Raw genomic sequence first — 55,124 nt, 5'->3', positions numbered from 1 at the left:
CTCGATACGGTCGTTGCCGTAGAACCGGACGGTGTTGGTCTCCCTGTCGTAGTCGAGGACGCCGGCGTCGTCCAGTTTCGGGAGGTGGACGTGGTGGAGTGAGACGCCGACGCGGTGCGTCGCGACGTCGGCGAGGTCCGTGCCCTGTTCCGTCTGTGCGACCGTCGCGGCCAGCGACTCCAGTGAGTGCTCGCGCTCGTCGGCGTCGACGAGCGCGCGGAGCAGGATTCGCCGCCGGTTCGACGAGAGCAGGTCGATACACTCTGCGTCCGGTAACAGGCCGGTGTCGCTGTCCGCGTCGGCTAACGGCGAGGTCTCGTCCTCACTCGTCATAGCTGCGTGCGGAGGGCGTGGTCGAGGGACGCGGCACGCTGCCGCTCATTGCCCGCCGTGACCCGACCGTATCGTCCGGTAAGCAAGTCCGACGGTGAGGAGACCGATGCCAATCAGGAGGACCCGTTTCAGTGCGAACATCACACCAGTCAACTCGCTGTCTTTCAGGTAGTTATGAACTTCCTTCACGCCGACACGCGGGCGATGGGCTCGAATACGACGGACGTGGCTCGCGGACGCCGACCGGCAGTCACACTCCCTACCGCCACTAACCACGGAATAACAATACACGGCCACCCCGTCGACTCCGACGCGGGGAGAGCGAACACCTGCGCGTACTGGCCCACACCGGTCCATCCCTTGCCAACTCACCCACCCCACCCCCACTCAGGCCACACGAGACGGCGGCGCCGTCGTCCCGGCTGCGCTGTCCGCTCTCCCCCAACGCAGCCTTATTCGTCGCTATTACGTGATACAGGCGCTGTAAGTCGGTCTTATGTCCCGAAGCGTCCTATGTCTTTAATAGGTCACTGGGGGCATCGCTACGTGAGAGACATGAGTTCAGGTGAGTCAGCGACCCCCCTCGAAGAACTGTTGCCTTCCACGGAGACGTCACTCACCGCCGAGGTGTTCGTCCACTCGTTGGCACCCGTGGGCAGCAAGCGACAGCAGGACGCCCTCGTCGAGCGACTGTCGGGACTCGCCGACGAGGGGGTTGTGGACGGCGTCGACCTGCTGGTCTGGGGCGATAGCATCTGTACGGGGAGCGTGCTCGCGAACGTCGGCAGCGGAGAGCGCATCGTCTCGACCATCGGCGAGTTCTACGCACTCGCGGCCAAACGCGGTATCTCCATCTCGCCGTTCTTCCGCATCACGAAGGTCACCTCCAGCTTCGCCGACGAATCGTTCCGGCGTATCGTCCCGCCGTGTCGGTGTCTGGCACTCTACGCGGAGCAGAAGCTCGTCGCCGTCTTCCCCTGTGTCGTCGACGGCGTCGCGTACACGCCGGAAGACGCTATCTCGGTCCTCGAACGGACGCGCAGTGCGTCGGTGTCCTCGCGAGCGATGGCGGACGAGTCCTCCTGACTCAGAGACAGCCCGGCCCGTACTGGACGAGCAACAGGCTGTTGTGCCCGACTGCGAACAGTTGCGGGAGCGAGAACGCCGTCAGTGCCGCCCGTCGGTACGCGGGTCTGACCCGTCGGTAGACGACGAACAGCGCCCCCAGTGCGAGGAGTTTCAGCCCCATGAGTCCGGCGCCACCCGCCGTGTCTAACGCCGCGCGCGCCACCGGGTTGGCCTCGCTGAAACACATCGACACGCCGACGAGCGTCAGGACGACGTCGGCCGCGGAGGCGACGATCACCACGCCCCAGAGCAGACGTTCGACGTTCGTGCCGCGCTCCTCGACGAACGCGACCTCTGTCGTGAAATCGGACGCCACTCGTGACACCAGCGCTCCACAGTGTATGGTAACTAACCGAATAACCGACCAGCGACCCGTGAGAAGGACACACTTACCGCCAGAAACGCCCTCCTATGAGACGAATCGGTGCAAAATTCGGGTCTGCCTGGTGTTCGGACCGCAGCCCTCTCGTACGGAGTGGGTAACTATACTGTAGTCTACTCACTCTCGCAGTGATGTCCGAACAGACACAGCGGAACGCGGTCCGTCGACGGCGGGGCGTCCGTCTGGTCGCCGTGGTGGTGGTCGCCCTCGTCGCCGTCGTCGGTCCGATTGCAGGGGTGGGTGTCGTCGCCTCGGCACCAGCGACGGACGACACCCGAGAAATCGCGTACGGCGAGACGGTGTCCGGAGCAGTCGACAGCGTCGACCCGATACGGTCGAACCCCACGGAGAACAGCCACAGCGGGGACTGGTACTACGAGCCAGTCTCGTTCGAAGGCGAGGCCGGAGACGTCGTCGACATCGAGGTGTACGCGCCGACGGACACCTCGCTCGTCCTCGTGGGCCCGGACGGCCAGCGAGTCGCCCAGAACGAGGACGGCGGCGAAGGCAACAACTCGGAGATACTCCACCGGCTCCCGGAGGACGGCACCTACACGATACAGGTGACCAGTCACTTCCCCGAGGATACGTTCGAGTATCTGCTCTCCTTGGAACGACTCGACGAGAATGAGGACCTGGAGATGAGCGTTGGCGACACCATCGTCGGCACGGTCGACGAGACGAACGACGAGCGAACCCAGTACAACGGTCGATACGAGGAAGTCCAACTCAGTGGGAACGTCGGACAGGAAATCGAGTTGACGCTGTCCTCGTCCGAGGATTCGGCGCTGTACCTCATCGCGCCGAACAATCGGATCGTCGCCCAAGAGGTCGCCCCGTACTCCGGCCGGGACGTGACTATCGAGTACACGATCGGCAACGACTTGCCCCACACTGTCGTCGTCGCGAGCGGTGACTTCAGCGGCCAGTTCTCCTACGAACTGACCGCCACGGACGTCACGAACGTCACCGAGAACGAGACGGAGATCAAGAGCGATAACTCGACCGATTCCAGCTCCGACGACGGGAGCGGCCACCACGCCGGAAGCGGCCACGGGTCGGACGGCCCGGTGGAGTCCAACCTCCGTGTCCTCAATGCCGGGCTCAACCAGACATCCGCGACGCTGGGCTCCTCGGTCGAGTACACGGTCACGCTCGCGAACTACGGCGACAAGACGGGAGCCTTCGACCGGCCCGTCCTCGTCGACGGACGGACGGCGACGCGAGTCAACGAGACGGTCGAGTCGTACCGGATTCGGACGGTCACGGTCAGCATGACGCCGAACCGGACCGGCCAGTTCGAGGTGTCGCTCGGCGACGCGTCACCCGAGACGCTGACCGTCGTGCCACCGACCACGGCGGCGGGCAACACCGTCGCGGTCGGCAACGACACGCAGGTCGGGTACGAGGCGAACGCCACCGCCGGCGACACGGTGCAGTTCGTCTTCGACATGCCGAGGAGCGACGCGACGCTGCAATCCGTGTCCGTCGAGTCGGCCGAGGCCGGGACCCTCTGGCTCGAAGCCGTTCGCACGCGGAACCTGACCGACGGCGGCCCGCCAGCGGAGGGCCTGTCGGTTGCCAACGGCTACGTGCTGCGGCCGTCGCTCCAGTCCGGCGGGAACACCACCGAGTCACCGGTCCAGAACGGGACGGTGACGATGGCCGTCGACCGCGCGTCACTCGGTGACTCGGCCGAGGCGAACGTCGTCCTCTACCGGTACGACGAGGCATCTGGCGAATGGATGCCGCTGCGGACGACGCGCGTGGGGTCGAACGCCGATACCGTCACCTACCGGGCGCAGATGACGCGGTTCTCGGCGGTGGCCGTGGGGACGGTCGACCCGGTCAGTACGACCGGCTCCCTCTCGAAGACGAGTATCGGTGCCGACGAGACGGTGACGGTGCGTGCGACCGTCCGAAACGACGGCTCCGCCGAAATCGAGCGGACGGTGCCGATAACCGTCGACGGCGAGACCGTGACCGAGCGGTCGGTGTCGGTCCCGGCGGGTGGCGAGCGGACCGTCAGTGCGTCCATCTCGCCGCCGGCCGGGACGCACGATGTCGGGGTCGGCGACGTGTCGGTCGGAACGCTCACCGTCGAGGCCGTCTCGACGGACGAAGAGCAGACCCGAGACGCGGTGACGACGGAGGCCACGACCACCGGCGGGAGCGGCGCCGGGTTCGGCGTCGTCCTCGCGCTACTGGCCGTGGCGCTCACGCTCCTGACGGTCCTCGGACGGCGAGACTGAGCGGCCCGCGTTCCGGACACCCCGTCTCGCCCGACCCTTCTAGCGACCCGACGCTCACTCCGGCGGCGTCACTTCGATACGCCCCGTACTGGTGACGAGTACCCCGAACCCGTCCACCGAGAAACGCACCTCGAGCGACGGCCCGGCACCGTCGACGAGCGCGTCGAGCGCGTCCGTGTCCAGCCCGTCGTAGAGCGGTTCGAGGTCGGTCGTCGAACAGTGCCGGACGTCGGTCAGCGCCGCCACGACGGCGATGCTCGCCGCGGTGTCCGTCGGCGAGAACGTCGTCAGGTACGTGTCGGTGGTCGGGTCGTACGTGGGCTGCCGGTCCACGACGCCCGCGTCCCCCGATTCGCTGTTCCCCCGTCTGCCCCCGGCCGAAAGCTCCCCACTCTTACGTGACATCTGCTAACACAATGAACAGAACGACACTAATTAAAACCACCGTCAGACATCTCACGACGCCGCACGCGCTCGGTCGACCCCCCGCTATCGGTCGGTGGGTGTCGGCCTGACCAGTTCCAGTCCCGGGAGGCCGTCGGCGTGCCAGACGAGGAGGGTCACACCGAGCAGGAACGCTTCGAGGAAGAGGAACCTGAGTCCCGCCTGCGTCGAGACGACGGCGAGGAAGTCGGTGAACAGGTGACCCACGCGGGCGAAGACGTTCGTCGGCGGCATCGGGTCGGCCGGAATCAGCGGCCAGAGTACGAACCCCAACCGGAGTTCGTCGCCCAGCACGAGTGGGTACACCACGTCGCTGGGGATGTGTGCGAGGTACGCGACTGCGAAGGCGATACCTATCGAGGACCGGCGGTACCGGGCGGCGACGAGGACGACGAGCGTCGCGACGGGGACAGCGAACAGCAACGAGTGGGCGAGCGACGTTCCGGAGGGCAACAGCGTCGTCCCCCACCCGAGCGGCTTGTCGACGAGGTCGGGGAACTGCGACCCGAGACCGACGGCGAGGACGTCGGGGCCCCGCGGTCGGGACCGACCGGTCGCCCGTACTACCAGCGAGTAGAGGAGGTAGCCGACGGCGAGATGTTCCCACGGCCACATCGAACTATGCACCCCACCCGACGACGTCACTGGTCTGTCTCACGGCCGGGGGTCGGACCGTACCCCCTATTGTTATGCTGGTCGTATACCGACACGGACGGCCACCGTCGTGCGGTTCGACGTCGGTGCTCGGGTCGCCGGCGGCGCCGTCGTCCGGGAGAGTATAGAGTTCATTCTCTGAGCTATGGGCACAATTACTAACCCCGAACAGGGGGTGGTCGGGTGTGTGATGCCTCGACATATCACTGACCAGGAGTTGGAACGGATGGTGGAGTTCGCGAACACACCGACGTATCTACGGAAGCCCGAGCAACTACTCCCCCAGGACGAAGAGTAGTCGCGGCGTGCCGCTCACTCGCTGAACTCCGACGGTGGGGGTCGCTGACGCCATCGGTACACGGCGTGCACCGCGGTCAACGCGACGAAGGCGCCGACGACGACCACCGCGACTACTCCTTGACCGATTCCCAAACCGAGCGCAGAGGCGACGATGAGGAGCGTACTCACGACGGCGAGGCCGAGGTAGTACAGGTACCACGTCGGCTCCTCCTGCTGGTCGCCGAGGTACGGGTCTATCTCGGACGCCTTGCGGGCGATCGACACCTCTCCCGACTCCTCGTCGTAGTTGACGAGTCCCGCCTCGGCGAGTTTGGGAAGGTGTGTCTGGTACAGAGACACGTACACGCGCTTGCGCTGCTGTGTCGAGAGGTCCTCGACCGTCGTATCGTTCTCCCAGGCAGCGACGTGTTCGGCGAGGTCGGTCAACTGAATCGGGTTCGGTTCGGTCCTGAGAAAGTAGAGCACGTATCTACGGCGAGGGCTACTGAGGATGTCGAAGACGCGGTCGCGTGAGAGTTCTGTGTTGTTTTGTTCCATCGCATCCGTCGCCGCGGTTGGTGAGTAGACGGTTCATCTAGCTGTCGTCAGAGACGACACGGCCGTACCGAACGTCGGGTACACATTTGTTACAGCGTCGTTACCCCCGAGACATGGGAGATTACTGCCTTCGGCGTAGCATTGAACGAAACCCGTCGGCGGCGGGGACCGGTCGCCACGAACCGGCGAGTCACGCCGTCCGAAACAGTAAGCATACGAGAAAGAACTATATACGTCGACTGTCAGGTTGTGAATACGACAGCACCGTCGTCGACCGCCCCGTGAGAGACTGCGACCCGACCGTACGCGTGAGAGACAAACAGAACGGCCACCACGACGCCGACTCGAAGGACGCAGATACAGTCGATACTGGGGTCGTTCGGACGCTCTGTGGCGACCCCGCCGGTTCGAGAGGGGAGGACGCACTAGACGACGGTGCAATATTCGACGTCCTCCGGAACGAGCGACGCCGCGCGACCCTCAGCGTCCTCCCGCCGGACGAGTCGGTCTCGGTTAGTTCACTCGCCGAACAGGTCGCTGCTATCGAGAACGATACGACGCCGGAGTCGCTGACAGAGCGACAGCGAAAGCGGGTGTACGTCTCGCTCCACCAGAGCCACCTGCCGAAGATGGACGACCTCGGTATCGTGGCGTTCGACCGCGAGGCGGCGACCGTCTCGCTCGGCCCGGCCGGCGACGACGTCGGCAGGTACGTAGACGGTGTGGCGACGTCGAGAGCGTGGTACCGGTACTACGCCGCCATCGCGCTCGCGGGACTGGGGCTGCTCCTCGCACAGACGGCGCTACTACCGGCCGCGTCGACCACGCCGGTCGCCGTCGTCGTGCTGCTGGCCGTCGGCGCCTGTTCGGCTCTCCACTGGGTCTGCGAGCGATAGCAGGGGAGTGACTCAGACGGACTGGAGCGCCGTCTCCTCGGGTTCGGCGAACAGTTCGCCGACGTCTTCGGTCGTCGCGTCGCGTTCGCGCGCGTTCTCTAACAGCACAGTCTCGCTGGGGAACAACTGCTCGCCCAGTTCGAGGTCGTGGTCCCGTGCGGTCGACCCCGTCACCGTCAGGTAGACGCCGATGCCGGTGGCCGCGATGTCGGCCTCCTCCTCGTTGCCGTTCTCGGGATACGTGAACGTGATGCCGTCGAGCGCCGCCGTCCCGAGGACGGCCTCTACGAGGCGTTCGTACCGTGGCGAGATGCAGAGCTCGCCGTCGTAGTTGCGGACGAACTCCCGGTCCAGCGTGCGGTCCTGTGAGTCGACGACGTCCGGCGTCGCCAGCAGGGTGTGATACACCGTGTCGCCGAGACCCGTGACGACCCGAACGTCGGTGTCGAGCGGGTCGATACGGTCGTTTATCTCCGCGATGCTCGTCAGCGCGTCGTCACGGAGCTGCACGACTTCCTCCAGTACGAGGTCGGCGCTGTCGAACCCGAGGGCGAACTCGTGGGTACGGAGCGCGCGGAACGGTTCCTCTCGCCCTATCAACTGGACGTCGCCGTGGTCGGTCGGCACGGTGACGCTGTCGAAGACGACGCGACGGGGCATCCCGTCCCTGTCGTCGCGGAGGAGGGTGTACTCCGGCCGGTGTGGGTCGTCGAGACTGGAGTACTCGGCGAGGCGATGGTAGACGTCGGCCTCGGCGGTCTGGTTGCCTTTGGTAATCGCTTTCTCGTAACGCAGAGTCGAGATGATGTCGTCCGCCAGTTCGGTCGTCCCGGTTCGGGCGGCGAGGCGTTCCAGCACCGCCTCGAGGGGCCGCCCCTTCCGGGGAACGGCCACTCTGGTCGTCGTCATTAGCGGTGTCCACTGGCGGGACGAATAAAACCAGTTCGATTAGTCGCCGCCGCCACCGATGACGGACGAGAGCTGTTCGCGCCACTCCTTGAGGTCGTCTATCTCCTCTTCGAGGTCCGTCAGTCGCTCGTCGATTTCGCCGTCACCGATCTCCTCGCGGACCTCGTCGATTTCGGCTTCGAGGTCGCCGAGGTGGGACTCCATCTCGTCCAGTTCGTCGTCCATCGAGTCGACGGTCGACTCGACGGCTTCGACGTCCTCCGTCGCCGACTCCGCCGCGGACTTGGCGCTCTGGATGTCGTCCTCGAAGGTCGCCAGTTCGGTCTCGAAGGCGTCGAGACGCTCGCTGAACTCCGCTATCATCTCCTCGCCCGTCCCGTTCTCTTCGAGGAACTCCTCCAGTGCGTCGGTGTAGGCGCGCAGGTCGGAGACGTCCGACTGGATACGCTTGATGCGGGCCTCGTTGACGCCTCCCGCCGACTCGTCCTCGTCGTCTTCGGAGACGGCGTCGAGGGCGCGCTTGAGCAGTTTCACGTCGTCGGCAGAGACGTTGTTCTGGCGAATCTCGTTCGCCATCGCCGCGACGACGTTGCCCGTCTCGACGTCGACGTCCGCCTGTTCCACGTCGTCGTCGCCCGCCGCGCCCGCGTTGCCGCCGGCAGTGCTCTTCCCGTTGGGGTCTTTGAGGTCGAGAGTCTCGATGTCCTCGTCGGCGTCGTCCTCCAGCCCCGGCACGCTGTCACTCTCGCCCGCGATGACGTCCTTCACGGCGTCGTCGCCGCTGCCGACGATGTCGGTGTCGTCGTCCAGCGGCGGGTCGACGTTCTCTATCGCCGGTTCCGTGAGGAACTTCTCGACGTCGTCGGTCCCGGTCGCACGGATACCGTAGACCGTCGTGTAGTCCGCGTCGGGTTCTATCTCCTTCTCGAAGGCGATGCGGTCGTCGTTGATGTCCCAGTACTCGGACCCGTACTCGGGGTGGAACCCGAGGTCCTCGACGGCGACGTCTTCGGGGACGGTGTCGACCAGTCTGAGCGTGACTGGCTCCGAGCGCCGTGAGCGGACGTTGAACGCTATGGCTGGCACCGGGAACTCGTCGGCCTCGAACCGCTTGGTGACGGTCACTCCATCCGAGGCGACGGTAATCTCCTCGTACGCTTGCGAATCACTCATGTATGTCACTGCATACCCCGCCACTATTAAAGGTACTTCGCCTGCCTCACCTGACGATAAACCAACAACTTACCGAGAGTGTTCAGAGGTCGACGCGGTCACCGATTTCGGCTATCTCTAGCGACGCCGGATAGTCGAAACTGTTGGCGTGATTGTGGAGGACGGTCGGTTCGGTAGTCATCCCCTTCCACATGTCCCAGTGGCTCGGCAGCAGGGTGTCTAGCTGGAGTTCGTTGGCGGCCTCGATGATCATGTTCTCGTCGTTGTACCACTTGGTCCGCTTGGGTTCGCCAGTGTCGCTGTCGGGAATCATCCCGACGGTCCCGAACGCGAGGACGCCGAGGTCGATGTCGTAGGCATCGCCGACCGCCTCGAAGTCGCCGGGGCGGGCGTCGCCGCCGTGGAAGAACGTCCCAGACTCGTGTTCGAAGACGTACGAGACGGGGTGTTCGGCGTCCGGGTCGTTGGCCGGTTCGACGTGGACGGTCAGATCGCCGATTTCGAGGCTGTCGCCCTCCGTGACTTCGTGGAGTTGGTCGTCGGTGACCGACCAGTTGTCAACCCACGCCTCCTCCTTGACGACGTCGTGGCCGCTGTCAGTCGTGTAGTAGTCCGCGCCGGTGCTCGCGAGGATTGGGGCCTGCGAGGGCCCGTGGACGTGGTCCGTGTGTTCGTGGGTCCCGAGGACGGCGTCGGCCTCGGTGACCTCCGAGGGGTCGAACGGCACCGGGACCATCCGCACGGTCCGCGGCGGGTCGCCGATGCCGAGGTACGGGTCGACGAACACCGTTGTGTCGCCGCTCGTCTTGACGACGAAACCGTTACAGCCGAGATACCAGATAGCCAGTCCGTCCGGGTCGGCGTCTTCGACAGCACGCAGGAGCCAATCGTCCCAGTCTGAGTCGACCGTCATAGTCCCGACTGCGGGTGGGCGTGGCTAAGTCGTTACGGACCGTCGCGGGACCGCTCGATACGCCAGTCGTCGTACTCGACGTCGGCGACGGCGGGCGGCGAGCGGAGCGACGGGGAGCGTGCGACATACGCCGTGGCGAGAACGTCTCCGACCGTTTGGATATGCACTGTGCCGGCCCGTCGGGATTTTACACAGAGTGACGGTACGTCCGACGACTATCGACGTGCGATATCGCTGTCGATGTCGCGAGGATGAACGTGAAAATGGACTTCGAGTGTCGAACCTACGTCCCCGAGTCAGTCTTCACAGCAACCGCCGGCCTTCTGGCCGAAGTCGACGGCGAGTTGCTCCGAGACGATTTCGTTGAGCTCCTGTAAGCGGAGTTCGAGTTCGTTCTGGACTTCGAGGTAGTCGCTCATGACGGGGATGTCGTGGAGGTCCTCCTGTGCGTTCTGGAGTTCGCGCAGGTCCTCCTGACTCGCACGGCCGGTCTGGCGGGCGAGTTGGAACTCCTCACGAATCTGTTCGAACTCCTGGATGGCCTCCTGGGCCTCGTCGTCGTTCTCGACGGCCTCCTTCGCCTCGACGAAGCGCTGGTAGACGGGCAGTTCGGCGATGGCTTCGCCGAACTCCGTCGCGAGTTCGTCGACTCGGTCGCCGGTCGGGTCGGCGGCGGTGTCGCTGTCGATGCTCATCGCCGTCAGATTAGGACTCGCGCGGTATAGGCTTGCCGAAACCTCGGGTCGAAGCGCGGAGGTTTTACCCCGCGAGGGAGTATGCGGTCCCAATGAGCCAAGAGCGTACCGAGGGTGACCTCCGAAACACAGGCCTCTCGCTCAAGCACGACCGCGAGTGGGACTACGAACTCGACCGTATCGTCGAGGCTGTCGACGAACGCGACGCCGACACTGTCGGACTGCAGTTCCCCGAGGGGCTGAAACGACGCGGCCCCGCCGTCGCCGACGACCTGCGCGCGGAACTCCCCGACGACGTCTCCGTGATGATATCCGGCCAACCCTGCTACGGCGCCTGCGACCTCGACACCTACCTGATGCGTCGGACCGACGTGTTCGTCCACTTCGGTCACTCCCCGATGAAGGAGTCGGACAAGATAATCTACGTCCCCCTCTTCTCTAACGTCGACGTCTTCCCGATGATGGAGCAGGCCGAAGCCGAGGAACTCCCGGACCCGGACGAGGACCCCGACGTCGGCCTCGTGACGACGGCCCAGCACATGAACAAGTTCGACGAGATGCGGTCGTGGCTCGAAGCACGCGGCTACGAGGTCCACGTCCGCAAGGGCGACGACCGACTGACCAACGAGGGGCAGGTGCTGGGTTGTAACTACGCCTCGGCCGACGTCGACGCCGACACGATTCTCTACGTCGGCGGCGGCAAGTTCCACCCGCTCGGACTGGCGATGGAACACCCGGACAAGAAGGTCGTCATCGCGGACCCGGTCAACAACGCGCTGACCGTCGCCGACACCGAGAAGTTCATGAAACAGCGCTACGCGTCGGTCCACAAGGCGATGGACGCCGAGACGTGGGGCGTCATCTTCTGTACGAAGATCGGGCAGGGTCGCTGGGAGAAGGCACAGGAGATAGTCGAGAACAACGACGACGCCTACCTCATCACGATGGACGAGGTGACGCCGGATCGACTGACGAACTTCGGGATGGACGCCTACGTCAACACCGGGTGTCCGCGCATCACGACCGACGACGGCCCGCAGTTCAAGCGGCCGATGCTCACGCCCGGCGAGTACGAGATAGCCATCGGGGAGCGTGACCTCGAGGACTTAGAGTTCGACACCTTCCACGGTACGTGGTGACCGGCCCAATCGGTCGGTGACGCGAGTGTGGATTACCACCAGACATTTGCAAACATTTTTGCATGATTCTGGCGTATTGCCGCTGATGCCGACAAAGAGCGCGCTCGCCCAGCAACTCGGTGTCGTCGCGGGGTTCGACGATCCACAGGCCAGTCTCGAACAGTACCGCACGCCGCCGGATTTGGCGGCCCACCTCGTCCACACGGCCGACCTGCAGGGCGACATCCAGGACCGGACGGTCGTCGACCTCGGGTGCGGGACCGGGATGCTCGCGCTGGGGGCGGCACTCCGTGGGCCCGACACCGTCGTCGGCCTCGACATCGACCCCGCACCGCTGGCGACGGCACGGAAGAACGAGCGGAAAGTCGGGTCGACGACGTCCGTCTCGTGGGTGCGCGCTGACGCGACGCAGGCCCCGCTCTGTCCCCCCGAGGATACCACCGTCGTGATGAACCCGCCGTTCGGCGCGCAGTCCGGCAACGAACACGCCGACCGGGAGTTCCTCGCGACGGCCGCCGAGGTAGCCGCCGTCTCCTACTCCGTCCACAACGAGGGGAGCAGGGAGTTCGTCGAGTCGTTCGCCGCCGACAACGGCGGGGACGTGACCCACGCCTTCGAGACGGAGTTCGCCCTCCCGAAGCAGTTCGACTTCCACGACGAGGACACTCGGACCATCACCGCGGAAGTCTTCCGCATCCGCTGGGACTGAGGAGCGGGGCTCACTTCGGCGGCCGACGCCGTTCCGCGATTTTCACGCGCGTGTCGTTGACGCCGGCGTACAGTCGGGTCCGGTTTCGCTCGAACGCGAGGCCGCCGATAGTCCGCGTGGTCGCGTTCGGCGGCAGTCGGTCGACGTCTATCGTCGTGTTCCCGCGCCGGACGGCGACCAGGAAGCCGTCGTCGGCGGGTCTGAACGTGACGTTGCGCCCGTCGATGGTGGTGTCGGCCGTCGAGGGCGACGACGTGAAGACCGTCCGACGGTCACCGCCCGCACGTCGGAGTTGGACCCGGTAGACGGACTCGTTGCCCAGTACGTTCCACCCGGTCCGGTTGGCGTACACCGTCTCGCGCCACCCCGGCCCGCCCACGACGACGGCCGCACGCTGGTTCAGTGCCAGTCGCCCCTTCTGGACCTGCGCTATCCATATCTCGCGGCGGTCGCTGGCGACGATGACGCCGCTCTCCGTGACGTTCGTCTGGTCGGCCCCGAGGCCGAACGGGAGAGAGATGCTCGCGATGTACTCGTTGCGGACGTTCTCGTCGTACGTGACGACGTAGTCCCGCACCTCGACGCCGTCGGCCGGCACGTCCTCCGGGCCGATGGTCGCCGTGTTGGCGGGCACCGAGGCCAGACAGAGCGCCGCGAGAGAGACGACGAGGACGAGGCCGGCCAGTGAGTGCCAGTCGCGTTCGAACCGCGGGCGGAGGCCCCGGTCCAGTCGCGCGGTGGCGGCCGCCACGAGGAGTGCGAGGACGAACACCAGCCCCGTCCCCAGCCACCGGAAAAGGGTGAACCGACCGCCACCGACCGGAACGTAGACGGCCCAGAGGCCGTTCGAGACGGCGTACACGAGCGTCGCGAAGAACACGCGCGTCGTCGCCGGACGCTCGCTCCGCGCCCAGAGGAAGACGGCGCCGAGGACGACGCCGGCGAGGAGGCCGATAGCGTGGCCCTGAATCGCGATGTTGGCCCACCACGGCGTGACGAAGCGCGTACTCCCGCCGACGGTCGGTTCGGGGAACAGCAGCGCCGTGTACACCTGGTCGAGGACGCGACTGCCGAGCAACGCGCCGAGGAAGAGGAACGGACGGGTCACCAGCGCGAACCCGGCCAGCGCGAAGACGACGCCGGAGAACCCGACGACGGGACCGACGGCGAACACGCCGCTGAAGACGCCGACGCCCGCCATCGCGACGGGGACGGCGAGGATGCGGGCGAAGGGGTTCGTCGACAGGGACGAGAACGTCTGTCGACCGCGGCGCTGGGGGTAGTGGCCCCACGCGTACTCGACGACGGCGCCGTAGGCGAAGGTGCCGACGAGGTTGCCGGTGACGTGTGCGTCGCTGCCGTGGGTGAACGGCCCGGTCAGCATCCCGAGCGGGTAGAAGTACGACCACGTCCGAAACGGCGTGACGAGGGGGCGCGAGTGCCACCACGTTCCCTGCACGAACAGGTAGACGGCGAGGATACCGGCCATCGTCAGCACCGTCCCCCACGGCACCCCGAAGAGGAGGCGACGGCGGAGTGGAGTGCTGAGTCGCGCACCTGCGAGGCGGCGCAGGCCGACGAGGACGAGAGCGACGGTGACGACGACGGCGAGCGAGCGGACCGGCACCGCGTCCAAAGCGCCCGGCAACGACTGCATCATTCACCCCTACCTCTGGACGGTGGCGGCTTATGACTGGCGCCGCGAGGCGTGGGTCGGTCGACGGTCGGGGCTCGAAACCCGTCGCTCCAGCGTGTGGACGGTTCGATAAAGCGCTTCGGTACGGAGAGCGAGGTACGCGGCCGTCCTCAGACGAGGCCGACGCCGACGCTGTACGGCCACGCGGTGCCAGCGGCGGCCAGCAGGACGAGTGCGCCCCCGGCCATCGCGACGTTCTTCAGGAAGCCGGTCATCTCGTCTTGCTGCTGGTCCTCGGGGACGGCCCAGAAGTCGTGCATCGTGACGGCCGAGACGAGCAGGAACGTCGCCAGCGCGCCGGCGGCCAGCACCGGGAAGACGCCGAGGATGATGCCGAGGCCGCTGAAGACGAGCAGACCGCCGCTCCCGTAGACGGTCAGGCCCGGCGCGGGCAGGCCCTTCGCCTCGGCGTAGGGAGTCATCTGCTCGGCGTTCAGGAAGTGGTTCACGCCCATGAATGCGAGGACGCCGCCGAACAGGACTCGGGCGAACAGGAAGACGAGCGCGCCGCCAGCGGTGTCGAACACCATCAGGCGGACACCTCCGTCGCGGCGGTGGTGGTCGAGCGGTCGGGTCGTGCTGCGAATGGTGGTTTCATTACGTTACTTGGTTCGAATGCGAACCTATATATCGCTTCCCGGACATAGAAGATACCAGGTATCACCGATGTCATCAGAAGTGTTCACTGAATCCGCCGGGGCCGAGGAAGAGGGGCCGTGCGCTATCGTCGAGTCGCTCGAACAGATCGGGTCGAAGTGGCGACTCGTCGTCCTCCACGAACTCCAGAACGGGGAGCGCCGGTTCAACGAACTCAAACGCGCCACGGACGCCAGTTCGCGGACCCTCTCGCGCGTCCTCGACGACTTGCAGGAGATGGGGTTCGTCGAACGACGGCTAGAGGAGGACGCCCCCGTCGCGACGTACTACCAACTCACGGACAAGGGGGAGTCGCTCTGCCCGGTGTTCGACGAGATAGCGTGCTGGGCCGACGAGTGGCTCGCCGCCTGCGACGACTGAGCCGAGCAGAACACAGGATTTTCCATCCCCTAGGCCGTGACACCAACTAATGGGAGTACGGCCACCTGCCGACGACAGCGACGAACCGGACGTCATCGAGTTCGGTATCGCGGCACTCGACGCCAGACTGAGCGAGATAGCCATCGAGTACCCCGCGGACGCTCGGACGGTCCGTGAGCGTGCCGGCCACGTCGAGGTGCCGTACGACGCCACCGGCCACTCAGTGACGGTGGCGGACGCACTGGACGAAGCGGACGTCCGCGAGTTCGAGAACGAACAGGAACTGCTCAACGCGCTCCACCCCGTGTTCGAGCGCAAGCGCGAAGCCACGGGCACGAGTCTCCTCTCGCAACTACGCTCGCTGGTCCCCTTCTAACCCTGCCGGTCCCCCGCGGAGACGGCCGTCTCGGTGTCGCCGTCCCCCCCGGTCCCGTCCTCGTCGCTGTCGCCGAACTCGACGGCCGCCGACGGCGGTTGCTGGCCGCCGAGTCGGTGGGCGATGTCCTCCAGCCGTCGGGTCTGTTCCCGGTTGACGGTGACGATCATGTCCGAGAGGACGCCGAACATCAGCAACTGGATGCCCAGAACGATGGCGATGCCGCCGACCATCGCGACGACCTCGTGTGAGATACTGTTGACCACCCAGTCGTAGACGACGAACGCGCCCAGCGCGACGCCGAGGCCGATGGAACCGAACCCGACGCTCCCGAAGTAGAAGAGCGGGTTGTTGGTCTTGGCCATCCGGTAGAGCGTGACGATGATGGTCCCGCCGTCCCGGAACGGCCGGAGGTTCGTCTCGGACTCGTCGGGTCGAGGCTCGTAGGTGATGGGGACGACTTCCGTCCGCAGGCCGTGTTTGACGCACTCGACGGCCATCTCCGTCTCGATGCCGAACCCCTCCGAGGAGAGCGAGAGGCGCTGGAAGGACTCGCGAGTGAACGCCCGGTATCCCGAGAGGATGTCGGTGAGGTAGTGGCCGTGGATGACCGAGAACGCCCAGTTGATTACCTTGTTACCCACCTGATTGAGTCGCGTCATGGCGCCCGGTCGCATGTCGGCGAAGCGGTTGCCGATGACGTGGTCGGCCCGCCCCTCGAACAGCGGTTCGAGCATCCGGTCGGCCTCGTCCGCTCGGTACGTCTCGTCGGCGTCGGCCATCAACACGAACTCGGCGTCGACGTGACGGGCGACGGCCTCTCGGACGGCCTGCCCCTTGCCGCTGCCCTGCTGTTCGACCACCCGAGCGCCGGCCTCGCGGGCGATGTCGGGCGTCCCGTCGGTCGACCCACCGTCTATCACCAGTACGTTGCCGAACCCCTGGTCACGGAACCCGCTGACGACGCGCTCGATAGTCTCGGCCTCGTCGTAGGCGGGGAGCAACACGCAGACGTCGTCACGGTCGGCCATTACCCGAAGTCTACCACGCTCGCCCAAATAAATACGGGTCCACGGTCGGCGGCTTTCGAGCGTGGACGGGAGGTTGATAACGCCGTGGGACGAGGTGACACAGTATGAGCTCAGTCACGAACGCTGACACGATACCCATCACCCTCGTCAGCGGACCGCTCGGGGCCGGCAAGACGACGCTCGTCAACCGCTTGCTCGACGACCCCGGCGGGCGGCGCATCGCCGTCGTCGTCAACGACATGGGCGAGGTGAACGTCGACGCCGAGCTGTTGGCCGAGGACGCCGAAGAGGGCATCGTCGACCTCTCGAACGGCTGTATCTGTTGTCGGTTGCAGGACGACCTCGTGACCGAGGTGACACGACTGGCCGAGTCTCGGTCGTTCGACTACCTCGTCGTCGAAGCGTCGGGCATCAGCGAACCACTCCCCATCGCGCGCACGCTCACCGTCGGCACGGAGGCGGGGAGCCTACCCGAGCAGTTCCAGCTCGACACGACCGTCTCCGTCGTCGACGCGTACGGCTTCTGGAAGGCGTTCGACCCCGAGGCGTCGCTCCCCGACGCCGCACCAGACCCCGAGCGACCGCTGACCGACGTGCTCGTCGACCAGATAGAGTTCTGTGACGTGCTGTTGGTGAACAAGTGTGACATGGTCCCCGACGACGCGCTGGAAGACGTCGAGGCGGCGATTCGAGAGCTCCAGCCACGGGCGACCGTCCACCGAACGACGTACAGCGACGTGCCCCCGGACGCCGTCCTCGGCACGGGCCTGTTCGACTTCGAGGCGACGAAACGACAGCAGGGGTGGAAGCGAGCGCTGGCAGAGGCAGAGTCTGACCACGGGGACGGGCACGACCACGGCGACCGGTCGGCGGCCGCGGCCCACGGGGTCGACTCGTTCGTCTACCGACGTGAGCGGCCGTTCCACCCGGGTCGGTTCGACGCCTTCCTCGACGAGTGGGACGGCAGTATCGTCCGCGCGAAGGGGTTCGCGTGGGTCGCGAGCAGGCCCGAGGCGGTGCTGGGCGTCAGTCAGGCCGGGCCGTCCGTGCAGGCCGGCCCCATCGGCGAGTGGGGCGACGACGACCCGGCGACGCGACTCGTCTTCATCGGTCGCGACGTCGACGAGACGGCGCTGACGGCTCGCCTCGACGACTGTCTGGCGACGGCAAAAGAACGCGAGGCGACGTACGATTCGGACCCGTTCCCGCGGGAGGCCTGACTACGTCCCGTAGCCGACCTCGTCTTTCAGGTCGTCCCACTCCTCGTGGAAGCCGTACGTCGACTGTGACTCCCCGGCGACGGCGTTCTGGTACGTCTCGTCGTACTCCAGTAACTGCGTCCAGCCGTCGTGGAACCGGTAGCTACAGTACTGACACATGTGTCACCGTAGTGGACTGTCCTGCTTAGCGGTATCGGTCGAAAAAACGACTGGTGGGGGCCGGGCTACGGTTCGAGCAAGACCTTCGTGACGCCCTCTTCCCGGTCGTCGAACTTCTCGTACATCTCCGGGGCCTGTTCGAGCGAGACCCGGTGGGAGACGACCCAACTGGGGTCGGCACGGCCCTCGATGATGAGGTCGCGCAGTTCCCGGTTGTAGGACTTCACGTTACACTGGCCGGTGCCGAGTTTCTGGCCCTTCTCGAAGAGGAGGCCGAAGTCGATGCCGAGACGACCCTGCGCGGCCATCTCGTCGGGTGCACCGGGGTCTTCCGGGACGTACAGGCCCGGAATCCCGAGTTCCCCGGTCGGTTTCACCGTCCGGATGAGGTTGTTGAGGACCACCGCCGGGTTCTCGCGGGCGGGGTCGTAGGCGTCGTCGGCCTCCTTCTCGGGATCGATGGCCTGATAGCCGACGGCGTCGACGCCTTTGTCGACCTCGCCGCCGTGTTCGTCCTTTATCTGTTCGACCGGGTCGCCCTCCTCGAAGTTGATGGCCGTCGCGTCGCAGTGTTGCTCGGCGAGTTCGAGGCGACTCGGGACGCGGTCGATGGAGTAGATCTCCGCTGCACCCTTGATCTTCGCGCTGTACGCGGCCATCAGTCCGACCGGCCCCGCGCCGTAGATGGCGACGGAGTCGCCCGGTTCGAGGTTGGCGAGTTCCGTGCCGTGCCACCCCGTCGGGAAGATGTCCGCGAGGAGCGAGAACGCGTCCTCGTGCTGGTCGCCCTCCGGGAGTTTCAGGGCGTTGAAGTCCGCGTACGGGATGCGCAGTTTCTCCGCCTGACCGCCCTTGTACGGCCCCATGGCGACGTAGCCGTAGGCGCCGCCGGCGAACCCGGGGTTGACGTTCGTACAGAACCCCGTGTAGCCGTTCTCGCAGTTCTCACAGTGGCCGCAAGCGACGTTGAACGGCGCGACGACGCGGTCGCCTTCCTCCAGCGTGCTGACCGCCTCGCCCACCTCGCTGACGATTCCCATGTTCTCGTGTCCGAACACGATTCCCGGCTCTGCCGCAGTCCGCCCCTCGTACATGTGGAGGTCGGACCCGCAGATGCAACTCGTCGTGATGTCGATGAGTACGTCGTTCGGGTGTTCTATCTCCGGTTCGTCTACTTCTTCGATGGCGACGTCGTGTGGTCCCTGATACACGACAGCGTTCATGGACATACAGTTGACAGCTCCGGCAGGACTGTCGAAGGGAGATTATTTACCAATATTCGTTACATATATAGCGTCGCCCGAAGGGGCGTCTCTGTCGGCGTTCGCTCGTGCCGAATCCGACCGGACCCGTCCTCACTCCTCGCGCTGTTCGCTGATGTGTTCCCAGATCTCGGTGCACCCACACCCGTCGTCGACGTCGGCGAGGTGCTCGTCGTCCCGTTCGGTCGGTACCGGCTCTTGGTTACTCACGTTGCGAGTAACTGTAGTGTTCGGTCGGCATATACTTTCCGGCGCTACTCCCGCGCGTTTTACCTTCCCGGGGGCGAACGAAGGGCTATGACCGACGCGTCCGACGTGTTCGACAGCGTTGGGCTGACCGAGTACGAGACGACGGCGCTAGAGGAGTTGCTGTCGCTCGGACGGACCACCGCCCCGAACCTCGCCGAAGCGACCGGCATCCCGAAGGCGCGCATCTACGGCGTCCTCGACTCGCTGGCCGACCGCGGGTTCATCAAAGTGATTCCCGGTCGCCCGAAGGAGTACCAGCCGAAATCCCCCGAGGAGATTCTCGACCGCGCCGTCGAGAACCGACGGCAGGAGTTCGAGGGGTTCGCCAGCGACATCGACGCCCATCGCGACGCCTTCCTCGCGAAGTATCGCCCGCGGTACGAGCGTGCGAGCGAGGACATCTCGCCGACCGCCGAACTGTTCCACGTCGTCGACGTCGGCGCACCGAGCGAACGGGAGACGCGCCGCCTCTACGACGATGCCGCGGACACGCTCCGGGTCATTACCAACAGTTTCGCCTACCTCGACAGCGTGTCTCGGGCGCTGGCAGAAGCCGTCGACCGGGGCGTCGACGTCGCCGTCCTCTTCCTGCACCCCGAGAAGTTACCGGCGGAGAAAGCCGCGGTGCAGGCGGAAGTGGTGGAGCGGTTGGCCGAAGAGTTCCCCGAGGTTGGCGTCCGGTTCAGCACGGAGAAACTGCCGTGGCGCGGGACGTTGGTGGACCCGAGCATGGACTACGAGGGTGGTGAGGCGATTCTACTGGTGGAGGAACCCGACGTACCGAACCACATGCGACAGGCCGCGTTGACGGAGAACGGATCGTTCGTCGCGGGGATGAAGCGGTACTTCGATCTGGTGTGGGAGTACGAGAGTACGGCGACGCCAGACTGACAGTCAGATTAGGCCGGCGTCGCGGGTAATCGCTCGAACCGTTCCCCGGAACGGTTCACTGATGACCAACAGCGTCGCGAAGTAGGTTCCACCACCCAGCGCCACGACGAATATCACGTACCCCCACCACCGGAGTGGGAGCAGTTCTCGCGCCGTGTAGACGACGGTACCCATCACGAGGCCACTGACGGCCTGGTGAATCACGGGTTGAGGGATGAGGGTCAGAGAGGGGACGAGCGAGCGCACGAGATACGCCGTCGTCACGTACCCGACAGCCTCGCTGATGATCGTTGCGACCACCACACCGATAGGACCGATGGCAAAGAACAATGCAACGCCCAGTAACAGGTTCAAGCCGAACACAAGTCCAGAGATACGGAGGTTGAGGTCGGGCCGGTCGAACCCGTCCAGCGTCGATCCCAGCACGGTCTTCTGGGACCGGAACAAATGAAACAGCGCTAAGCCCGCCACGAACGCACCAGCCCCAGAATACTGGTTACTGAAGAGCGTCACGATAACCGGCGTCCCGACGGTAAGCGCGCCGACGAACAGTGGGAGCGCGATGATACTGACGTACGAGAGGTTGTTCTGGATGTCGTTCTCGACGTCCTGTTGTTTACTCCGACGATTGCTGATGCGCCCCATCAGGCCACTTCCAGCGACGCCGGCGACGAACATCGCCGGCGTCGTCAACCGGAGTGCAACCTCGTAGTTCCCAACGATACCGGGGGTGGCGAGGAACGCCAGTAGCAAGGTGTCCATCCGGTTTTGGGCGGTGCTGAAAAATCCGTTCGGGATACTCGATCTTGCGAACCTAGATACGCTGCGTACAGTCTCACGGCTAGGGAATTCGGGACGGATGCCGAGCAGATATATTACAACTGGGGCCGCGAGCAAGTTAGCGATGACCATCCCGCCGACCATCCCGACGACACCGAGGCCGGCGAGGACGAGAGCCCCCTGTGCGAGCACCCGAACCACGTCCCGGCCGGCGATCATCCACTGGCTCATGCCGAACTGGGCACTTGCTTTGAGTATCTCCAGGGTTCCGACGTAGGTAACCATCCCGAGAAAGAGCAGGGAAAGGAGCGCCCAGCCGTCTGGTTGGCCAGTGAACTGAGCAATGTACGGCGCGGCCAGCCACGACCCCAGTGTGACGGCGATTGCAGCGACTAACACCCCGAGCAACGTGGATCCGACTGCTTCGCCTGCCGGGAACCCCTCCTCTGTGAGCCGTTTCCGACACGCGTTCGCCCACCCCGTGACTGGGTTATCAAGTACCGACACGGTGGCCATCAAAATGTAGAACGAACCGTAGCCGTCGGGGCCGAGTACCCGGGCGAGCACGATGGCACCGAGGAATGCGACGAGCATCGTCACGACTCGGCCGATGAAGCCGATGCCAACCTGCACGCCGAAATCAGTGTCGCCGATACTCATCTCAGGTGGACGGTACTGGCGCGAAGACAATTTGTTGACCGAGCGCTGCCGACAGCAGGTCGGCGATTATCCGGATATCCATAACCGTATTCAGCTGTCTATGGATCCGACGAGCGGTAGCGCCGTCCCACCAACCAGTCCGGCACGACAATTCATTCGATGTACCCCAATTCGCGAAGTTGTTCCTCCGGGAGGTCCGTGGCCGTCCGCTTGGTATCAACTGCTTGGATATTGTTTTCGACCCAACTTTTGACATCTAAGGCGTGTTCTGGCGGTGAGTCAAGCGTGGTGCTCGCGATAGCACGCCAAGAGTGCGTGCCGTAGTCGTCGTCTTCTTCAACCCACGAAACCTCCATCCCATGGTCACTCAGAATCAACAGTTCGTCGTCCTCCCCAAGTGTGTCACGGACTTCGCCGACACGTTCGTCTACGTCCTCGTACACTTCACGGTAGCTCTCCCTGTCTTCGGGGTAGAGATGGCCGAGTACGTCCAAGATGTGGATGTGAGTCGCGGCGATTTCTACGTCCTTGGACATTGCTTCGTGGATCCAACCGAACTTGCTGGCGGCCTCGGTGTACGCCTCTCGGATGAACGTCTCCTTCGAAATCTCGTCGTCTTTCGCCTGCGCGAACAACCGCCAAATGTACTGCAGGGCTTCGTTTCGGTAGACACCCGGCCAGTTGTGCACCGCTCTGTACTCTCCATCGAGGAACGTCGGGTCGTCAACAGTCAGTAGGGTCCACTCCTGATCGGTGCTACTCTTGATGAGGTCGCCGACGGCGCTCCGAATAGATCCACTAATGTTCAATTTATGTGCGACGCGGGAGAGTCCGGTCAGCGCTGCGCTATCCCAGGAGCCGTGGCCGGTTACACCGTGTTCGGTCGGGTGCAGACCCGTCGCGATCGACGGCCAAGCTTCGCCCGTGTGTGGGTGGTCCAGACGGTGGGCGACCGACTCCATCTTGGTGTGGTTGTCAAGCAATATATTGTCGCAGGAGAACTCCTCCGCGTGTCGGATATCGGCAGCATCTAGGGCCAACACCACGAGTACCATATCAGACAAACCCTCGCTTCAGATATAAATACGTCCTCATTCGTCCGTGAGAGGGGGGACCTCTGTCGTCTTACCTGAGGTAGCCGAGTTCTGAGAGCCTGTCCTCTACCTCGCTCGTCACTTCACCTTGCGTTGATCTTTTGAGATCAAGTGGTGTCAAATCGGCAAAAGTCAGTTCAACCATTTTTTCGCCACCGCTCTCGATATGTTCTGATACCCTTGTTCCATCGATGACTTCGGTAATCGAGTCTGTTCCTCGCTGGGCGTACTTTTTGACGCCTTCGTCGGTCTGTTCGTACACGGCACGCCACGGTCCATAGTAGTCTTCTCGTGCCTCACTGCTTCCATCGAAGATCCCGTCGTCCGCTTCGAGGAGTCTGTCCGTCGACGAGACGACTGGCCCCTCTGGGACGAATGAATCGGTTCCAGCAGTCCCGTCTAGGACCGCCTCGACTGTGGAAGGGAACTCGGTTAGTGAGGCCAGCCGGTCGACAATCGCGGGGTCCGTCTGATCGGGGTACTTCACCAGAAGTGGAACGTGTGTGAGGACTTCGTCGATACCCCAACTGTGGTCTACTAGTCGGGTCCGTCCAGTCAGCCGACTTATTTCTCCGAATCCTTCTCCGTGGTCACTCGTCACGATGATGATGGTGTCGTCATGCACGTCGTTGCGTTTCAGGCCTGTAATGATTTGTTCGACGAACCCGTCGAGTTGCCGTATTGTCCCGTCGTAGAGGTGTTCGAAAGCTTCCAGTTGCCACCAGTGTCGGCCCTGAATAAACTCGTTGGCAGGCGGTTTTTGGAATTCGGAGTGCAGCGCCTGCAGTTTCTCACCGCCCCAGAGGTCGTGTTCTGGTGACGGTTCGTACGGGAAATGAGCATCCATCAGGTTGATGCAAGCGGCCCATGGGTCGGTTAAATCATCTGACCAAGAGAGGAACTCATCAACGAGGTCACTAGATGTGACAGTGTCTGTGGCTTCCCCCCGCTCTTTTTTATAAAAGTGATGTGCGCTGTTCAAGATTGCTTTGACTGTGGAATCGTCCTGGAAACACCGTCGGAGATTTCCGGCTATGCCCTCGTGTTTGACTACGTCGGCGGGACTGTGTGCCACGGGAAAGAGCTTCGATTTGTTATCGACGAATTCGTCGGTGAATCGATCGTCGAAAACGTCCGCGAGGTTCGACGAGTGTGCGACCACGGGATTAGTGGTGAATATGCTGGTCCGGTAGTCACGCTTGTTGAGCGTCTCCCAAATGGTCGTCTCGGGTTTGAGCTCGTCCTCGTGTCGTTTCACTTGGTGCTGCTCGACGTGGGCACCGGTCCAAAGACTGGCATGACTCGCGACACTGTGGATACCGGGCGCTCGGGCCTGCGTGTAGACGGTAGCACGGTCGCTGTACGCTTCGAGAAACGGGGTCGTCTCACGGTGGTAGTCGTACAGACTGACGTTTTGCGCGCGGACGCTATCGAGGACTATCAACAGGACATTCACGTCAGTCATCCATCGGAATAGTGTGACACGGTCAGTTCACGATTTCGGTTTCATGACTGTCTGCTTGGTGGTCCCTGCGAGCAACTCCTCGTACAGAGCGACGATGTTTGCTGTCACTTTGGCAGGTGCGTACGTCTCGTTGGCGAACGTACGGTTGCGCTCACCGACGCCTTCCATCTCAACAGCAGTCGATATTGCGTTGGCAAGTGCATCAGGTTCACCAGGTGGACATTTGAGCGCCTCGTCTTGGACGATATCGCTCGGTCCCCCGACGTCGGTGCAGACGACCGGTAAGCCCGCCTGCATGGCTTCGAGGACAGTTCGACCGAACGGCTCAGGCCAGACCCCCGGATGAACAAATACGTCCGCCGTCGCGTATTCCGTCGTCAGTTCGTCGTAGTCGACGTGGCCGGTCAACATCGTCCGGTCTGTGAGACCAAGGCTCTCCGTTAGCTCTCTAACCTCGTCCATGGCCGGCCCGTCACCGACGATACGGAGCGAGTAGTCTGCAGGTAGCTCCGCCAGCGCCCGGACGAGGTCCCCGACGCCCTTCCGATGAGATATCTCGCCGACGTAGAGGAGACTCTTGCCAGCTCCAGACTCCCGGTCGGGAACGGTGAACTCAGGATCCAGCATGTTCGGAACGACACGGATTCGGTCTGGCGGAACGCCGTGTGCTGCGTAGATATCGCGAACAGCAGTGCTTATCGCGACGAACGCGTCGATTCTGCTCATCGCCTGCAGCATCAGACGTCCCGTCGTGGGGTGGCCGATCAGTTCGTAGAGACGTTCTAACGGACCTGGGTCGGTATTCGAGACAGATTTCGGAAGGAAGTGATAGGAGTTCAACGTCGCGACTGTGGCGTCAACGTTTCCTAGCCCTAACAGCCCAACGATAGGGTGTAACTCCATATTGTATGCGTGCAGGACGTCGACCTCAGATAGTTGGTCTTTGAGATGATAGCCAGCTTTGAGATTCTGCCATTCGGTCACTATCGATGAGGCGCGACAGAGGCGCTGGATCTCGATGCCGTTCCGACGTTCGACCGTCTCGCCGTCGAAACTAAACACCGTGACTGCGTCTACCGCGGCGTGAACGGCCAACTGTTCGGCGAGCAGTTGGGCGCTCCGTTCACCACCGCCCTCGACGTTGGGTGGGTATCGCGGTGTGACGATTCCGACGCGCATGAGAGTTGCTTGCTGATACCCTCAGTGGATACGGTGATTAATTTTGTCGTTTCGGAGGCTAGAGAGGAGCTGGCAGAACGTGGTGGGTTAGATTTTGCTCGCTGAAAAGTCACACCAGTACGTTTGGATGTCATCCCGAAGTTGTGACTCGAATGCTTCGGCGCTGAACTTTTCGGCAGTCCTGGCAGGGTTCACAGTGAATGAGTCGTTCGCGAATCGTTCCACCACGCGACCGATGCCGTCGGCCGACCCGTCGTGGGTAAGCCCGTTCACCCCGTCAGTAACGTAGAGTCCGGGAAACCCGTCGTCCCGGGCTAGAACCGCTTTACCGCTGGCGTTGGCCTCGATAGGGACGATGCCGAAGTCCTCGTTCCGACCGTTGAACACGACGGCGCGACAGCGAGAGAGCAAGTCGTATTTTTCATCTTCGGTGACGAAGCCGCGGTAGTCGATGTTCGGTGCCTGTTCGAGACGTTCTGTGACCGCGGACCCAACGTCGCCCATCCCGCCGGCGAACACGAGTTCGTGGTCTGTCCCGGCGAACGCGTCGACGACAGCGGGGACACCTTTCTCTTGATCAAGTCTCCCGAGATGGAGGTAGAAACCGTCGTCGCCGTTGTTCTGGTAGGCGTCCAAGTCGATCGGTGGATACAGTACCGTCGCCTCGCGCTTGTAGTACTTCCACAGCCGCCGCTCGATAATCGGGGAGTTCGCGAAGTAGCGGTCTACACGAGGGTCGATGGTCATGTCTCGCTGGCGCAGATACCGCAACAGTGGTCGCGTGAGAACCCCGGTAAGTGAGTCTTTCCGGTCGTGATAGAGATCGTAGTACCAGCGAGGCGGCGAGTGGCAGTAGTTGATGTGGAGTGTGTCGTCGGGCGTGATGACCGATCGTGTCGTCGCACCGGACGTGACGAGGACGTCCGGGTCACCGAATGATCGCCAATCGACATCCTCCCACTGGGCGTACTCGAAGACGCGACCGGCACGACGCTGTACCCTGCGCACGCGAGGTGTGGAAAGCGAAGGCGTCACGTCTTCGAAGCTGACAGCACCGTACGGGTTTCCCGACTCCGGGTCAGGCTCGCCGAGCGTGAATACCCGGTCGATGTCGAGGGCTTCGGCGAGTCGCGTCACGAGGTACTCGGCGCCGCCCCACGAACGGACGTGCCAGTGGGCGACGGCGACGTCGAGGTCTGCTAGCGCCATACGACCACTCCGTATCCGTAGCCCGCGGCAACGGCCCCGGTCAGGACGAACAGGAAGACCAACTGGAGGAGGCCAGCGACCGACGGCGACCGGACGAGCCTACCCACCCTGTCGGGCACGAACGAGAACAGCAGGTCCCGAAGGAAGTCGGATTCAGCGCCGGTCGACTCGGGGACGAACACCTCCATGCCGCGTTTCGAGTACCCCTGCCAGAACGCCCGGTCGACGAGCCACCCCGGGTCCGTCCGGTAGTCGAATATCTTGTGTGCGACGAGCGCGTCGGGGACGTAGTAGACCCCGGTCCCGTACTCGCTCTGCAACCGGGCACACAGTTCCGTCTCGCCGCCCTGCAGGTTCTTCTCGCCCTGTCGGCCGCCGATGTCGTCCTCGAACCCGCCCAGTTCGAGGAACACGTCGCGGCGGAACGAGATGTTCGACCCGAACGTGTTGCGGACCTCGCCAGCCTCGTCGGGGTCGCCGTCGGGGCCGAACCCGCGGTTGGTGACGCCGACGAGCCAGTAGAACTCCTCGGGGAGGAAAGCGGGCTTGCCGGCGACCCATGCCGGGACCATACGGCCGCCGACGGCGAGGCGGTCCTCGTCCGCTTCGTAAGCCGCGACGAGTTTCGCGATCCACTGCTCGTCGGCGACGGCGTCGTCGTCGACGAACGCCACGACGTCGCCAGTCGCCAGTTCCGCGCCGTTGTTCCGACTCTCCAGTAGGCCGACGTTCTCGTCGTTGCAGTAGGTGAGCACGTCGTCGCGGTCACCGAAGTCCGCCTCGTACCGTTCGTAGACCGCCTCGTCGCCGTCGGAGACGAGGACGAGTTCCACGCTGTCGTACGACTGGCGGAGGACGCTCTCGGCCGCCGCCCGACAGTCGTCGTACCGCTCCATCGTATGTGTACACAGGACGACCGAGACGCGCATGCACGCTGGTGCATCCCGGGTGCTGTTAGGCGTTTCCATCCCGCTGTCGGGGAGAGGTCAAAAGGCTTATGCGCGCGTTAGCAGTGATTCGGACCAATGAGTCAATCGCGGGGCTATCTCGACGACTACCCCGAACTCGAGTCCGCCCTGGACTGGGTACAGGAGTGGTACCACGTCCCCACACTCCTGGTACTGCTCGGGTTCATGCTGTGGAACAGAGCCAGAAACGTCTCGAACTTCGTCGTCGACGGAGAGGTGCTGTTCAGCGGGCAGGACCCGTGGTACCACTTCCGCTCGACGATGTACGTGGTCGAAAACTGGCCGGCGACGATGCCGTTCGACCCGTGGACGTACTTCCCGTACGGCAACGCTTCGGGGCAGTTCGGGACGCTCATGGACCAGGTCTTCGCGACGATAGCGCTCGTCGTCGGTCTGGGGTCGCCCTCCGAACAGACCGTCGGGATGGTCGCCATCGTCGCCCCGGCAGTGATGGGCACCGCCGCCGCGATTCCGACCTACTACATGGGGCGTCGCCTCAGCGGTCGACTCGGCGGCGTCACGGCCGTCGTCGTCCTCGCGCTGTCCGCCGGGACGTTCCTCCAGCGAGGCCTCGTCGGAACGTACGACCACCAGGTCGCCGAAGGGCTCCTGCAGGTGACGGCCGTCTTCGCCGTGATGGTCGCCATCAGCGTCGCCGAACGGGACAAACCCGTCTACGAGCAGTTCCTCGAACGCGACGTCGACGCACTCCGGGACACCGTCGGCTACTCGCTGCTCGCTGGCGTCGCCATGGCGCTGTACCTCTGGACGTGGCCGCCCGCCGTCCTCCTCCTCGGCATCCTCGGTGTCTTCTTCCTCCTCTGGCTCACTATCGAGTTCGTCCGCGGGAAGAGCCCCGAGCACGTCGGCATCGCTGGCGCCGTGATGATGGGTTCTGTGGCCGTCTTCGAACTCGCCGTCATCAACACGCTCTCTATCACGGCGACCGAGCACTCGCTGCTCCAGCCACTGCTCGCGTTCGCCATCGCCGGTGGAACGGTCTTCATGGCGTGGCTGGCCCGGTTCATGGAGGCCGAAGACTACGACCGGAACCTCTACCCGGTCACGGTCGGCGGCATCATCGCCGTCGTCGCGGTGCTGATGGCGATTCTGACGCCGGACCTCCTGAGTTACTTCGTCGACCAGGTCCTGCGTGTCGTCGGGTTCACGTCCAGTCCGTCCGCGACCCAGACCTCCGTCGGTGAGGCGACGCCGCTCCGGGACCCCGGCGTCCTCTACCGGTACTACGGGCTGGCGCTGTTCGTGGCTATCACCGGCGCGCTGTACATCGCCGGCAAGCAACTGCTCGACCGAGACGCCCCCGCGGAGCAGTTCCTCGTGGTCGTCTGGGGCGCGTTCATCCTCGCGGCGTCGTTCACCCAGATTCGATTCGGCGTCTATCTGGTGTTCCCGGTCGCCGCACTGACCGCCTTCGTCGTCGGTCGGGTCGTCGAGTGGATAGACTTCTCGGCCGACGAGGGTGTGGAGTTCTATCAGGTCCTCACGGCCATCGCACTCGTGTTCACCATCGTCGGTCCGCTCGTCTTCGTCGCGCCGTCCGCCGCCGCCGTGGGGGCGAGCGCCGCGCCGGGCAACGAGGCACAGGGCTGGAACGACGGGCTGGACTGGATGGAAGAGAACACCCCTGCCGAGGGCGCGTACGGCACCGGCGGTGACGGGACGCTGGAGTACTACGGGACCTACCAGAACACCGACGACTACGACTACCAGTCCGGCGAGTACGGGGTGATGTCGTGGTGGGACTACGGCCACCTCATAACCGTCGAAGGCGAACGCATACCGAACGCGAACCCGTTCCAACAGGGGACCGACGTGGCCGCCAACTTCCTGTTGGCACCCAACGAGAGCCAGGCCAACGACGTGCTGAACCAGGTCGACGAGGACGACGCGAAGACCCGCTACGTCGCCGTCGACTGGAAGATGACGAACGTCTACGGGGGAATGAGCGGCGGGAAGTTCTTCGCCCCGCCTCGGTTCTACGACGTCTCGAACGTCTCTGCGAGCGACTACTACCGCTCTATCTTCACGAACCCACAGACGGGACAGCGGTTCAAGTACCGCACGCAGGCCTACTACGACACGACGGTCGTCAGGCTCTACGAGTTCCACGGGAGCGCCGTCCAGCCACAGCCGGTCGTGCTCGACTGGCGACTCGCACAGCAGAACGGACGACAGTACCGTGCGCCGCCGTCCGACGGCCGTACCATCAAGACGTTCAACACGATGGAACAGGCGCGTGCCTACGTGCAGAACGACTCCACCGCACAGGTGGGTGGCTTCGGGTCCGTCCCGAGCGAGCGAGTCCCGGCGATGGAGCACTACCGCTACGTCGGGTCCAGCGAGCGCAACGCCTACGAGTCGAGTTCCCACAACAGAGGGATGCTCGTCGAGTCACAGAGTATCGGCGTCCGGTTCCGGCCCGCGACGAACGGGACCTGTTCGCCCAACGCGACGGCGATGCCGCTCAACGGGCGCACGTTCTGTATGCCCGAAGCGTCGACGAACCTGATGAGTCAGAACAACCCCGCGTGGACGAAGGTGTTCGAGCGAGTGCCCGGTGCGACCGTCGAGGGCACCGGCCCCGCGAACACGACGGTGACCGCGTCCGTCCGGATGCGGAACCACCAGACCAACGAGACGTTCGTCTACCGCCAGCAGGCACAGACGGACGCGAACGGGAACTTCGAGATGACCCTCCCGTACTCCACGACCGGCTACGACCAGTGGGGGACCGAGGAGGGGTACACGAACGTCAGCGTGCGTGCCGAGACGCAGTATCAGTTCACCGCGAGGGGGACACAGAACGGCAGTCCGATGGCGTTCGCCGGGACGACCGACGTCTCCGAAGGGCAGGTCATCGGCGAGAACGAGACGGCCGCGACGGTAGAACTGGAACCGCTCTTCGAGCGCCAACCGGACAACGAGAGCAGCACCAACTCGACGGACGAGGCGCTGAGCAACGAGACATCGACGAACGAGACGTCGACAAACGAGACGTCGAGCGGGGACTCGACGACGGAGACGGCCACCCCGACCGAGACGGCGACGGCGACGAGTACGCCCGGCGCGTTGGCCGAACCGGCGACGATTCAGGCACGGCCCTGAGCGACTGACGACACCCCTCTTCTACGCAGTCTCGTCCGACTCGACGGCACCCTCGCGCCAGTCACGGAACCGGTCGAGAACGTCGTCCTCGTCGAATCGTTCGATACACGGCACGTCGTACGGGTGGCGTTCCTCGACGCGGTCGACGAGCGTTCCGTACCGGTCGTCGGTCGTCTTCGCGAGCAGTATCACCTCGTCGTCCTCGTGGACCGCCCCGTCCCATCGGTAGACGGAGGTACAGTCGACCAGATTCACACAGGCAGCGAGGCGGTCGTCGACGAGCGTCCGGGCGATGTCGGTCGCGGCGTCCCGCGGTGCAGTGACGAAGGCAGTCGGCATGTCCACGCAGACAGCCGCGGTGAAGAAGAACGTTCGGCCAGTTACTCTGCCAGCGGGTTGAACGACCCGTTGATGTCCCACTCGTGGAGGCAGTGGGGATTACCCGAGCGTTTCTCGCCGTCTTCGACGACGATGCGCCAGGTGTTCGCGTCCTCGTCCCATACGTCACGTCGGCCACAGCGTTCACACTCCCGTTCGCTGGGCGAGACGATAGCTACCATACTCGAACGGAGTACATGAGCAGTTATCAGCGTGCCGGTCCCGTACGGGGGTGAGGGTTTTGTTCGTAGGCGAACTACCTCGAAGGGATGGGATTCCACACCTTCGACGTCGACCGGGCCGAGGAACTCGAAGACCAGAGTCGCTACGAGTACGTCTCCGTCGACGAGTTGCTCGCACTGTTCGACCCGGGACCCGACGACGTGGTCGTCGACCTCGGGAGCGGGACCGGGTTCTACACGGACGACGTCGCCGCCGCCGCGGGCACCGTGTACGCGCTGGACATCCAGTCGGAGATGCACGACCTGTACCGAGAGAAGGGGATGCCCGAGAACGTGGTGCCAGTGACCGCGGACGTCGAGTCGATGCCGGTCGAGGAACCGGTCGACGCCGTCGTCTCGACGATGACGTTCCACGAGTTCGCCACGCCGGCCGCGATGGAAGCCGTCGCGGACGTGCTGGCACCGGGTGGACGCGTCGGGTTCGCCGACTGGACGCGGGCCGGTAGCGGCGACGACGGTCCACCGGTCGACGAACGGTACGCCGCGGCCGACGCCGTGGAGATGTGCGAGGCGGTCGGTATCGAGGTCCACCGCGCCGAGGACCGACGCGAGACGTTCGTCCTCGAAGGGTCCCTCTAGAAGTCCGGGAGGTCGCCGGCGTCGACCTCGTCGGGTTCCCAGTCGACGTACTCGTCCTTGATCACGTCACAGACGACCTGCCCGAGTTCGGTGAGTCCCGCGTTGATAGACGACACCGTCTCCCACGAGTCGACGTCCGGGTGGATGTCGCGTTCGCGCCAGTCCTCGGGGAGGCCCGGAGCGTGGTAGCCGACGCGGCCGGCGAACGAGTCCCAGAAGAAGTCGAACTCCGCTATCAGGTCGAGGTCGGTGACGACGGCCCACGCGTCCTCCTCGAGCGACGTGTCGGCCGCCCAGCGTTCGAACGCGTCGGCCCACGCACCCTCGTCCAGTACGTCGGCCAGTTCGTCACGTCGATACTCGTCGCCCTGTACCTCCACGTCCTCGTAGTCCTCGGCGTCCATCGAACTGGAGAGCGCGGGGCGGTCCGGGACGGGTACGTCGAGTGCCATAGGCCGTGTTCGACACCGAGCGGCATAAACGTCAACGCTCGCCGTCGAGGGCCGCCGCCCGGAGGTCCCGCCCTCGCTCCGAGTCTACCGTGAGGTCGGGAACGGGGAGCGGGTCGCCCTCGTCGTCGACGGCGACGTAGACCGAGTACGACTCGGTCGTCGGTTCGCGCTCGCCGGTCCGTGGGTCCTCGCGGGCCGCCTTCAGGCGGACCTTGATGCTCGTCGTCCCGGCGTCGTAGACGTACGCCTCGACGACGGCCGTGTCCCCGACCGGAACGGGTCGCTTGAAGTTCACCTGGTCCATGCGGGCGGTGACACAGCTCTCGCCGGCGAAGCGCATCGCGGCCATCGCCCCCAGTTCGTCCATCCACTTCAGCACGTTCCCACCGTGCGTGGTACCGAGGTGGTTGGCGTGGTTCGGCTGGACCATCCACCGGTTCTCCAGACGCGTCTCTAAGAGGTCGACCATACGGGCTACTCACCGACCCACTCAGTTCAGTGTACCGACGCCAACCGATTGTCAGGCCGTGACGTACTGCGACTCCCAGTCCTGTCGGGCGTCGAGTTCGCGCTGGCCACGGCGTGTCAGTGTGTAGAAGTTCGTCCGACGGTCACGTTCGCCCTTCTCGACGAGTCCCTTCTCGACGAGCGTGTCGAGGTTGGGATAGAGTCGACCGTGGTTGACCTCGCTCTCGTAGTAGTCCTCGAGTTCGTCCTTGATAGCGAGCCCGTGCGGTTCGTCCAGTCCGGCAATCACGTACAGCAAGTCGCGTTGAAACCCAGTCAAGTCGTGCATGTTTCCCGATAGGTCAGTCGAACCCGAGACGTATGATTATTGCTGAGTAAAAGGTGAGTAGATTACGATATAGTAAGTCGCCGCTGTCGTGCATTTACGCCATTCATGAAAGCGAAAATTAACGTCGAAACAACAGATATTTGAGATACATCGTTCACGTATCTGTCGCTACACCTACAATCTGCATTCGTCCGTCGTACGGCATCCTCGCCGACCCGACAAGGGTAAAGGAAGCGACTGTGTAACGCGGGTGATGACCGAACACGCGGCGTCGGCGGGCGACGACCCTCCAGCCCCGTCCGGCGACGGGTCCGTCACCGTCGTCGGGACGGCGCACGTCTCCGAACACAGCGTCGAAGAGGTCCAGTCGACGATAGCGGAACGACGACCCGACATGGTGGCCGTCGAACTGGACGAAGGTCGCTACCAGCAGATGAAGGGCGAGACGCCCGACGACTTGGACGCGAGCGACCTCCTCCGTGGGAACACCGTCTTCCAGTTCCTCGCCTACTGGATGCTGTCGTACGTGCAGACGCGGCTCGGCGAGCGCTTCGACATCGAACCCGGCGCGGACATGAAGGCGGCCATCGACACCGCCGAGGAACTGGGACTGGGAGTCGCGCTGGTCGACCGGGACATCCAGACCACCGTCCAGCGGTTCTGGGCGAGGCTGACGCTCCGCGAGAAACTCACGCTCGTCGGCAGTCTCATGGCCGAACTCGGGCCGCCGCTGACCGTCGGCTTCACCGTCGGCTCTGTCTTCGGCTTGCTGGGTGCCGTCCTCGCGACGACGCTCGGCGGGCCGTTGCTCCTCCCCGCCGGTGTCCTCTCTGGAACCATCGGCGGCACCGTCGTCGGCATACTGGACGCGGTGCTGGTTGGCGTCGTCGTCACGACACTGGTCGGAGTGCCCATCGCGGCGCTGCTGACCCGAGTGCGGGCCGGCGGCGAGGACGTCGAGGAGTTCGACCTCGAAGAACTGACCGACACCGACGTCGTCGGCGCGATGATGGAGGAGTTCCGCCGGTTCTCGCCCGGCGGCGCCGAGGCGCTCATCGACGAGCGAGACGCCTATATCGCCCACCGACTGGTCGGCCTCCGTGAGGCCGGCTACGACGTGGTGGCCGTCGTCGGTGCGGGCCACCGCGAGGGCATCGAGCACTATCTCGCACACCCCGAAGAACTGCCACCAATCGACTCACTCACCGGGAGAGAGACCGGGAGCCGGTTCTCGCTCTACAAGGTGGTCGGCTACCTCATCACGCTGGGCTTCCTGGCCTTCTTCGTGTTGCTCGCGATGGCGGGCGTCCGCGACACCTTCCTCCTGCAGGTGTTCGCCGCGTGGTTCTTCATGAACGGTATCGCCGCCGCGGGCCTCGCTCGCCTCGCCGGCGCTCACTGGAGCAGTTCGCTCGTCGGCGGCGGCATCGCGTGGATGACGAGCGTCAACCCCCTGCTGGCCCCGGGGTGGTTCGCCGGCTACGTCGAGCTGCGGTACATCTCGGTCAACGTCGGCGATATCGGCAAGCTCAACGAGATTCTGGCCGACGAGGAGGCCCCGATTCTGGACCTCGTCAAGCGCCTGCGGGCCGTCCCGCTGTTCCGACTCATCCTCATCGTCGCGATGACCAACGTCGGGAGCATGCTCGCGAGTTTCGCGTTCCCTGTCGTGGTGTTACCGTATCTCGCCACGCAGGACCGTGACGTGGCGTGGGTCGTCTCGAAGATGATAGAGGGTGCACAGAACAGCGCCGACCTCGTATGGGGGCTCGTAGCATGAATCTCACCTTCAGTCGGGACGAGGTGCAGGACCTGCTGATAGCGTGGCTCGCGCTCGGCGTGGCCTTCACGCTCCTCCTAGAGCGTGAGCTACGGTCAGCACTGCTCGGGCAGGTTGGCGGCCTGACCCTCTCGGCCGTCGTCCAGACGCTCGTCGTCTCACTGTTGACCGTCGGCGTCGGCTTCCTCCTCCACGAACTCGCCCACAAGGTGGTGGCGGTCAGATTCGGGCAGGTCGCGGCGTTCAAAGCCGACTATCGGATGCTCGGGTTCGCCATCGTCGGTGCGCTGATCGGCTTCCTCTTCGCCGCGCCCGGTGCCGTCGTCCACCGCGGGCGCATCACCGCGCGGGAGAACGGCCTCATCGCGCTGGCCGGTCCGGTGACGAACATCCTGCTGGCCGTCGTCTTCTTCGTCCCGTTCGTCGTCGCCCTCCTCGCGGGCACCTCCGGCATCCTCTGGGACCTCGCCCGCCGTGGCCTCCAGATAAACCTCTTTCTGGCGGGGTTCAACATGCTCCCGTTCGGGCCGCTCGACGGCCGGAAGGTGCGTGCGTGGAGTACGCTCGTCTTCCTCGCCGTCGCCGTCCCGTCGATTCTGCTGGCCGTCGGCGCGCTGTTCCTGATTCCGTTCTGAGCGGGCGCGAACGATGGCCTTTTGCCCGACCCACGCACCGTCTCGGGTATGACCGACGACACGAGCGAGGCCGACGCCTCGGAGGAAGCGGAGGGACTGACCTACGCCGAGACGGGCGTCGACATCGACGCGAGCGAGGCCGCGACGAAAGCGCTCATCGGCGCCGCCGGTGAGTTCGAAGGTGATTACGCGGGCCTCGTCGACATCGGCGACCAGTACCTCGCGCTCGCTACGGACGGCGTCGGGACGAAACTCCTCGTCGCCGAGGCCATCGGCGACTACTCCACTATCGGCATCGACTGCATGGCGATGAACGTCAACGACCTGCTCGCGGCCGGCGTCGAACCCGTGGCGTTCGTCGACTACCTCGCCGTCGAGACACCCGACGAGGAGACCAGCGAGGAGATCGGGGCCGGCCTCCGTGCGGGGGCGAAGCGGGCGGGTGTCGCCCTCGTCGGCGGCGAGACGGCGGTGATGCCGGACGTCATCAAAGGGCTGGACATCGCCGGCACCTGTGCCGGTCTCGCGCCGAAGGACGCGGTGTTCCCCGGCGAAGCGGAGACCGGCGACGTCCTGGTCGGGTGGCCATCCTCCGGCATCCACTCCAACGGCCTCACGCTCGCTCGCGAGGCCGTGACGCGGAATCACGAGTACACCGACCCCTTCCCCCCGAACCCGGACGTGACCATCGCCGAGGAACTGCTCACGCCGACGCGCATCTACAGCGAGGTACTGGAGCCGCTCCGCGACGTAGAGACCCACGCGGCGGCCCACGTCACCGGTGGCGGGTGGACGAACCTCACGCGGATGGGCGACCACCGCTACGAGATTACGGACCCGTTCGACCCGCAGGCGGTCTTCGGGTTCGTCCAGTCCGAGGGCAACGTCGACGACGAGGAGATGCACCGGACGTTCAACATGGGTACCGGGTTCGTCGCGGCACTCCCCGAGACGGACGCCGAAGCCGTAGTCGGGGCCTCCGAAGACGCACGAGTCATCGGGCACGTCGAAGAAGGTGACGGCGTCGTCGGCGTGCGCGGACTGGAACTGCGAGAGTGACTACTTAGACAGAGACGCGGTCTGACTCCGTCTCTTTCTCTGCGATGCGCAACTGAAGTGCCTGCCGCAGATGGTAGCGTGTGGTGTCGTCGTCGGCCTCCTCCAGCGCGGCTTCGAGGTGAGAATCGAGGGACGTCTGGGTGGGTTGCATAGGTGTGACGCTCGTGAGTCCAGCGAGCGAGCCTATATAACGATACGACCGTTTTGTCGGCGCTAACCGTTCTTAGGACCCGTATAATGTTTACAGGCGGGGTTTCAGCGCTGATACGGAGACCCCCGCTCCCCAGCGACGCAATAGTCGTCAGCTAACCGTCCGGGCCATGTCGGCCTCGGTGATAACGCCGACCGTCTGGCCGTCTTCGACGACCATCACGGCGGCGTTGTGGTTGAGGTAGGCGTCCACCTCGTCGATGGTGGCGTCGGGTTCGACCGTCGCGATAGACTCGTGCATCACCTCTGCGACCGGCAGGTCGCCGACGTTCTCCTCGGGTCGCTGGCGGATGTCGGAGTTGCCGATGAGGCCCTGTGGCGACCCGTCGCGGATGACGGGCACCTGCGAGTACCCTTTCTCGTCCATCAGTGCCTTGCTCTCGTGGACGGAGTCGTCCGGTTCGACGCTGACCACCGGGGAGTTCATCACGTCACGCGCCCGGACGATACCGCCCTCGGCCTCGTCGAGGGCGTTGACGATGCGGCGGAGCGTCGACAGTCGCGGGTCGACGTCTTCCCCTTCGATGCGGGCGATGAGCGGTTGTGAGACGTCCGCTCGCTCGGCGAGTTCGCTCTGGGTCAACTCCAGTTCGTTTCGCCGCTCCCGCAGGTCCTCGGGCGTCGGTAGTTCCATGCCCCTCTATAACTAGAGGTTATACAAAAAGCCACCGCCTCTCGGAGCCGCTCAGGCCTCGGCGCCGCTCTCCTCGTCTTCCTCGGTCTCGAACACTTCGATGACCTTCAGCGGGACGTCGCGGAGCGCGCCACCGATTTCGCTCTTCGCGATGCGCTGGGCGTGCTCCATGGACTCGGCGTTGAACACGTCCATCTCCAGCACCAGCCCGACGAGCGCGGTGTCGGCGGCGATGAACGCCGAGTCGAACGGTTCCCCACACGCCGGACATCCGGTCGCACCGACCTCGACCTCGACGTAGTCCATCTCGGCCTCGTTGAGGCGTTTCCCTGCTTCGCTCACCGCGACGCCGATGGCGTCGTCGATGTCGTCTACGTCACGGACCAGCCAGGCTGCTTCCATCGCAACGAGGTAGTTCATACACGTACTCTGGTGACCCGACTATTCGGTAGTTTTGGTTCGCGCCCGGCGCGCACCTCACCGTAACTATCGCCATAACTTATGCGAACGTCGACGCGTTCCAACGCGCCAGTTACGGTCGACCGGTCGAATCACACACATGTAGTTGCGTCTCGTACAAGTCCGGTTTAATCGCTGTACGGCGGCCCATCAGTCTGTCACGAACGATACGACGAACACGTGAGCCGGTCCGAAGAATTATATATGGGCTACTCCCTGCACTCTGCCGAGGGACGATGGAAGCCCGACTGTACACCGCAACGCTGCTCGCACTGTATCAACTCGCGCTGATAGCCGGCATCCTGCTGCTGCCGGTGGCGATGGTCACCGAACGGTTCGGCCTCAGCCTCCCCATCAACCGGGCCGTGGAGGGACTCGGAGACGCCTACGAACGGGCGAGCGCGTAAGCGGCGTCGGCGGTGGAGGCGGTCAGCCTCACCACAAGAAGAGGTTTTATCAGCGGCGGAGTGGTACCGGGCGGTAATGAGAGACACGACTCCCGACTTCTCACGCCCCCCGACCGCAGACGAGTTCCAGACCGACCCCTACGAACCCGAGGTCGGGTCCCTGCCCCAGCAGTCCGGGCAGGACGAGGAGAAGGTCAACAAGACCGGGACGACCACTATCGGTATCTCGACGACCGAAGGCGTCGTCATCGCGACGGACATGCGCGCCTCGCTCGGCGGCCGGTTCGTCTCGAACAAGAACGTCCAGAAGGTCGAACAGATTCACCCGAACGCCGCGCTCACGCTGGTCGGCAGCGTCGGCGGCGCCCAGTCGTTCATCCGGTCGCTCCGTGCCGAGGTCGACCTCTACGAGGCCCGACGTGGCGAGGACATGAGCATGCAGGCGCTCTCGACGCTCGCCGGCAACTTCGCTCGCGGCGGCCCGTTCTTCGCTATCAACCCCATCCTCGGCGGCGTCGACGACGACGGCCACCACGTCTACTCTATCGACCCCGCCGGCGGCGTCATGAAAGACGACTACACCGTCACTGGCTCGGGACTCACCGTCGCCTACGGGACGCTGGAGGACCGCTACGAGGACGACATGACCAACGAGAAAGCGCGCGAAGTCGCCGCCGCCTCCATCAAGGCCGCCGCCGAGCGTGACACTGGCTCCGGGAACGGCATCTACCTCGCGGACGTGACCAGCGAGGGCGTCGACATCCAGGGGTACGACTTCGACGAACTGCTGTAGGGTCGCTCTACCCGACGCGACGGGACAGAGCGGGAGAACTATACACGGACCGGACGCAGAGACGGGTATGGAACTGTTCGGGACCGCCGGAATCCGAGGGGACGTCGTCGAGCGAGTGACGCCCGAACTCGCCCTCGCCGTGGGCCGAGCGGCGGGCCGAGACGGCGACGAGTTCGCGCTCGGTCACGACGGACGGGTGAGTTCGCCGGCGCTGGCCGACGCGCTCGCCGCCGGTCTGGAGAGTGCTGGTACGGACGTGGTCCGCATCGGAGCAGTCCCGACGCCGGCGCTGGCATACGCATCGCGGAACCGACGGGGCGCGATGGTGACCGCGAGTCACAACCCGCCGGCCGACAACGGCATCAAACTGTTCGACGACGGCGAGGAGTACGACGGTGAGGCGGAGGCGACCGTCGAGCGGCGAGTCGAGGCGGACGCGGCCGCCACCCAGTGGGGCGAGTGGGGACGGTCGGCAGGGGCCGACGTACTGCCGGAGTATCGGGCCGCCGTCGCCGAGTACGCCCGCGGGTTCGGGGCAGACCCCGACGACCTGACCGTCGCGGTGGACTGTGGTAACGGGATGGCCGGCGTCGCGACGCCACAGGTACTCCGTGCCCTCGGGGCCGGCGTCGTCGCCACCGAGGCCAACGTCGACGGCTACTTCCCGAGTCGGGAGAGCAAACCGACGCCGGAGTCGCTCGCGAAGTTCCGGTCGTTCGTCGCCGCGTCGGACGCCGCGTTCGGGTTCGGGCACGACGGCGACGCGGACCGCATCGTCGTCGTCGACGGCGACGGCGAGGTGATCCACGAGGACACCGTACTCGCGATGCTGGCCGAGCACTACACGCGCGCCGCGGACGCCGGCGACCCCGTCGTGGTCACCACGCCGAACGCGTCGGGTCGCATCGACGAACGCGTCACAGCGGCGGGCGGCCGCGTCGAACGAGTCCACCTCGGCGCGCTCCACGAGGGTATCGCCCGCGAGCGGGCGGCCGGCGGCGACGAGACGGCGATAGTGTTCGCCGCGGAACCGTGGAAGCACGTCCACACGGCGTTCAGTGGGTGGATAGACGGCGTCGCGAGCGCGGCCGTCCTCACGCGCCTGTTCGCCGCCGAGAGCCTCGCGGAGCGCCGAGCGGTCGTCACCGAACGCCCGTACCGGAAGGTCAGCGTCGAGTGTCCCGACGACCGCAAGGCCGATGCGATGGCGACGGTCGGCGAGACGCTCCCCGAGGCCTTCCCGGCCGCCGAGGTGTCGACGGAGTACGGCGTGCGCCTCTCGTTCCCCGACGACTCGTGGACGCTCGTCCGTCCGAGCGGCACCGAGCCGTACGTGCGGGTGTACGCCGAGAGCGACGACGTCGACGCACTCGTCGAGGAGGTGCGGGCCGTCGTCGCGTCCGCTATCGATTCCGCCGGCGACGAGTGACGCCGTCGTCGGTGCCTATTTGCCGCGGCCGCCCGATCCGTCGGTATGGACGACCTGATGGACGCAGCACGGGAGGCCGTAGAAGCCTCCTACGCCCCGTACTCGGAGTACCGCGTCGGCGCCGCCATCGAGACGGCGGACGGCACCGTCTACACCGGGTGCAACATCGAGAACGCGAACTACAGCAACAGCCTCCACGCCGAGGAGGTGGCTATCGGGTCGGCGGTCAGGGACGGCCACCGCGAGTTCGTCCGTCTCGCCGTCTCCTCTGACAAGCGCGACGGTGTGACCCCCTGCGGGATGTGCCGACAGACGCTGGCGGAGTTCTGTGACGACGACTTCCCCATCTACACCGACGGCGAAGACGCCGCGGAGTACACCCTCGGCGAACTGCTCCCGACGACCATCACGCCCGGCCACCTCGACAGATGACGGGCGACAGCGAGGACCCGAACGACGAGGAACAGTACCACCTCGCCGTCGGGCCCGACGACGTGGCCGACAGCGTCCTCCTGCCCGGGAACCCCGAACGGGTCGAGAAGGTGGTCGCCGACTGGGACGACTACGAGGTGACCGGCCAGCACCGCGAGTACCGGACCGCGACCGGAACGCACGACGGGACGCCCATCTCCGTGACATCGACCGGTATCGGGTCGCCGTCGGCGGCCATCGCCGTCGAGGAACTGGCCCGTGTCGGCGTCGACACCCTGCTACGAGTGGGGTCCTGCGGGAGCATCCAACCGGAGGCAAGCGTCGGGGATTTGGTCATCACGACCGGTGCGGTCCGGCAGGAGGGGACGAGCAAGGAGTACGTCCGCGAGGACTACCCGGCGACCGCCGACCACCGCGTCGTCTCGGCGCTCGTCGCCGCCGCCGAGGAACTGGGCTACGACTACCACCTCGGCGTCACCTGCTCGACCGATAGCTTCTACGCCGGGCAGTCACGCCCCGGGTTCGACGGGTTCGAGGCCCGCGACAGCGACGCCAAAATCGACGAACTCCGACAGGCCGGCGTCGTCAACTTCGAGATGGAGGCGGCGAGCATCCTCACGCTCGCCAGCATCTACGGCCTCCGGGCCGGCGCGGTCTGTACCGTCTACGCCAACCGCGAGACGGGCGAGTTCCGGACCGAAGGCGAGCGCAAGGCGACGAAGTGCGCCAGCCTCGCCGTCACCTACCTCCAACGGATGGACGAGGCCGTCGAAGAGGCGGACGCCGACGGGTGGCACGCCGGGCTCTCCATCGAGCGATAGCCTCGCTGTCACGCGTTCGCAAACCACCAGAAAACTCATCTTTCGGCCTGCTGGAACGACCCGTATGGGGGATGCGAATCGGGAGAACCGGAGACTGTGGGACGCGTGGAGCGACGACCATCAGGCGCTGTGGAACGCGGCGACTGCCGAGGGTGGGCTTCCACCGGTGTACTCGCCGTTGCCCGACCCCGAGTCGATGGCGGACTGGCAGGCCGACCGGTTGCCGGCCCGCGAAGACACGGCGTTCGTCGAACTGGGCTGTGGCGGCGGGCAGGGAACGGTCGGTGCCGCTCGCGACGGCGTCGAGAGGGCCGTCGGTGTCGACTTCTCTATCGAGCAACTCCGCCACGCGGTTCGCCTCCGAAACCTGTACGGCGTCGACGCCCGGTTCGTCACGGGCGACGTGACGGACGTGCCACTCGCCGACGACGCGTTCGACGTGGCGTACTCTGGGTTCGTCTACTTCATGGTCGAGGACATCGCGGCGGCACTCGGGGAGGCCCACCGCCTGCTCCGGGATGGGGGCGTACTCACCTTCGACGTACCCCACCCCTTCCACGAACTGTTCGACCCGGAGACGCTGGCCCTCGAACGGAGTTACCACGCCACCGGGCCTCGCCGCGACAAGCACGACGAGGTATTACACGAGGACATCGTCGTCTTCGACCGAACTGTGGGTGACCTCCACGCGGCACTAGTCGACGCGGGATTCACCGTGAAGGAAGTGTACGAAGTCCCGCAGAGCGACGACCCGGACGACTACGACGAGGACCCCGGCGGCAGTTCGTCGCCGGAGCTACGAGCGAAGGTGCCGCGCACGCTCGGGTTCTGGGCCGTCGCGGACTGAGTGGCCCGGCGGTGGCCGAGAGCGGCCTCCGTGCCGCGACGACGGGGGAGGGCAGGCCCCGAGCAGATAGCGAGCAGAATACGGGGCGGCCAGCATCCGGCGGCTACGCCGCCGGTTCAGACGTGGCGCGCGGACTACCGTGCCGAAGGCGCGACAGGAGCACGCCGCGATTTTCCCCACGTTTTTGCACGACTGAGGGCGCCGCAGGCGCCCGAGGGAGTTGCAAAAAGTGGTCGCTACATGTCCGGCCACGCCTTCGCGGCGCGACCGATGCCGGTGACGTCGGCTATCCAGCGGGCGGCGATGCCCTTCTTCAACACCTTCGCCGGGAGGCCGCCGAACGTGTCGATGGGCATGCCCATCACGTCGTGGGCGACGGCCTCCTCGCCGACGGAGATGACCGTCCCCTTGTCCTTGTGGGTCCAGGTCTTCAGGGGCTGGCCGCGGACCGAGCGGGCGAGGTTCTCGCCGGCGACTTCGGCGGCCTGCCACGCGGCCTGTGCCGTCGGCGGGGCCGGCTGTTCGCCGGGCTGGTCGATGAGGGCGCAGTCGCCGATGGCGAACACGCGCTCGTTCTCGGTCTGGAAGTCGCCCTCGGAGTGGATGCGGTGGTTGCGCTCGTCTTTCTCCAGGTCGACGTCGCGCACGCAGTCGCGGCCGGTGATTCCGCCGGTCCAGATGAGGGTGTCGTAGTCGAGTTCCTCGTCGTCGCCGATGTACACCGTCTCCTCGTCGACTTCGCCGATGAAGTCGCCGGTGAGGATGTTCACGTCGGCCGCTTCCAGCCGCTTGCGCAGGGCACCCTGCAGTTCGGGGTCGTTGCCCGGGAATATCTCGTCGAGACCTTCGACGAGGTGGATGTCGATGGGTGCGCGGTGGTTGTCACGGAACTCGGCGATTTCGCCGGCCGTCTGGATGCCCGAGAGGCCGGCACCGCCGACGATGACCTGTGCCGGGTCGCTCTGGGAGGCTTCGCGGGCCGCCGTCTGAATCGCGTCGTGGATGCCCAGCGCATCGTCGAGGCTCTTCAGCGTGTGGGCGTACTCTCTGAGGCCGTCGATGCCGAAGAAGGCCGTCTGGGAACCGAGTCCGACGAGGAGGTAATCGTACTCGACGTCGTCGCCGGATTCGAGTTCGACGAGTCGGTCCTCGGTGTCGATGTCGACGACCGTATCCTGGACGAAGTTCGTCGTCGGCTGTTTTATCTCGTGGACGGGGATGGCGACCTTATCCTGGACAGATGGGTCCCGGATGCACCGGTGGGACTCGTGGAGGACGAGGTGGTAGTCCGTGTCGGAGATCCACGTGACGTCGGCTTCACCGTTCAGTTCGTCTTCGAGGCTCTTGATGGCGCCTGCACCGGCATACCCCGCACCGAGTACGACGACCTTGTCGCTCATACTGGCGACTCCGGGAGCGGGTGATACAAAGGCTACGAAATCGCCGTCAGAGAACGCTCCACCTCAGTAATTAATCGTCGACGACATAGCTGTGGGGTGGGACCGCTACCGGACGTTCGAGCGCCGCGAACGGACAGAGGAGACAGAGAGAAGAACCGACGACCGAATCAGTGTTCGGGCTCGCCGGCGGGGGCGCGCATGTCGTCGATAGCGAGGATGAGTTTGTTGTTCGTGTCGTCTTTCCCCTCGAGCGTCCCGATAATCTGGAGCTTCGAGAGCGGCGTCGGCCCGACGGTGACCGAGTCGCCTTCGTGGAACTCCGAGAGCGACCCCTGAAGCTGAATCTCGGCGCGGCACTCCTCGGGGTGGTGGACGCTCGTGAGATCGATCTCCTCGACGTTCGCGTGTTCGACGAGATCGCCGTTGTGTCGGAGGGGTACTTCGGCGGCCTGATCCATGTCCTGAATCTGGAGCGCGTCGTAGGCCGTCGCGGTCGGCTTGTAGCCGCCCTTCGGGCCGGGGACGCCCTCGACCAGTTGCAGGGCCTTCAGGCTCTGCATCTGGTTGCGGATGGTGCCGGGGTTGCGGTCGACCTTCTCTGCGATATCTTCGCCTTTCACTGCACTCTCGCTCTCCCTGTACAGGTTCACGAGTTCCTGCAGAATATTTTTCTGACTGGGTGTCAGCTCGATTGAAGACATAGTATGTCGTTCGGTACAGCCGTTCTTAAAAGCGACGGTGCTCCACGTCGTTCGGGGCTCTCGTCACCGAGTTTTGCGTTCCGACTGGAAAGAATAAAACGACACCCGCCTACTGGTTGGTCGGCCTGCCACACCTACGAGCGGACAGCGGTTCCGGTGACCGCTGGCGTCAGGTTGTGGGGTCGTATCGGGCCGGAGTAGTGGCGGCGGACGGCGACGTCGTTGCACTAGACGACGGTTGTGGGGAACAGCGGAGACGCCGCTGGAGGCGGGCGTCGAAAGCGTCTGTGATCAGTACGAGTAGGCTCCCGACCTACGCCTCCGGGCGCTCGATGCCCGAGAACTCGAGCCTGGCGCCGCCGTTCGCTCCGTTCGTCGCCGAGATGTCCCAGCCGTGTGCCGCCGCGATCTCCTGGACGATGGAGAGGCCGAACCCCGTCCCGTCGGCGGACGTGGTGTACCCGGCGTCGAACAGGTCGTCGACGTCCGCGTCGGGAAATCCGGAGCCGTCGTCCTCGACGTAGAAGCCGGGGCCGGTGTCGAGCGGGCCGACCCGAATCGTGACCGACGGCCCGCCGTGTTCGATGGCGTTTCTGAAGACGTTCGCCAGCATCTGTCTGAGGCGACTCTCGTCGCCGAGTATCGTCCCGAGGCTGCCGGCGCGTTCGACCGTCGCGTCGGGGGCGTCGACCGACGACCACGTCACGTCGACGACGTCGTCCAGATCCACGGGTGACGGCGTCACGACCTGCGTCCCCTGTCTGGCGAGGGCCAACACGTCTTCGACGAGTTCGTCGATTCGTTCGAGCGCGCTCTCGACGCCGTCGAGGTTCTCGACCAACTCCTCGTCGTCCTCGGCATCCCGAGCGAGTTCGAGTCGCAACATCGCCAACTGCAGTGGGTTGCGCAGGTCGTGACTCACCATGTCGGCGAAGCGATTCAACCGCTCGTTCTGCCGTTTGACCTGTTCCTGGCGTTCCTTTCGTTCGGAGATGTCACGCGTGACGCCGATGAGGCCGACGACGTCACCGTTCGGGTCGCGCCACGGCACCTTCGAGGTGAGGTTCCACTGGTCGAGCATCGGGAGGTACTCGACCTTGTCGAGGACCGACGTGTCCGCCTCCATGACGTGCATGTCCTCGAGATAGGCTCGCCGGGCGTGGCGGTTGGCTACGAGACCGATTTCGGGGTCGGTCTTCCCCAGAAACTCGTCCAGTTCGTCTTCGAAGTAGCCGGCACTCACGTACCGGTGACGACCCTGTTCGTCTTTGACGAAGAGGTGGACCGGAATCGATTCGAAGATTGTGTCGAACAACCTGCTCTTGTGGAGGAGTTCGGCGAGGTGGGCGCGGTCGATGCCGTCTCGAAGCAACCGGTCGACCGTCTCGTCGTCGACGTTCGGGACGAACGCCCCCGCTGGGTCGGCGGTCGTGTGTTCGTCGCCGATGTCGTCGTCGATGCGCTCGTCCGCTATCGCGGTCGCCAGCGTGTCGAACGCCGCCGGACCCTCGTGGACGACGAACTCGTCGACGGCGGTACCGACCGCGCGCGAGGCTGCCGACTCGCTGTCCGGACTCACGAACAGAATCACGGGGAGACAGGGGTGGGTCTCACAGATCCGTTCTGCGGCCTCGATACCGTCGAACTGTTCGGCGCGATGCGCGACGACCAGACAGTCGATGTCGGGCCACGCCAACCGATCGAGCGCGTCCTCTACCGACGTGGCGGCGTAGACAGTCACGTCCGCCCGGGACTCGAGTTCCCGTGTGACGGTCGTAACGCGTGACTCGACGGTGTCGAGGTAGAGGACGTGATCAGCGGCGGCGCTCTCGTCGTGCCCCATCGATGACGATGCTTACCGTGGCGGCAACTTAACTGGTGCCCCCGTCCTTTATCCGCTGGACCGACAACCGTCGATATGGACAGGACAGTTCGCGTGCTCGGTGTTCCGATGGACCTCGGCGCAGACCGCCGGGGCGTCGACATGGGGCCCTCGGCGATACGATACGGCGGGCTCGCAGACCAGTTGGAGGCCCTCGGGATGGCCTGCGTCGACGGCGGCGACCTCGCGGTGCCCCGGCCGGAGGAGCGGGACCCCGACGCCGACCAACCGAGCGGGGGGCGGGCGAAGTTCCGTCGGGAGACGGGCGAAGTGTGTCAGGACGTCAGGACCGCGGTTCGGGCCACCATCGACGACGGTGAGTTTCCGCTGGTCCTCGGGGGTGACCACTCCATCGCCATCGGGACCGTCGCCGGCGCCGCCGACCCCGACGAGTCGCTGGGCATCGTCTGGTTCGACGCGCACGGCGACTTCAACACCCCGCAGACGACGCCCAGCGGGAACATCCACGGGATGTCGCTGGCCGCTATCCTCGGCAAGGGGTCGTTCGCCGACGAGGCGTGGGCACACACCCCCGCAGTCAGCGAGGAGAACGTCGTGTTGGTCGGGCTACGGGACGTCGACGACCGGGAACGCGACCTCCTCAACGAGAGCGACGTGACGGCCTACACGATGTCGGACATCGACGCCCGGAGCGTCCCCTCGGTGGTGGAGGAAGCGCTGGACATCGCCACCGACGGTACCGACGCCATCCACGTCTCGCTGGACCTCGACTGGCTTGACCCGACGGAGGCGCCCGGCGTCGGGACGCCGGTCCGTGGCGGCGTCTCCTACCGGGAAGCCCACGTCGCGATGGAGTACGTCGCCGAACGGCGCGAGGCGATTCGCTCGATGGAACTGGTCGAGGTGAACCCCATTCTCGACGACCACAACCGGACGGCGGAACTCGCCTGCGAACTGGCCGCGAGCGCCTTCGGAAAGGTCGTCCTCTAGGGACGGACGTAGCTGTCGAGACCGGCGTAGTCCGCGATGATGCCGCCGGCGCCGCTGTCGACCGCTCGTCGAGCGTCTTGCCAGTCCTCGACGGTCCAGACGTTTCGGGACGCATCGAGGTCGGCGGCGACGCCCGCCAGTCGGTCGCCGCTCGCACCGTCGACGGCCGAGAGCGGGAGGTTGACCGCGTCGACGTCGTACCGTCGAGCGACCGCGCATCCAGCAGTGACGCTATCCGGGGCGACGAGGACGGCGACGGGCGCGTCGGGTGCCCGTGTTCGCAGTGCGGAGATAGCCCCCTCGTAGAACGACGAGTAGACGACGTCGGCCCCGAACTGGTCGACGACGCCGACGACGGACTCGACGAACGGCGCCCACCGCTCGGTCGCTCGTTCTCTCGCGTCGGCGTCGAGCGCTGTCGCCGGCCGAGTGGCGTCGCTCCCGGGGTTCTTCAACTCCACGTTGACGGTGACGTGCGCTGGAACAGCGCTCAACACGGCCTCCAGCGTCGGGACTCGCTCGTCCGTCCCGAGAACTCGTGCTCCGGTCACGGTCGCCGTCGACTGTCTCCAGACGACGCCGGTGCCGTCGGTGATACCGCGACTCTCCCCCCGACCGTCGAGTCGTCTGTCGTGGAACACCACCACGTCGCCGTCGGCGGTGGCCTGTACGTCTATCTCGACGGCGTCGGCGCCGTCGGCCGCGGCCGCCTGTACGGCGGCGACGGTGTTCTCGGGGTACTGACCCGCGAACCCGCGGTGCGCGACGACGGTGGGCGTCGTCACGGTTGTCCCCCCGGATTCCGGGTCGACCGGTGTCTCATAGGCCTCGTTCGCGGGCGCTCGCCGTCAGTGTGGGGGTCGAAACCGTGCGAAAGAGGCCGTCCGCTCGCGAGTTACGTCTCGTCGGTCGCCGCCGGCACGACGGTCACACTCGCGACCCGGTCGTCTCCCTCCACGTCCATGATGGTGACACCCTTCGTGTTCCGGCCGACCTGCGAGACGTCGCCGGCGCGGATACGCATGATCTGGCCGTCCTCGGACATGATGACGAGGTGGTCGTCGTCGCGGACCGCCTTGGCAGTCGACACCGGGCCGTTGCGGTCGTCGGTCTTGATGTCGATGAGGCCCTGTCCGTAGCGGGACTGCGGGCGGTACTCCGAGAGCGCGGTGCGTTTCCCGTAGCCGTTCTTCGTGACGGTCAGGAGCGACCGGTCGTCGTCGTCGGTGGTCGCGACCATCGCGGCGACCCGGTCGTCGTCCTGCAGTTTGATACCGTGGACGCCGCGGGCCGAGCGCCCCATCTCGCTGACCTCGTCCTCGTCGAAGCGGATGGTCATCCCCTGTTCGGTGGCGATGACGAGGTCACCGGTGCCGTCGGTGACGTCGACGTCGACGAGTTCGTCGCCGTCTTCCAGTTTGGCCGCCCGGATACCCGTCGAGAGGATGTTCTGGAAGTTGTCACAGCCGGTCCGCTTGACGTACCCCTGCCGGGTGACCATCGTGATGCACTCGTCGGCCTCGAACTCGTCGGTGGAGACGACGGCGGTTATCTCCTCGCCGTCGTCCAGCGAGAGGAGGTTGATGGCCGACTTCCCGCGGGCGGTGCGGGACATCTCCGGCACCTCGTAGGTCTTCAGCCGGTAGACCTGCCCCTGGTTGGTGAAACAGAGCAGGTAGTCGTGGCTGTTGGCCCGGAACACCTTCGAGACGCGGTCACCCTCTTTGGGGTCGGCGCCGATGATACCCTTCCCGCCTCGGTTCTGCGGGTCGAACTGCTCGACGGGCATCCGTTTGATGTAGTCGTCCTCGGTGACGACGACGATACAGTCTTCCTCGGGGATGAGGTCCTCGTGGGTGACCTGCCCCTCGTCCTCGATGATGCTGGTCCGCCGGTCGTCGTCGTACTCGTCTGTGACCTCGCGGAGTTCGTCCTTGATGACGCCGTCGAGTTTCGCCTGACTGTCGAGGACGGCTTCGAGGTACTCGATGGTGTCCTGCACTTCGGCGTACTCCGCTTCGATTTCCGCCGACTCCATCGAGGTGAGCGAGCCGAGTTGCATCCGGACGATGTGGGCGGCCTGCTCCTCCGAGAAGTCGAACGACGTCTGCAAGCCAGCGCGGGCGGCGTCACGGTCCTCGCTGTTGCGGATGAGGTCGACCACGTCTTCGACGTTCTCTAGAGCCTTCAGTCGGCCTTCGAGGATGTGTGCGCGGTCCTCGGCCTCGGCGAGGTCGTGTTCGGAGCGGCGGCGGACGACCTCGCGGCGGTGTTCGACGTAGTACTCGAGGGCCTCCTTCAGCGAGAGGACCTTCGGTTGGCCGTCGACCAGCGAGAGGTTGATGACGCCGAAGGTGGATTCGAGGTGGTGGTCGAGTAGCCGGTTCTCGACCACGTCGACGTTCGCGCCGCGTTTGAGTTCGACCACGATGCGGACGCCGTTGCGGTCGGACTCGTCGCGCAGGTCCGAGATGCCCTCTATCTTCCCCTCGTTGACGTCGTCGGCGATGCGTTCGACGACGCGGGCCTTGTTCTCCTGATACGGGAGTTCGCTGATGACGATGCGGCCCTCCTCGCGGTCGACCTCGTACTCGGCCCGCACGCGCAGGCGACCGCGACCGGTCGTGTACGCCGAGTAGATGGCGTCGCGGCCGACGATGTTGCCACCGGTCGGGAAGTCCGGTCCCTTGACGTGTTCCATCAGGTCCTCGACGGTGCAGTCCGGGTTGTCGATGAGGTGTATCGTGGCGTCGACGAGTTCGCCGAGGTTGTGCGGCGGGATGTTGGTCGACATCCCGACGGCGATGCCCGACGACCCGTTGAGCAGGAGGCTCGGCACCTTCGACGGGAGGACGTCCGGTTCCTGCAGTCGGTCGTCGTAGTTGCTGGAGAAGTCGACGGTGTCCTTCTCGATGTCCTCGAGGAGTTCCTCCGCGATGGGGGCCATCCGGGCCTCCGTGTACCGCATCGCCGCGGGTGGGTCGCCGTCCATCGACCCGAAGTTCCCCTGCCCGTCGACGAGCGGGTACCGCATCGAGAAGTCCTGTGCCATCCGGACGAGCGTGTCGTAGATGGCGCTGTCGCCGTGTGGGTGGTAGTCACCCATCGTCTCGCCGACGATGGAGGAGGACTTCCGGTGGCTAGAGCCGGAGGAGACGCCCATCTCGTGCATCGCGTAGAGGATGCGGCGATGGACCGGTTTCAGACCGTCGCGGACGTCCGGGAGCGCCCGACCCGCGATGACCGACATCGCGTAGTCGATGTAGGACTGCTCCATCTCGTCCTCGATGCGGACGTGTTTGATCTGCTCTGCAGGCGCGTTGGTGTCGTCGGATACGTCCGAACTCATATGTCGACCCACTCCGCTTCAGGCGAGTGCTCCTTGATGAACTCCTTCCGTGGCTCGACGGCGTCGCCCATCAGGATGTTGAACATCCGGTCGGCGGCCGCCGCGTCCTCGATGGTAATCTGCTTCAGGATACGGTTCCCCGGGTCCATCGTCGTCTCCCACAGCTGTTCGGGGTTCATCTCCCCGAGGCCCTTGAACCGCTGGACCTGCGTCGGGTTGCCGTCGCACTTCTCTTCGACGATACGGTCCCGTTCCTCCTCGGTCATCGCGTCGTACGTCTCACCCCGGTAGCGGATGCGGTACAGCGGGGGCTGGGAGGCGTAGACGTAGCCCGCTTCGATGAGGGGCTTCATGTGCCGGTAGAGGAGCGTCAGCAAGAGGGTGCGGATGTGCGCACCGTCGACGTCGGCGTCCGTCATCATGATTATCTTCTCGTAGCGGAGGTCCTCGATGTCGAACTCGTCGCCGATGCCCGTCCCGAGCGCGGTGATGAGGTTTCGAATCTCGTCGTTCTCCAGAATCCGGTCCAGTCGGTGTTTCTCGACGTTCAGAATCTTCCCCTTGATAGGGAGGATGGCCTGAAACTCGGGGTTCCGGCCCTGTTTCGCGCTGCCGCCGGCGGAGTCGCCCTCCACGACGAACAGTTCGGCTTTCTCCGGGTCACGGGTCTGACAGTCGGCGAGTTTGCCGGGGAGCGCCGTCGAGTCCAGCGCGGACTTCCGGCGCGTGAGTTCCTCGGCCTTCTTCGCGGCCTTGCGGGCCTTCGCCGCCTCGACGGCCTTGCCGATGATGGCCTCGGCGGTGTCGGGGTTCTCCTCGAAGAAGGTCGCGAGGCCGTCGTGCATGGCCGACTCGACGATGCCCCGGACCTCGCTGTTGCCGAGTTTCGTCTTCGTCTGGCCCTCGAACTGCGGGTCGGGGTGCTTGACGGAGATGACTGCCGTCAGTCCCTCCCGGATGTCGTCGCCTTTCAGCGTGTCGTCTAAGTCCTTCAGCAGGTTGTTGTCGGTCGCGTAGTCGTTGACGACGCGCGTCAGCGACGTCTTGAACCCGGTGAGGTGGCTCCCGCCCTCGCGCGTGTTGATGTTGTTCGCGAAGGCGTGAATCGACCCCTGCAGGTCTGCGGTCCCCTGCATGGCGATTTCGACCTGCACGACGCCGTCGGCTATCTCCTCCTCGTCCTCGAAGTAGACGACGTCGTCGTGGAGGGGGTCTTTCGTCTCGTTGAGGAACTCGACGAACTCCTTGATACCGCCCTCGTACTCGAACGTCTCCGTCTTGCCGTCGCGTTCGTCGGCGATGGTGATGGCGACGCCGGAGTTGAGGAAGGCGAGTTCGCGCAGTCGGGATTCGAGCGTCGAGTAGGCGAACTCGCCCGTCTCGAAGATTTCGTCGTCGGGCCAGAACCGAACCGTGGTGCCCGTCTCCTCGTCGGGTTCGAGGTCGCGAATCCGCTCGAGTTCGTACTCGGGTTCGCCGTGGTCGAAGCGCTGTCGCCACAGCGCCCCGTCGCGCTTGACGTCGACCTCCAGCCACTTCGAGAGGGCGTTGACCACGCTCACACCGACGCCGTGGAGGCCGCCGGAGACCTGATAGGACTTGTTGTCGAACTTCCCGCCGGCGTGGAGGATGGTCATGACGACTTCGACGGCGGGGCGGCCGTGTTCCTCGTGTTCGTCGACGGGGATACCGCGCCCGTCGTCGCTGACGGAGACGGAGCCGTCGTCGTGTATCGTCACTTCGATGTTGTCACAGTAGCCCGCGAGGGCCTCGTCGATGGCGTTGTCGACGACTTCGTAGACGAGATGGTGGAGACCACGGGCGTCCGTGGACCCGATGTACATCGCAGGCCGTTTCCGCACGGCCTCCAGCCCTTCTAAGGTCTGGATAGACTTTGCGCCGTACTCATCAGACTCTCCTGACATAGGAATTGATTCTCCCTAGCAGTGCACCCTTCATAAAACTCCCGCACGCGCGTGTGCGCGCCGGCCAAAAGCTATTTAATCGGGGCCTACCGCCCCGCCCGTCGCCGCGTCGGTGCCCCGTTCACTTTCACTGTGGTGGCGATTACCTTTTAACCCCGACGGCGGTACCTATCGCACGACATGACCTCGTATCAGTCGCGACTCGGGGAAGGCGAGGGCATCGCCGAGGAGTTGGCCGAATCACAGCGGGCCATCTCCATCGCCGAGTTCTTCGAGAAGAACAAGCACATGCTGGGGTTCGACTCGGAGGCCCGAGCGCTCGTCACCGCCGTCAAGGAGGCGGTGGACAACGCGCTCGACGCCTGCGAGGAGGCCGGCATCAAGCCCGACATCTACGTCGAGATACAGGAGGCCGGTGACTACTACAGACTGGTCGTCGAGGACAACGGCCCCGGCATCACGAAAGAGCAGTTGCCGAAAATCTTCGGGAAACTCCTCTACGGGTCACGGTTCCACGCGCGCGAGCAGAACCGCGGCCAGCAGGGTATCGGTATCTCCGCCGCCGTTCTCTACTCTCAGCTCACCTCCGGCAAGCCCGCGAAGATTACCTCTCGACCGAAGGGTCAGGCCGACGCCCAGTACTTCGAACTCATCGTCGACACCGACACCAACGAACCCGAGATCAGCGTCGACGAGTCTACCTCTTGGGAGCGGCCCCACGGGACCCGAATCGAACTGGAGATGGAGGCCAACATGCGCGCACGCAACAGCCTCCACGACTACATACAGGACACGGCCGTCGTCAACCCCCACGCCCGCATCGAGTTCGACGAACCCGGTCTCGACGAACCGCTGAAGTTCGAACGTGTCGAGGGCGCACAACTCCCCGACGAGACGGAGGAGATTCGCCCACACCCCCACGGCGTCGAACTCGGGACGCTCCTGAAGATGCTCGAAGCCACCGACTCGTACTCTATCTCCGGATTCGTCCAGGGGGAGTTCACGCGCGTCGGCGGGAAGACGGCCGACAGCATCGTCGCGAACTTCAACGACCGGCACTTCGGCCGCGGGATGGCGTGGAAACCGCCCCAGACCCACGAGGACGCGGATATCGAGACGGCCGTCGAGGACGCCGTCGCCAACAAGGACGCTACCGCGACGGCCGAGTTCGCCGCCGCCGTGAGCGACGCCGTCCACGACCGGGACCGGGTCGCCCACCACGAAATCGAGGCCATCGTCGCCGACGCCGCCGAGACGGTCGAAGCCGACCACGACACGACGTTCGGGTCGACGGTCCGGGAGAACGCCGTGGAGGCCGCGTGGCACTGCGTCACCGCCGAGCGGTCCAGCGACCTCTACGAACTGGTCGACGCGGCGACGACGGTCCGGAAGGACGACGCGGCCGTCGAGGGCCTCGCGAGCAGACTGGCCGAGAAGTTCGACGGCGACGGCCCCCACCGACTGACACGGGACGAGTTCCGGAAGTACGTCGACCGAGCGGCCGACATGACCGAAGAGCACGACGACGCCACCTTCGGCGAGACGGCCCGCGAGAACGTCGTCGACGAACTGTGGGGCGCGGCCGTCCCGGTTCCGGACGACCCGCCCAACGTCTCGGCGGTGGCCGACGACCGGGACACCGCCAGCCGACTGCTGGACGCGATGCGGGAGACGGACATCATCGCCCCGCCGACGGACTGTCTGGCACCCATCGGCGCCGAACTCGTCGAGGAAGGCCTGCGGAAAGAGTTCGAGGCGGACTTCTATGCTGCCTCGACGCGGGACGCCTCGGTCCACGGCGGCGACCCGTTCATCGTCGAGGCCGGCATCGCCTACGGCGGTGACCTGCCCGCCGAAGGGAGCGTCGACGTGATGCGCTTTGCGAACCGCGTCCCCCTTGTCTACCAGCGGGGTGCCTGTGCCACGACGGACGTAGTCAAGAACATCAACTGGCGTAACTACAACCTCGACCAACCGGGCGGGTCCGGTATCCCGAACGGCCCGGCGGTCATCATGGTCCACGTCGCCTCGACGAACGTCCCCTTCACGAGCGAGTCCAAAGACGCCATCGCGAACGTCCCCGAGATGGAAGACGAGATAGAACTCGCCATCCGGGA

General features: G+C 65.0%; 58 protein-coding genes (2 of these 58 only partly in view). 22 read left to right on the top strand and 36 right to left on the bottom strand.

The annotated features are described in order from the left end of the window. Positions 1–333: the 5' portion of a DUF7344 domain-containing protein gene (locus tag EGH21_RS08895; protein WP_220618124.1), read on the bottom strand. 30 nt of this gene lie to the left of the window's left edge; 333 of the gene's 363 nt are visible here — the first part of the coding sequence; the start codon lies at positions 331–333; the stop codon falls past the left edge of the window. A 45-nt stretch (positions 334–378) separates the two neighbouring features. Continuing rightward, entirely contained in the window at positions 379–522 is a 144-nt protein-coding gene (locus EGH21_RS08890) for a hypothetical protein (protein WP_220618123.1), read from the bottom strand. 366 nt (positions 523–888) lie between these two features. Here EGH21_RS08890 and EGH21_RS08885 point away from each other — a divergent pair, with 366 nt between their 5' ends. Further along, the gene (locus EGH21_RS08885; protein ID WP_220618122.1) at positions 889–1,419 is read left to right on the top strand and encodes an HTH domain-containing protein; all 531 of its coding nucleotides are present in this window, start codon (positions 889–891) and stop codon (positions 1,417–1,419) included. Position 1,420: 1 nt separating this feature from the next. On the opposite strand, the gene EGH21_RS24040 is transcribed toward EGH21_RS08885, so the two are convergent. Further along, complete coding sequence (locus EGH21_RS24040) at positions 1,421–1,777, bottom strand: DUF5658 family protein (RefSeq protein ID WP_220618121.1); 357 nt, start codon at positions 1,775–1,777, stop codon at positions 1,421–1,423. 197 nt (positions 1,778–1,974) lie between these two features. On the opposite strand from EGH21_RS24040, the gene EGH21_RS08875 reads away from it, so the two are divergent. After that, positions 1,975–4,095: a pre-peptidase C-terminal domain-containing protein gene (locus EGH21_RS08875; RefSeq protein WP_220618120.1), complete on the top strand. Its 2,121-nt coding sequence runs from the start codon at positions 1,975–1,977 to the stop codon at positions 4,093–4,095. A 54-nt stretch (positions 4,096–4,149) separates the two neighbouring features. Here EGH21_RS08875 and EGH21_RS08870 read toward each other — a convergent pair whose 3' ends face one another. From EGH21_RS08870 to EGH21_RS08860, 3 genes are all read right to left on the bottom strand, one after another. Next, on the bottom strand, positions 4,150–4,428 hold the full coding sequence (locus EGH21_RS08870; protein WP_220618119.1) for a HalOD1 output domain-containing protein: 279 nt from the start codon (positions 4,426–4,428) through the stop codon (positions 4,150–4,152). A gap of 156 nt (positions 4,429–4,584) precedes the next feature. Continuing rightward, positions 4,585–5,154: a metal-dependent hydrolase gene (locus EGH21_RS08865; protein WP_220618118.1), complete on the bottom strand. Its 570-nt coding sequence runs from the start codon at positions 5,152–5,154 to the stop codon at positions 4,585–4,587. Between the two features lie 351 nt (positions 5,155–5,505). Next, positions 5,506–6,030: a DUF7344 domain-containing protein gene (locus EGH21_RS08860; RefSeq protein ID WP_220618117.1), complete on the bottom strand. Its 525-nt coding sequence runs from the start codon at positions 6,028–6,030 to the stop codon at positions 5,506–5,508. 308 nt (positions 6,031–6,338) lie between these two features. Here EGH21_RS08860 and EGH21_RS08855 point away from each other — a divergent pair, with 308 nt between their 5' ends. Then, complete coding sequence (locus tag EGH21_RS08855; RefSeq protein ID WP_220618116.1) at positions 6,339–6,926, top strand: DUF7344 domain-containing protein; 588 nt, start codon at positions 6,339–6,341, stop codon at positions 6,924–6,926. Between the two features lie 12 nt (positions 6,927–6,938). On the opposite strand, the gene EGH21_RS08850 is transcribed toward EGH21_RS08855, so the two are convergent. The 5 genes from EGH21_RS08850 to EGH21_RS08835 all read right to left on the bottom strand — a co-directional run bounded on the left by EGH21_RS08850 (position 6,939) and on the right by EGH21_RS08835 (position 10,616). Next, positions 6,939–7,835, bottom strand: a complete 897-nt coding sequence (locus EGH21_RS08850) for a phosphoribosyltransferase HisG-related protein (protein WP_220618115.1) — start codon at positions 7,833–7,835, stop codon at positions 6,939–6,941. A gap of 39 nt (positions 7,836–7,874) precedes the next feature. Further along, positions 7,875–9,008: a hypothetical protein gene (locus EGH21_RS08845; protein WP_220618114.1), complete on the bottom strand. Its 1,134-nt coding sequence runs from the start codon at positions 9,006–9,008 to the stop codon at positions 7,875–7,877. Between the two features lie 82 nt (positions 9,009–9,090). Then, positions 9,091–9,921, bottom strand: coding sequence for an MBL fold metallo-hydrolase (locus tag EGH21_RS08840; RefSeq protein WP_220618113.1), 831 nt, complete (start codon positions 9,919–9,921; stop codon positions 9,091–9,093). A 32-nt stretch (positions 9,922–9,953) separates the two neighbouring features. Continuing rightward, complete coding sequence (locus EGH21_RS24385) at positions 9,954–10,088, bottom strand: hypothetical protein (RefSeq protein ID WP_268899052.1); 135 nt, start codon at positions 10,086–10,088, stop codon at positions 9,954–9,956. Between the two features lie 129 nt (positions 10,089–10,217). After that, positions 10,218–10,616 carry a YlbF/YmcA family competence regulator gene (locus EGH21_RS08835; RefSeq protein ID WP_220618112.1) on the bottom strand — a complete coding sequence of 133 codons (399 nt, stop codon included), beginning with the start codon at positions 10,614–10,616 and terminating at the stop codon, positions 10,218–10,220. A 92-nt stretch (positions 10,617–10,708) separates the two neighbouring features. Between EGH21_RS08835 and dph2 the strand changes: the two genes are divergently transcribed. Together dph2 and EGH21_RS08825 are read left to right on the top strand one after the other, a co-directional pair. Continuing rightward, on the top strand, positions 10,709–11,755 hold the full coding sequence (dph2, locus tag EGH21_RS08830; protein ID WP_220618111.1) for a diphthamide biosynthesis enzyme Dph2: 1,047 nt from the start codon (positions 10,709–10,711) through the stop codon (positions 11,753–11,755). Between the two features lie 85 nt (positions 11,756–11,840). Next, entirely contained in the window at positions 11,841–12,464 is a 624-nt protein-coding gene (locus tag EGH21_RS08825; protein WP_220618110.1) for an METTL5 family protein, read from the top strand. Positions 12,465–12,474: 10 nt separating this feature from the next. On the opposite strand, the gene EGH21_RS08820 is transcribed toward EGH21_RS08825, so the two are convergent. Together EGH21_RS08820 and EGH21_RS08815 are read right to left on the bottom strand one after the other, a co-directional pair. Further along, entirely contained in the window at positions 12,475–14,124 is a 1,650-nt protein-coding gene (locus EGH21_RS08820) for a rhomboid family intramembrane serine protease (protein ID WP_220618109.1), read from the bottom strand. A 146-nt stretch (positions 14,125–14,270) separates the two neighbouring features. After that, the gene (locus EGH21_RS08815) at positions 14,271–14,690 is read right to left on the bottom strand and encodes a DoxX family protein (protein WP_220618108.1); all 420 of its coding nucleotides are present in this window, start codon (positions 14,688–14,690) and stop codon (positions 14,271–14,273) included. Positions 14,691–14,826: 136 nt separating this feature from the next. Here EGH21_RS08815 and EGH21_RS08810 point away from each other — a divergent pair, with 136 nt between their 5' ends. Further along, on the top strand, positions 14,827–15,177 hold the full coding sequence (locus EGH21_RS08810) for a winged helix-turn-helix transcriptional regulator (RefSeq protein WP_220618107.1): 351 nt from the start codon (positions 14,827–14,829) through the stop codon (positions 15,175–15,177). 49 nt (positions 15,178–15,226) lie between these two features. Further along, the gene (locus EGH21_RS08805) at positions 15,227–15,553 is read left to right on the top strand and encodes a DUF5789 family protein (RefSeq protein WP_220618106.1); all 327 of its coding nucleotides are present in this window, start codon (positions 15,227–15,229) and stop codon (positions 15,551–15,553) included. Here the strand turns inward: EGH21_RS08805 and aglJ are convergent. Then, a complete protein-coding gene (aglJ, locus tag EGH21_RS08800) occupies positions 15,550–16,584 on the bottom strand; it encodes an S-layer glycoprotein N-glycosyltransferase AglJ (protein ID WP_220618105.1) in 1,035 nt (344 codons plus the stop codon). The two genes, EGH21_RS08805 and aglJ, sit on opposite strands and share 4 nt — an antisense overlap. 104 nt (positions 16,585–16,688) lie before the next feature. Between aglJ and EGH21_RS08795 the strand changes: the two genes are divergently transcribed. Next, positions 16,689–17,804 (top strand): CobW family GTP-binding protein, encoded by a 1,116-nt coding sequence (locus EGH21_RS08795; RefSeq protein ID WP_220618104.1) that lies wholly within the window; start codon positions 16,689–16,691, stop codon positions 17,802–17,804. Here the strand turns inward: EGH21_RS08795 and EGH21_RS08790 are convergent, their stop codons facing one another. Both EGH21_RS08790 and EGH21_RS08785 read right to left on the bottom strand, forming a co-directional pair. Next, a complete protein-coding gene (locus tag EGH21_RS08790; RefSeq protein ID WP_220618103.1) occupies positions 17,805–17,963 on the bottom strand; it encodes a hypothetical protein in 159 nt (52 codons plus the stop codon). Positions 17,964–18,028: 65 nt separating this feature from the next. Next, positions 18,029–19,186, bottom strand: a complete 1,158-nt coding sequence (locus tag EGH21_RS08785; protein WP_220618102.1) for a glutathione-independent formaldehyde dehydrogenase — start codon at positions 19,184–19,186, stop codon at positions 18,029–18,031. Positions 19,187–19,522: 336 nt separating this feature from the next. Here EGH21_RS08785 and EGH21_RS08780 point away from each other — a divergent pair, with 336 nt between their 5' ends. After that, positions 19,523–20,365: a TrmB family transcriptional regulator gene (locus EGH21_RS08780; RefSeq protein WP_220618101.1), complete on the top strand. Its 843-nt coding sequence runs from the start codon at positions 19,523–19,525 to the stop codon at positions 20,363–20,365. 3 nt (positions 20,366–20,368) lie between these two features. Here EGH21_RS08780 and EGH21_RS08775 read toward each other — a convergent pair whose 3' ends face one another. The 6 genes from EGH21_RS08775 to aglG all read right to left on the bottom strand — a co-directional run bounded on the left by EGH21_RS08775 (position 20,369) and on the right by aglG (position 27,681). Further along, complete coding sequence (locus EGH21_RS08775) at positions 20,369–21,805, bottom strand: lipopolysaccharide biosynthesis protein (RefSeq protein WP_220618100.1); 1,437 nt, start codon at positions 21,803–21,805, stop codon at positions 20,369–20,371. A gap of 152 nt (positions 21,806–21,957) precedes the next feature. After that, positions 21,958–22,860: an alkaline phosphatase family protein gene (locus tag EGH21_RS08770; RefSeq protein WP_220618099.1), complete on the bottom strand. Its 903-nt coding sequence runs from the start codon at positions 22,858–22,860 to the stop codon at positions 21,958–21,960. Between the two features lie 70 nt (positions 22,861–22,930). Further along, positions 22,931–24,364: a sulfatase-like hydrolase/transferase gene (locus EGH21_RS08765; protein WP_220618098.1), complete on the bottom strand. Its 1,434-nt coding sequence runs from the start codon at positions 24,362–24,364 to the stop codon at positions 22,931–22,933. A gap of 27 nt (positions 24,365–24,391) precedes the next feature. Continuing rightward, complete coding sequence (locus tag EGH21_RS08760; protein ID WP_220618097.1) at positions 24,392–25,543, bottom strand: glycosyltransferase family 4 protein; 1,152 nt, start codon at positions 25,541–25,543, stop codon at positions 24,392–24,394. An 87-nt stretch (positions 25,544–25,630) separates the two neighbouring features. Then, positions 25,631–26,752, bottom strand: coding sequence for a glycosyltransferase (locus EGH21_RS08755; RefSeq protein WP_220618096.1), 1,122 nt, complete (start codon positions 26,750–26,752; stop codon positions 25,631–25,633). After that, on the bottom strand, positions 26,743–27,681 hold the full coding sequence (gene aglG, locus EGH21_RS08750; RefSeq protein ID WP_220618095.1) for a glucosyl-dolichyl phosphate glucuronosyltransferase: 939 nt from the start codon (positions 27,679–27,681) through the stop codon (positions 26,743–26,745). Before aglG ends, EGH21_RS08755 begins: the two co-directional genes overlap by 10 nt. 96 nt (positions 27,682–27,777) lie before the next feature. Here aglG and EGH21_RS08745 point away from each other — a divergent pair, with 96 nt between their 5' ends. Then, positions 27,778–30,846, top strand: coding sequence for an oligosaccharyl transferase, archaeosortase A system-associated (locus tag EGH21_RS08745; RefSeq protein WP_220618094.1), 3,069 nt, complete (start codon positions 27,778–27,780; stop codon positions 30,844–30,846). 21 nt (positions 30,847–30,867) lie between these two features. Here the strand turns inward: EGH21_RS08745 and cutA are convergent, their stop codons facing one another. Together cutA and EGH21_RS08735 are read right to left on the bottom strand one after the other, a co-directional pair. Continuing rightward, positions 30,868–31,185 (bottom strand): divalent-cation tolerance protein CutA, encoded by a 318-nt coding sequence (cutA, locus tag EGH21_RS08740; protein WP_220618093.1) that lies wholly within the window; start codon positions 31,183–31,185, stop codon positions 30,868–30,870. 41 nt (positions 31,186–31,226) lie between these two features. Then, positions 31,227–31,406, bottom strand: coding sequence for an HEWD family protein (locus EGH21_RS08735; protein WP_220618092.1), 180 nt, complete (start codon positions 31,404–31,406; stop codon positions 31,227–31,229). Between the two features lie 87 nt (positions 31,407–31,493). Between EGH21_RS08735 and EGH21_RS08730 the strand changes: the two genes are divergently transcribed. Continuing rightward, positions 31,494–32,045, top strand: a complete 552-nt coding sequence (locus tag EGH21_RS08730) for a class I SAM-dependent methyltransferase (protein WP_220618091.1) — start codon at positions 31,494–31,496, stop codon at positions 32,043–32,045. On the opposite strand, the gene EGH21_RS08725 is transcribed toward EGH21_RS08730, so the two are convergent. From EGH21_RS08725 to EGH21_RS08715, 3 genes are read right to left on the bottom strand one after another with little or no spacing between them, the layout of a single operon-like run. Then, on the bottom strand, positions 32,042–32,497 hold the full coding sequence (locus EGH21_RS08725) for a DUF7992 family protein (protein ID WP_220618090.1): 456 nt from the start codon (positions 32,495–32,497) through the stop codon (positions 32,042–32,044). The two genes, EGH21_RS08730 and EGH21_RS08725, sit on opposite strands and share 4 nt — an antisense overlap. A gap of 31 nt (positions 32,498–32,528) precedes the next feature. Beyond that, on the bottom strand, positions 32,529–32,966 hold the full coding sequence (locus EGH21_RS08720) for an acyl-CoA thioesterase (protein ID WP_220618089.1): 438 nt from the start codon (positions 32,964–32,966) through the stop codon (positions 32,529–32,531). Positions 32,967–33,017: 51 nt separating this feature from the next. Then, complete coding sequence (locus EGH21_RS08715) at positions 33,018–33,293, bottom strand: PadR family transcriptional regulator (protein WP_166969704.1); 276 nt, start codon at positions 33,291–33,293, stop codon at positions 33,018–33,020. Positions 33,294–33,546: 253 nt separating this feature from the next. Between EGH21_RS08715 and EGH21_RS08710 the strand changes: the two genes are divergently transcribed. From EGH21_RS08710 to purM, 3 genes are read left to right on the top strand one after another with little or no spacing between them, the layout of a single operon-like run. Further along, positions 33,547–35,073 carry a TraB/GumN family protein gene (locus tag EGH21_RS08710; protein ID WP_220618088.1) on the top strand — a complete coding sequence of 509 codons (1,527 nt, stop codon included), beginning with the start codon at positions 33,547–33,549 and terminating at the stop codon, positions 35,071–35,073. Beyond that, entirely contained in the window at positions 35,070–35,708 is a 639-nt protein-coding gene (locus EGH21_RS08705) for a zinc metalloprotease (RefSeq protein WP_220618087.1), read from the top strand. Before EGH21_RS08710 ends, EGH21_RS08705 begins: the two co-directional genes overlap by 4 nt. Before the next feature lie 48 nt (positions 35,709–35,756). Continuing rightward, positions 35,757–36,767 carry a phosphoribosylformylglycinamidine cyclo-ligase gene (purM, locus tag EGH21_RS08700; protein WP_220618086.1) on the top strand — a complete coding sequence of 337 codons (1,011 nt, stop codon included), beginning with the start codon at positions 35,757–35,759 and terminating at the stop codon, positions 36,765–36,767. A gap of 4 nt (positions 36,768–36,771) precedes the next feature. Here the strand turns inward: purM and EGH21_RS08695 are convergent, their stop codons facing one another. From EGH21_RS08695 to EGH21_RS08685, 3 genes are all read right to left on the bottom strand, one after another. Continuing rightward, positions 36,772–36,918 carry a hypothetical protein gene (locus tag EGH21_RS08695; RefSeq protein ID WP_220618085.1) on the bottom strand — a complete coding sequence of 49 codons (147 nt, stop codon included), beginning with the start codon at positions 36,916–36,918 and terminating at the stop codon, positions 36,772–36,774. 150 nt (positions 36,919–37,068) lie between these two features. Further along, positions 37,069–37,611, bottom strand: a complete 543-nt coding sequence (locus EGH21_RS08690; RefSeq protein WP_220618084.1) for a CBS domain-containing protein — start codon at positions 37,609–37,611, stop codon at positions 37,069–37,071. Positions 37,612–37,662: 51 nt separating this feature from the next. Further along, positions 37,663–38,031, bottom strand: a complete 369-nt coding sequence (locus EGH21_RS08685; RefSeq protein WP_220618083.1) for a DUF555 domain-containing protein — start codon at positions 38,029–38,031, stop codon at positions 37,663–37,665. Positions 38,032–38,306: 275 nt separating this feature from the next. Here EGH21_RS08685 and EGH21_RS08680 point away from each other — a divergent pair, with 275 nt between their 5' ends. From EGH21_RS08680 to EGH21_RS08655, 6 genes are all read left to right on the top strand, one after another. Further along, positions 38,307–38,477: a hypothetical protein gene (locus tag EGH21_RS08680; protein WP_220618082.1), complete on the top strand. Its 171-nt coding sequence runs from the start codon at positions 38,307–38,309 to the stop codon at positions 38,475–38,477. Positions 38,478–38,553: 76 nt separating this feature from the next. Next, positions 38,554–39,270 carry an archaeal proteasome endopeptidase complex subunit beta gene (gene psmB / locus EGH21_RS08675; RefSeq protein WP_220618081.1) on the top strand — a complete coding sequence of 239 codons (717 nt, stop codon included), beginning with the start codon at positions 38,554–38,556 and terminating at the stop codon, positions 39,268–39,270. 67 nt (positions 39,271–39,337) lie between these two features. Next, entirely contained in the window at positions 39,338–40,699 is a 1,362-nt protein-coding gene (locus EGH21_RS08670) for a phosphohexomutase domain-containing protein (RefSeq protein ID WP_220618080.1), read from the top strand. Positions 40,700–40,744: 45 nt separating this feature from the next. Next, entirely contained in the window at positions 40,745–41,131 is a 387-nt protein-coding gene (gene cdd / locus EGH21_RS08665) for a cytidine deaminase (protein WP_220618079.1), read from the top strand. Beyond that, on the top strand, positions 41,128–41,952 hold the full coding sequence (locus tag EGH21_RS08660) for a nucleoside phosphorylase (RefSeq protein ID WP_220618078.1): 825 nt from the start codon (positions 41,128–41,130) through the stop codon (positions 41,950–41,952). Before cdd ends, EGH21_RS08660 begins: the two co-directional genes overlap by 4 nt. Positions 41,953–42,016: 64 nt before the next feature. Continuing rightward, the gene (locus EGH21_RS08655) at positions 42,017–42,799 is read left to right on the top strand and encodes a class I SAM-dependent methyltransferase (protein WP_220618077.1); all 783 of its coding nucleotides are present in this window, start codon (positions 42,017–42,019) and stop codon (positions 42,797–42,799) included. A 236-nt stretch (positions 42,800–43,035) separates the two neighbouring features. On the opposite strand, the gene EGH21_RS08650 is transcribed toward EGH21_RS08655, so the two are convergent. The 3 genes from EGH21_RS08650 to EGH21_RS08640 all read right to left on the bottom strand — a co-directional run bounded on the left by EGH21_RS08650 (position 43,036) and on the right by EGH21_RS08640 (position 46,743). Beyond that, positions 43,036–44,199: an NAD(P)/FAD-dependent oxidoreductase gene (locus EGH21_RS08650; protein ID WP_220618076.1), complete on the bottom strand. Its 1,164-nt coding sequence runs from the start codon at positions 44,197–44,199 to the stop codon at positions 43,036–43,038. Between the two features lie 167 nt (positions 44,200–44,366). Beyond that, complete coding sequence (locus tag EGH21_RS08645; RefSeq protein WP_166969675.1) at positions 44,367–44,900, bottom strand: HTH domain-containing protein; 534 nt, start codon at positions 44,898–44,900, stop codon at positions 44,367–44,369. A gap of 313 nt (positions 44,901–45,213) precedes the next feature. After that, the gene (locus EGH21_RS08640) at positions 45,214–46,743 is read right to left on the bottom strand and encodes a receiver/sensor box histidine kinase (RefSeq protein ID WP_220618075.1); all 1,530 of its coding nucleotides are present in this window, start codon (positions 46,741–46,743) and stop codon (positions 45,214–45,216) included. Positions 46,744–46,818: 75 nt separating this feature from the next. Between EGH21_RS08640 and rocF the strand changes: the two genes are divergently transcribed. Further along, positions 46,819–47,733: an arginase gene (rocF, locus tag EGH21_RS08635; protein ID WP_220618074.1), complete on the top strand. Its 915-nt coding sequence runs from the start codon at positions 46,819–46,821 to the stop codon at positions 47,731–47,733. On the opposite strand, the gene EGH21_RS08630 is transcribed toward rocF, so the two are convergent. The 3 genes from EGH21_RS08630 to gyrB all read right to left on the bottom strand — a co-directional run bounded on the left by EGH21_RS08630 (position 47,730) and on the right by gyrB (position 53,007). Then, the gene (locus tag EGH21_RS08630; RefSeq protein WP_220618073.1) at positions 47,730–48,518 is read right to left on the bottom strand and encodes a glycerophosphodiester phosphodiesterase; all 789 of its coding nucleotides are present in this window, start codon (positions 48,516–48,518) and stop codon (positions 47,730–47,732) included. The two genes, rocF and EGH21_RS08630, sit on opposite strands and share 4 nt — an antisense overlap. A gap of 110 nt (positions 48,519–48,628) precedes the next feature. After that, positions 48,629–51,082, bottom strand: a complete 2,454-nt coding sequence (gyrA, locus tag EGH21_RS08625) for a DNA gyrase subunit A (RefSeq protein WP_220618072.1) — start codon at positions 51,080–51,082, stop codon at positions 48,629–48,631. Next, positions 51,079–53,007, bottom strand: a complete 1,929-nt coding sequence (gene gyrB, locus EGH21_RS08620; RefSeq protein WP_220618071.1) for a DNA topoisomerase (ATP-hydrolyzing) subunit B — start codon at positions 53,005–53,007, stop codon at positions 51,079–51,081. The genes gyrA and gyrB overlap by 4 nt, the downstream gene beginning before the upstream one ends. Positions 53,008–53,187: 180 nt before the next feature. Between gyrB and EGH21_RS08615 the strand changes: the two genes are divergently transcribed. Continuing rightward, on the top strand, positions 53,188–55,124 hold the 5' portion of the coding sequence (locus tag EGH21_RS08615; protein ID WP_220618070.1) for a DNA topoisomerase VI subunit B. The gene runs 454 nt beyond the window's last position; 1,937 of the gene's 2,391 nt are visible here — the first part of the coding sequence; the start codon lies at positions 53,188–53,190; its stop codon lies off the right edge, out of view.

The sequence above is a fragment of the Haloarcula rubra genome (assembly GCF_019599465.1).
GTDB classification, from domain to species: domain Archaea; phylum Halobacteriota; class Halobacteria; order Halobacteriales; family Haloarculaceae; genus Haloarcula; species Haloarcula rubra.
The sequence above is the reverse complement of the archived record's forward strand: the minus strand, read 5'-3'. Positions and strand labels throughout refer to the sequence as shown.

What these genes read in the sequence shown, in the direction of transcription:
- EGH21_RS08885 (WP_220618122.1), top strand. Translation starts at nt 889, where the DNA reads ATGAGTTCAGGTGAGTCAGCGACCCCCCTCGAAGAACTGTTGCCTTCC.
- EGH21_RS08875 (WP_220618120.1), top strand. Translation starts at nt 1,975, where the DNA reads ATGTCCGAACAGACACAGCGGAACGCGGTCCGTCGACGGCGGGGCGTC.
- EGH21_RS08865 (WP_220618118.1), bottom strand. Translation starts at nt 5,154, where the DNA reads ATGTGGCCGTGGGAACATCTCGCCGTCGGCTACCTCCTCTACTCGCTG.
- EGH21_RS08860 (WP_220618117.1), bottom strand. Translation starts at nt 6,030, where the DNA reads ATGGAACAAAACAACACAGAACTCTCACGCGACCGCGTCTTCGACATC.
- EGH21_RS08850 (WP_220618115.1), bottom strand. Translation starts at nt 7,835, where the DNA reads ATGACGACGACCAGAGTGGCCGTTCCCCGGAAGGGGCGGCCCCTCGAG.
- EGH21_RS08845 (WP_220618114.1), bottom strand. Translation starts at nt 9,008, where the DNA reads ATGAGTGATTCGCAAGCGTACGAGGAGATTACCGTCGCCTCGGATGGA.
- EGH21_RS08840 (WP_220618113.1), bottom strand. Translation starts at nt 9,921, where the DNA reads ATGACGGTCGACTCAGACTGGGACGATTGGCTCCTGCGTGCTGTCGAA.
- EGH21_RS08835 (WP_220618112.1), bottom strand. Translation starts at nt 10,616, where the DNA reads ATGAGCATCGACAGCGACACCGCCGCCGACCCGACCGGCGACCGAGTC.
- dph2 (WP_220618111.1), top strand. Translation starts at nt 10,709, where the DNA reads ATGAGCCAAGAGCGTACCGAGGGTGACCTCCGAAACACAGGCCTCTCG.
- EGH21_RS08825 (WP_220618110.1), top strand. Translation starts at nt 11,841, where the DNA reads ATGCCGACAAAGAGCGCGCTCGCCCAGCAACTCGGTGTCGTCGCGGGG.
- EGH21_RS08820 (WP_220618109.1), bottom strand. Translation starts at nt 14,124, where the DNA reads ATGATGCAGTCGTTGCCGGGCGCTTTGGACGCGGTGCCGGTCCGCTCG.
- EGH21_RS08815 (WP_220618108.1), bottom strand. Translation starts at nt 14,690, where the DNA reads ATGGTGTTCGACACCGCTGGCGGCGCGCTCGTCTTCCTGTTCGCCCGA.
- EGH21_RS08810 (WP_220618107.1), top strand. Translation starts at nt 14,827, where the DNA reads ATGTCATCAGAAGTGTTCACTGAATCCGCCGGGGCCGAGGAAGAGGGG.
- EGH21_RS08805 (WP_220618106.1), top strand. Translation starts at nt 15,227, where the DNA reads ATGGGAGTACGGCCACCTGCCGACGACAGCGACGAACCGGACGTCATC.
- aglJ (WP_220618105.1), bottom strand. Translation starts at nt 16,584, where the DNA reads ATGGCCGACCGTGACGACGTCTGCGTGTTGCTCCCCGCCTACGACGAG.
- EGH21_RS08795 (WP_220618104.1), top strand. Translation starts at nt 16,689, where the DNA reads ATGAGCTCAGTCACGAACGCTGACACGATACCCATCACCCTCGTCAGC.
- EGH21_RS08790 (WP_220618103.1), bottom strand. Translation starts at nt 17,963, where the DNA reads ATGTGTCAGTACTGTAGCTACCGGTTCCACGACGGCTGGACGCAGTTA.
- EGH21_RS08785 (WP_220618102.1), bottom strand. Translation starts at nt 19,186, where the DNA reads ATGAACGCTGTCGTGTATCAGGGACCACACGACGTCGCCATCGAAGAA.
- EGH21_RS08780 (WP_220618101.1), top strand. Translation starts at nt 19,523, where the DNA reads ATGACCGACGCGTCCGACGTGTTCGACAGCGTTGGGCTGACCGAGTAC.
- EGH21_RS08775 (WP_220618100.1), bottom strand. Translation starts at nt 21,805, where the DNA reads ATGAGTATCGGCGACACTGATTTCGGCGTGCAGGTTGGCATCGGCTTC.
- EGH21_RS08770 (WP_220618099.1), bottom strand. Translation starts at nt 22,860, where the DNA reads ATGGTACTCGTGGTGTTGGCCCTAGATGCTGCCGATATCCGACACGCG.
- EGH21_RS08765 (WP_220618098.1), bottom strand. Translation starts at nt 24,364, where the DNA reads ATGACTGACGTGAATGTCCTGTTGATAGTCCTCGATAGCGTCCGCGCG.
- EGH21_RS08760 (WP_220618097.1), bottom strand. Translation starts at nt 25,543, where the DNA reads ATGCGCGTCGGAATCGTCACACCGCGATACCCACCCAACGTCGAGGGC.
- EGH21_RS08755 (WP_220618096.1), bottom strand. Translation starts at nt 26,752, where the DNA reads ATGGCGCTAGCAGACCTCGACGTCGCCGTCGCCCACTGGCACGTCCGT.
- aglG (WP_220618095.1), bottom strand. Translation starts at nt 27,681, where the DNA reads ATGCGCGTCTCGGTCGTCCTGTGTACACATACGATGGAGCGGTACGAC.
- EGH21_RS08745 (WP_220618094.1), top strand. Translation starts at nt 27,778, where the DNA reads ATGAGTCAATCGCGGGGCTATCTCGACGACTACCCCGAACTCGAGTCC.
- cutA (WP_220618093.1), bottom strand. Translation starts at nt 31,185, where the DNA reads ATGCCGACTGCCTTCGTCACTGCACCGCGGGACGCCGCGACCGACATC.
- EGH21_RS08735 (WP_220618092.1), bottom strand. Translation starts at nt 31,406, where the DNA reads ATGGTAGCTATCGTCTCGCCCAGCGAACGGGAGTGTGAACGCTGTGGC.
- EGH21_RS08730 (WP_220618091.1), top strand. Translation starts at nt 31,494, where the DNA reads ATGGGATTCCACACCTTCGACGTCGACCGGGCCGAGGAACTCGAAGAC.
- EGH21_RS08725 (WP_220618090.1), bottom strand. Translation starts at nt 32,497, where the DNA reads ATGGCACTCGACGTACCCGTCCCGGACCGCCCCGCGCTCTCCAGTTCG.
- EGH21_RS08720 (WP_220618089.1), bottom strand. Translation starts at nt 32,966, where the DNA reads ATGGTCGACCTCTTAGAGACGCGTCTGGAGAACCGGTGGATGGTCCAG.
- EGH21_RS08715 (WP_166969704.1), bottom strand. Translation starts at nt 33,293, where the DNA reads ATGCACGACTTGACTGGGTTTCAACGCGACTTGCTGTACGTGATTGCC.
- EGH21_RS08710 (WP_220618088.1), top strand. Translation starts at nt 33,547, where the DNA reads ATGACCGAACACGCGGCGTCGGCGGGCGACGACCCTCCAGCCCCGTCC.
- EGH21_RS08705 (WP_220618087.1), top strand. Translation starts at nt 35,070, where the DNA reads ATGAATCTCACCTTCAGTCGGGACGAGGTGCAGGACCTGCTGATAGCG.
- purM (WP_220618086.1), top strand. Translation starts at nt 35,757, where the DNA reads ATGACCGACGACACGAGCGAGGCCGACGCCTCGGAGGAAGCGGAGGGA.
- EGH21_RS08695 (WP_220618085.1), bottom strand. Translation starts at nt 36,918, where the DNA reads ATGCAACCCACCCAGACGTCCCTCGATTCTCACCTCGAAGCCGCGCTG.
- EGH21_RS08690 (WP_220618084.1), bottom strand. Translation starts at nt 37,611, where the DNA reads ATGGAACTACCGACGCCCGAGGACCTGCGGGAGCGGCGAAACGAACTG.
- EGH21_RS08685 (WP_220618083.1), bottom strand. Translation starts at nt 38,031, where the DNA reads ATGAACTACCTCGTTGCGATGGAAGCAGCCTGGCTGGTCCGTGACGTA.
- EGH21_RS08680 (WP_220618082.1), top strand. Translation starts at nt 38,307, where the DNA reads ATGGAAGCCCGACTGTACACCGCAACGCTGCTCGCACTGTATCAACTC.
- psmB (WP_220618081.1), top strand. Translation starts at nt 38,554, where the DNA reads ATGAGAGACACGACTCCCGACTTCTCACGCCCCCCGACCGCAGACGAG.
- EGH21_RS08670 (WP_220618080.1), top strand. Translation starts at nt 39,338, where the DNA reads ATGGAACTGTTCGGGACCGCCGGAATCCGAGGGGACGTCGTCGAGCGA.
- cdd (WP_220618079.1), top strand. Translation starts at nt 40,745, where the DNA reads ATGGACGACCTGATGGACGCAGCACGGGAGGCCGTAGAAGCCTCCTAC.
- EGH21_RS08660 (WP_220618078.1), top strand. Translation starts at nt 41,128, where the DNA reads ATGACGGGCGACAGCGAGGACCCGAACGACGAGGAACAGTACCACCTC.
- EGH21_RS08655 (WP_220618077.1), top strand. Translation starts at nt 42,017, where the DNA reads ATGGGGGATGCGAATCGGGAGAACCGGAGACTGTGGGACGCGTGGAGC.
- EGH21_RS08650 (WP_220618076.1), bottom strand. Translation starts at nt 44,199, where the DNA reads ATGAGCGACAAGGTCGTCGTACTCGGTGCGGGGTATGCCGGTGCAGGC.
- EGH21_RS08645 (WP_166969675.1), bottom strand. Translation starts at nt 44,900, where the DNA reads ATGTCTTCAATCGAGCTGACACCCAGTCAGAAAAATATTCTGCAGGAA.
- EGH21_RS08640 (WP_220618075.1), bottom strand. Translation starts at nt 46,743, where the DNA reads ATGGGGCACGACGAGAGCGCCGCCGCTGATCACGTCCTCTACCTCGAC.
- rocF (WP_220618074.1), top strand. Translation starts at nt 46,819, where the DNA reads ATGGACAGGACAGTTCGCGTGCTCGGTGTTCCGATGGACCTCGGCGCA.
- gyrA (WP_220618072.1), bottom strand. Translation starts at nt 51,082, where the DNA reads ATGAGTTCGGACGTATCCGACGACACCAACGCGCCTGCAGAGCAGATC.
- gyrB (WP_220618071.1), bottom strand. Translation starts at nt 53,007, where the DNA reads ATGTCAGGAGAGTCTGATGAGTACGGCGCAAAGTCTATCCAGACCTTA.